Annotated in this window: 55 protein-coding genes and 1 pseudogene (1 of these 56 running past the window's edge); 26 read left to right on the top strand and 30 right to left on the bottom strand. The window is 70.6% G+C overall.

What is annotated here, in order from left to right:
- Nucleotides 1–906, top strand: partial view of a sensor histidine kinase gene (locus ACIP79_RS09255; protein WP_387185986.1) — the 3' portion only. The gene continues 561 nt to the left of window position 1, outside the view; the window shows 906 of its 1,467 coding nt (coding positions 562–1,467); its start codon lies off the left edge, out of view; its stop codon occupies nt 904–906.
- A 463-nt stretch (nt 907–1,369) separates the two neighbouring features.
- Here ACIP79_RS09255 and ACIP79_RS09250 read toward each other — a convergent pair whose 3' ends face one another.
- Nucleotides 1,370–1,627: a WhiB family transcriptional regulator gene (locus ACIP79_RS09250; RefSeq protein WP_006380970.1), complete on the bottom strand. Its 258-nt coding sequence runs from the start codon at nt 1,625–1,627 to the stop codon at nt 1,370–1,372.
- A gap of 318 nt (nt 1,628–1,945) precedes the next feature.
- Nucleotides 1,946–2,914: a diacylglycerol/lipid kinase family protein gene (locus ACIP79_RS09245; protein ID WP_383681772.1), complete on the bottom strand. Its 969-nt coding sequence runs from the start codon at nt 2,912–2,914 to the stop codon at nt 1,946–1,948.
- Nucleotides 2,915–3,120: 206 nt separating this feature from the next.
- Here ACIP79_RS09245 and ACIP79_RS09240 point away from each other — a divergent pair, with 206 nt between their 5' ends.
- Complete coding sequence (locus ACIP79_RS09240) at nt 3,121–3,567, top strand: hypothetical protein (protein WP_401221367.1); 447 nt, start codon at nt 3,121–3,123, stop codon at nt 3,565–3,567.
- A gap of 32 nt (nt 3,568–3,599) precedes the next feature.
- Here ACIP79_RS09240 and ACIP79_RS09235 read toward each other — a convergent pair whose 3' ends face one another.
- The 3 genes from ACIP79_RS09235 to ACIP79_RS09225 all read right to left on the bottom strand — a co-directional run bounded on the left by ACIP79_RS09235 (nt 3,600) and on the right by ACIP79_RS09225 (nt 5,745).
- Nucleotides 3,600–4,763: an RNA polymerase sigma factor SigF gene (locus ACIP79_RS09235; RefSeq protein ID WP_401221364.1), complete on the bottom strand. Its 1,164-nt coding sequence runs from the start codon at nt 4,761–4,763 to the stop codon at nt 3,600–3,602.
- Complete coding sequence (locus tag ACIP79_RS09230; RefSeq protein WP_266454474.1) at nt 4,760–5,173, bottom strand: anti-sigma regulatory factor; 414 nt, start codon at nt 5,171–5,173, stop codon at nt 4,760–4,762. Before ACIP79_RS09230 ends, ACIP79_RS09235 begins: the two co-directional genes overlap by 4 nt.
- 311 nt (nt 5,174–5,484) lie before the next feature.
- Complete coding sequence (locus tag ACIP79_RS09225) at nt 5,485–5,745, bottom strand: UBP-type zinc finger domain-containing protein (protein WP_401221361.1); 261 nt, start codon at nt 5,743–5,745, stop codon at nt 5,485–5,487.
- Nucleotides 5,746–5,806: 61 nt separating this feature from the next.
- On the opposite strand from ACIP79_RS09225, the gene ACIP79_RS09220 reads away from it, so the two are divergent.
- From ACIP79_RS09220 to ACIP79_RS09210, 3 genes and pseudogenes are all read left to right on the top strand, one after another.
- Entirely contained in the window at nt 5,807–7,402 is a 1,596-nt protein-coding gene (locus ACIP79_RS09220; protein ID WP_401221359.1) for a Na+/H+ antiporter, read from the top strand.
- A gap of 162 nt (nt 7,403–7,564) precedes the next feature.
- Nucleotides 7,565–7,753: pseudogene (locus ACIP79_RS09215) on the top strand (hypothetical protein); the annotation flags it as partial.
- Nucleotides 7,754–7,838: 85 nt separating this feature from the next.
- Nucleotides 7,839–8,675: a L,D-transpeptidase family protein gene (locus ACIP79_RS09210; RefSeq protein ID WP_401221357.1), complete on the top strand. Its 837-nt coding sequence runs from the start codon at nt 7,839–7,841 to the stop codon at nt 8,673–8,675.
- Here ACIP79_RS09210 and ACIP79_RS09205 read toward each other — a convergent pair.
- Both ACIP79_RS09205 and ACIP79_RS09200 read right to left on the bottom strand, forming a co-directional pair.
- Nucleotides 8,644–9,630, bottom strand: coding sequence for a 1-aminocyclopropane-1-carboxylate deaminase/D-cysteine desulfhydrase (locus tag ACIP79_RS09205; RefSeq protein WP_401222089.1), 987 nt, complete (start codon nt 9,628–9,630; stop codon nt 8,644–8,646). The genes ACIP79_RS09210 and ACIP79_RS09205 overlap by 32 nt on opposite strands.
- 151 nt (nt 9,631–9,781) lie before the next feature.
- Complete coding sequence (locus ACIP79_RS09200) at nt 9,782–10,018, bottom strand: hypothetical protein (RefSeq protein ID WP_383681784.1); 237 nt, start codon at nt 10,016–10,018, stop codon at nt 9,782–9,784.
- Between the two features lie 317 nt (nt 10,019–10,335).
- On the opposite strand from ACIP79_RS09200, the gene ACIP79_RS09195 reads away from it, so the two are divergent.
- Both ACIP79_RS09195 and ACIP79_RS09190 read left to right on the top strand, forming a co-directional pair.
- A complete protein-coding gene (locus ACIP79_RS09195) occupies nt 10,336–11,742 on the top strand; it encodes a family 2B encapsulin nanocompartment shell protein (protein ID WP_401221354.1) in 1,407 nt (468 codons plus the stop codon).
- Nucleotides 11,739–12,941, top strand: a complete 1,203-nt coding sequence (locus ACIP79_RS09190; RefSeq protein ID WP_401221351.1) for a family 2 encapsulin nanocompartment cargo protein polyprenyl transferase — start codon at nt 11,739–11,741, stop codon at nt 12,939–12,941. Before ACIP79_RS09195 ends, ACIP79_RS09190 begins: the two co-directional genes overlap by 4 nt.
- A 330-nt stretch (nt 12,942–13,271) precedes the next feature.
- Here the strand turns inward: ACIP79_RS09190 and ACIP79_RS09185 are convergent, their stop codons facing one another.
- Entirely contained in the window at nt 13,272–13,862 is a 591-nt protein-coding gene (locus tag ACIP79_RS09185) for a TetR/AcrR family transcriptional regulator (RefSeq protein WP_401221348.1), read from the bottom strand.
- Nucleotides 13,863–13,983: 121 nt separating this feature from the next.
- Here ACIP79_RS09185 and ACIP79_RS09180 point away from each other — a divergent pair, with 121 nt between their 5' ends.
- The 5 genes from ACIP79_RS09180 to ACIP79_RS09160 all read left to right on the top strand — a co-directional run bounded on the left by ACIP79_RS09180 (nt 13,984) and on the right by ACIP79_RS09160 (nt 16,937).
- Entirely contained in the window at nt 13,984–14,571 is a 588-nt protein-coding gene (locus ACIP79_RS09180) for a dihydrofolate reductase family protein (protein ID WP_401221345.1), read from the top strand.
- 26 nt (nt 14,572–14,597) lie between these two features.
- Nucleotides 14,598–14,801, top strand: coding sequence for a hypothetical protein (locus ACIP79_RS09175; RefSeq protein ID WP_387185865.1), 204 nt, complete (start codon nt 14,598–14,600; stop codon nt 14,799–14,801).
- A gap of 113 nt (nt 14,802–14,914) precedes the next feature.
- On the top strand, nt 14,915–15,328 hold the full coding sequence (locus ACIP79_RS09170; protein ID WP_383686293.1) for a YciI family protein: 414 nt from the start codon (nt 14,915–14,917) through the stop codon (nt 15,326–15,328).
- A 22-nt stretch (nt 15,329–15,350) separates the two neighbouring features.
- Nucleotides 15,351–16,583, top strand: coding sequence for an RNA polymerase sigma factor (locus ACIP79_RS09165; protein WP_401221341.1), 1,233 nt, complete (start codon nt 15,351–15,353; stop codon nt 16,581–16,583).
- Between the two features lie 9 nt (nt 16,584–16,592).
- Nucleotides 16,593–16,937, top strand: a complete 345-nt coding sequence (locus ACIP79_RS09160; protein WP_401221338.1) for a DUF952 domain-containing protein — start codon at nt 16,593–16,595, stop codon at nt 16,935–16,937.
- Here ACIP79_RS09160 and ACIP79_RS09155 read toward each other — a convergent pair.
- From ACIP79_RS09155 to sodN, 5 genes are all read right to left on the bottom strand, one after another.
- Complete coding sequence (locus tag ACIP79_RS09155) at nt 16,934–17,758, bottom strand: VOC family protein (RefSeq protein ID WP_401221335.1); 825 nt, start codon at nt 17,756–17,758, stop codon at nt 16,934–16,936. The two genes, ACIP79_RS09160 and ACIP79_RS09155, sit on opposite strands and share 4 nt — an antisense overlap.
- The gene (locus tag ACIP79_RS09150) at nt 17,755–18,594 is read right to left on the bottom strand and encodes a hypothetical protein (protein ID WP_401221332.1); all 840 of its coding nucleotides are present in this window, start codon (nt 18,592–18,594) and stop codon (nt 17,755–17,757) included. Before ACIP79_RS09150 ends, ACIP79_RS09155 begins: the two co-directional genes overlap by 4 nt.
- A gap of 71 nt (nt 18,595–18,665) precedes the next feature.
- Nucleotides 18,666–19,112, bottom strand: a complete 447-nt coding sequence (locus ACIP79_RS09145) for a VOC family protein (RefSeq protein WP_401221329.1) — start codon at nt 19,110–19,112, stop codon at nt 18,666–18,668.
- 9 nt (nt 19,113–19,121) lie between these two features.
- Complete coding sequence (locus ACIP79_RS09140) at nt 19,122–19,547, bottom strand: helix-turn-helix transcriptional regulator (RefSeq protein ID WP_383686279.1); 426 nt, start codon at nt 19,545–19,547, stop codon at nt 19,122–19,124.
- A 221-nt stretch (nt 19,548–19,768) separates the two neighbouring features.
- Nucleotides 19,769–20,164 (bottom strand): superoxide dismutase, Ni, encoded by a 396-nt coding sequence (sodN, locus tag ACIP79_RS09135; RefSeq protein ID WP_383686277.1) that lies wholly within the window; start codon nt 20,162–20,164, stop codon nt 19,769–19,771.
- A 145-nt stretch (nt 20,165–20,309) separates the two neighbouring features.
- Here sodN and sodX point away from each other — a divergent pair, with 145 nt between their 5' ends.
- Nucleotides 20,310–20,744 carry a nickel-type superoxide dismutase maturation protease gene (gene sodX, locus ACIP79_RS09130; protein WP_401221325.1) on the top strand — a complete coding sequence of 145 codons (435 nt, stop codon included), beginning with the start codon at nt 20,310–20,312 and terminating at the stop codon, nt 20,742–20,744.
- Here sodX and ACIP79_RS09125 read toward each other — a convergent pair.
- A complete protein-coding gene (locus ACIP79_RS09125) occupies nt 20,648–21,277 on the bottom strand; it encodes a CGNR zinc finger domain-containing protein (RefSeq protein WP_383686274.1) in 630 nt (209 codons plus the stop codon). The two genes, sodX and ACIP79_RS09125, sit on opposite strands and share 97 nt — an antisense overlap.
- Nucleotides 21,278–21,396: 119 nt before the next feature.
- On the opposite strand from ACIP79_RS09125, the gene ACIP79_RS09120 reads away from it, so the two are divergent.
- Nucleotides 21,397–22,155, top strand: coding sequence for a class I SAM-dependent methyltransferase (locus tag ACIP79_RS09120; protein ID WP_401221321.1), 759 nt, complete (start codon nt 21,397–21,399; stop codon nt 22,153–22,155).
- 176 nt (nt 22,156–22,331) lie between these two features.
- On the opposite strand, the gene ACIP79_RS09115 is transcribed toward ACIP79_RS09120, so the two are convergent.
- From ACIP79_RS09115 to ACIP79_RS09105, 3 genes are read right to left on the bottom strand one after another with little or no spacing between them, the layout of a single operon-like run.
- The gene (locus ACIP79_RS09115) at nt 22,332–23,093 is read right to left on the bottom strand and encodes an amino acid ABC transporter ATP-binding protein (RefSeq protein WP_401221318.1); all 762 of its coding nucleotides are present in this window, start codon (nt 23,091–23,093) and stop codon (nt 22,332–22,334) included.
- Nucleotides 23,090–24,055 (bottom strand): amino acid ABC transporter permease, encoded by a 966-nt coding sequence (locus ACIP79_RS09110; protein WP_383686268.1) that lies wholly within the window; start codon nt 24,053–24,055, stop codon nt 23,090–23,092. The genes ACIP79_RS09115 and ACIP79_RS09110 overlap by 4 nt, the downstream gene beginning before the upstream one ends.
- A 28-nt stretch (nt 24,056–24,083) precedes the next feature.
- The gene (locus ACIP79_RS09105) at nt 24,084–25,043 is read right to left on the bottom strand and encodes an ABC transporter substrate-binding protein (protein ID WP_401221315.1); all 960 of its coding nucleotides are present in this window, start codon (nt 25,041–25,043) and stop codon (nt 24,084–24,086) included.
- A 538-nt stretch (nt 25,044–25,581) separates the two neighbouring features.
- Here ACIP79_RS09105 and ACIP79_RS09100 point away from each other — a divergent pair.
- The 4 genes from ACIP79_RS09100 (at nt 25,582) to ACIP79_RS09085 (ending at nt 29,092) form a co-directional block, all read left to right on the top strand.
- A complete protein-coding gene (locus tag ACIP79_RS09100; protein WP_401221312.1) occupies nt 25,582–26,844 on the top strand; it encodes an NADP-dependent malic enzyme in 1,263 nt (420 codons plus the stop codon).
- 342 nt (nt 26,845–27,186) lie between these two features.
- The gene (locus ACIP79_RS09095; protein ID WP_383682836.1) at nt 27,187–28,152 is read left to right on the top strand and encodes a zinc-binding dehydrogenase; all 966 of its coding nucleotides are present in this window, start codon (nt 27,187–27,189) and stop codon (nt 28,150–28,152) included.
- A 170-nt stretch (nt 28,153–28,322) separates the two neighbouring features.
- The gene (locus ACIP79_RS09090) at nt 28,323–28,532 is read left to right on the top strand and encodes an HTH domain-containing protein (protein ID WP_266832452.1); all 210 of its coding nucleotides are present in this window, start codon (nt 28,323–28,325) and stop codon (nt 28,530–28,532) included.
- A complete protein-coding gene (locus tag ACIP79_RS09085) occupies nt 28,532–29,092 on the top strand; it encodes a Clp protease N-terminal domain-containing protein (protein ID WP_383682833.1) in 561 nt (186 codons plus the stop codon). Before ACIP79_RS09090 ends, ACIP79_RS09085 begins: the two co-directional genes overlap by 1 nt.
- 116 nt (nt 29,093–29,208) lie before the next feature.
- Here ACIP79_RS09085 and ACIP79_RS09080 read toward each other — a convergent pair whose 3' ends face one another.
- Both ACIP79_RS09080 and ACIP79_RS09075 read right to left on the bottom strand, forming a co-directional pair.
- Nucleotides 29,209–30,357 (bottom strand): helix-turn-helix transcriptional regulator, encoded by a 1,149-nt coding sequence (locus tag ACIP79_RS09080; protein WP_401221307.1) that lies wholly within the window; start codon nt 30,355–30,357, stop codon nt 29,209–29,211.
- Nucleotide 30,358: 1 nt separating this feature from the next.
- Entirely contained in the window at nt 30,359–31,435 is a 1,077-nt protein-coding gene (locus ACIP79_RS09075) for a DUF4097 family beta strand repeat-containing protein (RefSeq protein ID WP_401221304.1), read from the bottom strand.
- A gap of 157 nt (nt 31,436–31,592) precedes the next feature.
- Here ACIP79_RS09075 and ACIP79_RS09070 point away from each other — a divergent pair, with 157 nt between their 5' ends.
- Nucleotides 31,593–32,432, top strand: coding sequence for a hypothetical protein (locus ACIP79_RS09070; protein ID WP_401221301.1), 840 nt, complete (start codon nt 31,593–31,595; stop codon nt 32,430–32,432).
- Nucleotides 32,433–32,675: 243 nt separating this feature from the next.
- On the opposite strand, the gene ACIP79_RS09065 is transcribed toward ACIP79_RS09070, so the two are convergent.
- The 6 genes from ACIP79_RS09065 to ACIP79_RS09040 form a co-directional block, all read right to left on the bottom strand.
- Nucleotides 32,676–32,858: a DUF6104 family protein gene (locus ACIP79_RS09065; protein WP_005312030.1), complete on the bottom strand. Its 183-nt coding sequence runs from the start codon at nt 32,856–32,858 to the stop codon at nt 32,676–32,678.
- Nucleotides 32,859–33,062: 204 nt separating this feature from the next.
- The gene (locus tag ACIP79_RS09060) at nt 33,063–36,902 is read right to left on the bottom strand and encodes a multifunctional oxoglutarate decarboxylase/oxoglutarate dehydrogenase thiamine pyrophosphate-binding subunit/dihydrolipoyllysine-residue succinyltransferase subunit (RefSeq protein ID WP_401221296.1); all 3,840 of its coding nucleotides are present in this window, start codon (nt 36,900–36,902) and stop codon (nt 33,063–33,065) included.
- Nucleotides 36,903–37,194: 292 nt separating this feature from the next.
- Nucleotides 37,195–38,355, bottom strand: a complete 1,161-nt coding sequence (locus ACIP79_RS09055) for an ATP-binding protein (RefSeq protein ID WP_401221294.1) — start codon at nt 38,353–38,355, stop codon at nt 37,195–37,197.
- A 40-nt stretch (nt 38,356–38,395) separates the two neighbouring features.
- Nucleotides 38,396–39,133: a response regulator transcription factor gene (locus ACIP79_RS09050; protein WP_266454356.1), complete on the bottom strand. Its 738-nt coding sequence runs from the start codon at nt 39,131–39,133 to the stop codon at nt 38,396–38,398.
- A gap of 113 nt (nt 39,134–39,246) precedes the next feature.
- Nucleotides 39,247–39,966, bottom strand: coding sequence for a spermidine synthase (locus ACIP79_RS09045; RefSeq protein WP_401221291.1), 720 nt, complete (start codon nt 39,964–39,966; stop codon nt 39,247–39,249).
- A gap of 75 nt (nt 39,967–40,041) precedes the next feature.
- Nucleotides 40,042–40,692, bottom strand: a complete 651-nt coding sequence (locus tag ACIP79_RS09040) for a GNAT family N-acetyltransferase (protein WP_401221288.1) — start codon at nt 40,690–40,692, stop codon at nt 40,042–40,044.
- A 217-nt stretch (nt 40,693–40,909) separates the two neighbouring features.
- Here ACIP79_RS09040 and lon point away from each other — a divergent pair, with 217 nt between their 5' ends.
- Nucleotides 40,910–43,330, top strand: coding sequence for an endopeptidase La (lon, locus tag ACIP79_RS09035; RefSeq protein WP_401221285.1), 2,421 nt, complete (start codon nt 40,910–40,912; stop codon nt 43,328–43,330).
- 102 nt (nt 43,331–43,432) lie between these two features.
- Here the strand turns inward: lon and ACIP79_RS09030 are convergent, their stop codons facing one another.
- Entirely contained in the window at nt 43,433–44,269 is an 837-nt protein-coding gene (locus tag ACIP79_RS09030; protein ID WP_401221283.1) for a lysozyme, read from the bottom strand.
- A gap of 280 nt (nt 44,270–44,549) precedes the next feature.
- Here ACIP79_RS09030 and ACIP79_RS09025 point away from each other — a divergent pair, with 280 nt between their 5' ends.
- Nucleotides 44,550–45,041, top strand: coding sequence for a MarR family winged helix-turn-helix transcriptional regulator (locus ACIP79_RS09025; protein WP_401221280.1), 492 nt, complete (start codon nt 44,550–44,552; stop codon nt 45,039–45,041).
- A 69-nt stretch (nt 45,042–45,110) separates the two neighbouring features.
- Here ACIP79_RS09025 and ACIP79_RS09020 read toward each other — a convergent pair whose 3' ends face one another.
- On the bottom strand, nt 45,111–45,899 hold the full coding sequence (locus tag ACIP79_RS09020) for a hypothetical protein (protein ID WP_401221277.1): 789 nt from the start codon (nt 45,897–45,899) through the stop codon (nt 45,111–45,113).
- A 408-nt stretch (nt 45,900–46,307) separates the two neighbouring features.
- Here ACIP79_RS09020 and ACIP79_RS09015 point away from each other — a divergent pair, with 408 nt between their 5' ends.
- Genes ACIP79_RS09015 through ACIP79_RS08995 form a run of 5 tightly spaced genes read left to right on the top strand, consistent with a single transcriptional unit; the run spans nt 46,308 to nt 52,615 of the window.
- Nucleotides 46,308–49,712 (top strand): nitrate- and nitrite sensing domain-containing protein, encoded by a 3,405-nt coding sequence (locus ACIP79_RS09015; protein WP_401221274.1) that lies wholly within the window; start codon nt 46,308–46,310, stop codon nt 49,710–49,712.
- Nucleotides 49,709–50,254 carry a roadblock/LC7 domain-containing protein gene (locus ACIP79_RS09010; RefSeq protein ID WP_401221271.1) on the top strand — a complete coding sequence of 182 codons (546 nt, stop codon included), beginning with the start codon at nt 49,709–49,711 and terminating at the stop codon, nt 50,252–50,254. The genes ACIP79_RS09015 and ACIP79_RS09010 overlap by 4 nt, the downstream gene beginning before the upstream one ends.
- Nucleotides 50,251–50,658 carry a DUF742 domain-containing protein gene (locus ACIP79_RS09005; protein ID WP_383682803.1) on the top strand — a complete coding sequence of 136 codons (408 nt, stop codon included), beginning with the start codon at nt 50,251–50,253 and terminating at the stop codon, nt 50,656–50,658. Before ACIP79_RS09010 ends, ACIP79_RS09005 begins: the two co-directional genes overlap by 4 nt.
- Nucleotides 50,639–51,313: an ATP/GTP-binding protein gene (locus tag ACIP79_RS09000; protein ID WP_383682801.1), complete on the top strand. Its 675-nt coding sequence runs from the start codon at nt 50,639–50,641 to the stop codon at nt 51,311–51,313. The genes ACIP79_RS09005 and ACIP79_RS09000 overlap by 20 nt, the downstream gene beginning before the upstream one ends.
- Nucleotides 51,314–51,361: 48 nt before the next feature.
- The gene (locus ACIP79_RS08995; protein WP_401221266.1) at nt 51,362–52,615 is read left to right on the top strand and encodes a styrene monooxygenase/indole monooxygenase family protein; all 1,254 of its coding nucleotides are present in this window, start codon (nt 51,362–51,364) and stop codon (nt 52,613–52,615) included.
- Between the two features lie 42 nt (nt 52,616–52,657).
- Here the strand turns inward: ACIP79_RS08995 and ACIP79_RS08990 are convergent, their stop codons facing one another.
- The 3 genes from ACIP79_RS08990 to ACIP79_RS08980 all read right to left on the bottom strand — a co-directional run bounded on the left by ACIP79_RS08990 (nt 52,658) and on the right by ACIP79_RS08980 (nt 54,965).
- The gene (locus ACIP79_RS08990; RefSeq protein ID WP_401221263.1) at nt 52,658–53,806 is read right to left on the bottom strand and encodes an NlpC/P60 family protein; all 1,149 of its coding nucleotides are present in this window, start codon (nt 53,804–53,806) and stop codon (nt 52,658–52,660) included.
- Nucleotides 53,807–53,908: 102 nt separating this feature from the next.
- The gene (locus ACIP79_RS08985) at nt 53,909–54,214 is read right to left on the bottom strand and encodes a hypothetical protein (protein WP_401221260.1); all 306 of its coding nucleotides are present in this window, start codon (nt 54,212–54,214) and stop codon (nt 53,909–53,911) included.
- 25 nt (nt 54,215–54,239) lie between these two features.
- Nucleotides 54,240–54,965 carry a TetR/AcrR family transcriptional regulator gene (locus ACIP79_RS08980; RefSeq protein ID WP_401221257.1) on the bottom strand — a complete coding sequence of 242 codons (726 nt, stop codon included), beginning with the start codon at nt 54,963–54,965 and terminating at the stop codon, nt 54,240–54,242.
- Between the last annotated feature and the right edge of the window lie 438 nt (nt 54,966–55,403).

Genomic DNA, 55,403 nt, shown 5'->3' with positions numbered 1-55,403 from the left:
TCACCGAACGCGCTGTCGGCGTACCACCGCCTCGGCCTGGCCGCCGACCTGGTGGGGCACAACCTCGGCTCGACCACGGCCGAACTCGCGCCGTCCCGGGGGCCGGTGGACGAGGCGCTGTCCAAGGTCGCCAGCGGCTGGGCGCCCCGCGAGTTCGAGATCGAGAGCGGGGAGGGCGTGATCCAGCTGCGCGCGATTCCGCTGAAACCCAAGGGGACCCGGGTCGGTTCCCTGGTGCTGCTGCGTGACGTCACCGAACTGCGGCGCCGCGAGCGTGAGTTGATCACCAAGGACGCGACCATCCGGGAGATCCATCACCGGGTGAAGAACAACCTCCAGACGGTGGCGGCGCTGCTGCGGCTCCAGGCCAGGCGGATCGAGTCGGACCGGGGCCGGGAGGCTCTGGAGGAAGCCGTACGCCGGGTGGGATCGATCGCGATCGTGCACGAGACGCTCTCCCAGAACCTGGACGAGCGGGTGGAGTTCGACGAGATCGCCGACCGGGTGCTAGCCATGGTCGCCGAGATCTCGCCCGGCAAGGTCATCGGCCGACGCACCGGCCGCTTCGGGATTCTGGACGCCGAGGTCGCGACCCCGCTCTCCATGGTCCTCACCGAGATTCTGCAGAACGCCCTGGAGCACGGCTTCCGCGAAGGCGACCGTGGCACGGTCGAGGTCTCGGCGGTCCGCGGCGGCACGACCAAGGACGCCAGGCTCCTGGTCACCGTCCAGGACGACGGGGTCGGTCTCCCCGAGGGCTTCGACCCGCACCGCTCGGGAAACCTGGGCCTCCAGATCGTACGGACCCTCGTGGAGGGTGAGTTGGGCGGCACGTTCGACATGGTGGCGGCCCCGGAGCGCGGCACCCAGGTGATCCTGGACGTTCCGGTACGGGCACAGAAATAAGCGGAAGCGACGGCCGCACCGACGGAAAGCGGCCGCCGGCCGTCCCGGCATCAGCGCCCAGCCCGCCCCAGCCCGCCTCGCCCGACCCCACCCCGCCCTCCGTCGGCCGAACAACTCACCAATTCCTCCACGCAATCCACGCAGAAGCAAAGAGCGAAACGGCCGGAGCGACCCGAACGGCCGGAACGAGTCGACCGGCCGGCCGGAGCGAGCCCAACAGTCCGAGCGAGCCGAACGGTGGGCGCGACCCGAAGACCGAACGGCCGGCGCGCCCCGAACAGCCAGCACCAACACCAGCCCCACCCACCCATGACAGCGACCCCGGACCAACTGCTGGTCCGGGGCCACTGGTTACGCTCTACGCTGCTATGCGCATCGGGGGTACTGCGCGCTGCGGCTCGGGGGCGGGAGATGCGTACTCGCTGTACGCGCCGCCAAGCTCAGGCTCGTGAGGGGTGGAGCGTCAGGCGGTGGCCTGACGGGCTCGGTTGCGGGCGGCGCGGCGCTTCATCGCGCGACGCTCGTCCTCGCTGAGGCCACCCCAGACGCCGGAGTCCTGGCCGGACTCGAGCGCCCACTGCAGGCACTGCTCCATGACGGGGCAGCGGCGGCAGACGGCCTTGGCTTCCTCGATCTGCAGCAGCGCAGGACCGGTGTTGCCGATGGGGAAGAAGAGCTCGGGGTCTTCCTCGCGGCAAACGGCGTTGTGACGCCAGTCCATGGCTGCTACCTCTCCTTGGTATTACATGCACGTTGCTTGTGAATGTGAACGCTTTCACGAATCCCTCAACAAGTGAAGGGCCGACTGTCAGATGACCTGACGTGGTCCTGAGCTTTGAGGAGGGGTTCTGGCTCTTCGTGGGGCCGATGTTGCGGGCCGTCCCGAGCGCCACGTAGAGACTCGCAAACCTCAGCGGCGGATACAACCCCTTCTGGAAAGTTTTTTTTGATTCCTCGGTGTCGACTAGGTCACAGCCGTACTTCCATGGGGTGGACCCTGGTCTAAACGTTCGAGTGAAAGGACTTTGGGGTCTTCCACTCACACAATCACACGCAGTGCACGGCGAACGCCTGTGAACGTCACGCTCGTGCGCAGTCCGAGGTGGTCGCCGTCCATCTGGAGGGGGAGCGGAGCCTTCGAATGCAAGGTGAAGTCCGTCAGATCGTGCAGTGACACCGCGTGCTTGCCATGGGGGCCGCGCTCGGGGGACGAAGTGAGCAACTGGGTGGCATACCGGGCAATCGCGGGGGTCGACATGCGGCTGAGGCCGAGTACGTCGAGGCCGGTATCGAACGAGGCCTTAGGTGAGGCGTACACCGGACGATTGCCGAGAAACGTCCACGGGGAGGTGTTGCAGATTATGGAGAGGATCAGATCGGTGACCGGGTCCTGGCCGGGACGCTCCAGGGTGATCGTTCCGTGCCTGCGGTGAGGATCGTCCAGAAACTGCCGTAGTACTTGGCGCAAATACAAGGCGTGCGTGGAGCGCTTGCCGCGTTCACGCTGCTGTTCGACCCTGCCGATCACACCCGCGTCGAAGCCGAGGCCCGCGCAGAAGGTGAACCAGCGGGACGGCACCGACTCGTCCTCGGTGCCCGGGGTGCCGGCCGCGAGGCCGAGGCCGATGGTCCGCTCGCGCTCCTCGCGCAGCGCGTCCAGCAGGGCACCGGTGGCCTCCACCGCGTCGTTGGGCAGTCCCAGCGCGCGGGCGAAGACATTGGTGGAGCCGCCGGGGACGACCGCGAGACGGGGCAGCCTCGCCGGGTCGGGGCCGCGGTGCAGCAGGCCGTTCACCACTTCGTTGACCGTTCCGTCGCCGCCGAGGGCGACGACGAGATCTATGTCCTCACTGTCCGCGGCCTGCCTGCCGAGGTCTCTGGCGTGCCCGCGGTACTCGGTCGTGACCGCGTCCAGCTTCATCTCGCTCGCCAACGCGTGAATCAGGACATCGCGCGTGCGCGCACTTGTGGTGGTTGCCGCCGGATTGACCACGAGAAGTGCACGCATGCGATGCAGCGTACCTACTCGGTGGTACTCGGCCCAGGCCGAGTAGGGATCAAGTAAGAGTCCCGGCCGTGAGCCTGGCCACGTGGAGGGTCGAGAGCCCGGCCACGTGGAGAGAGGGGCCGTACGCGCCGGCGCGGTCCTGGCCACCACCTCGGCGGGGCCACCGGGGCCATCGGCCGGCCGGGACCGAACGCTACTCTTCAGAGGTGAGCCGTGAGCCGAATCCCAGCCCAGACGCCCCCGCCGCAGACCCCCGCCCCCGGCGGTTGACCGCCGCGGCGGCGCTGCTCGCGCTGGAGGGGCTAGCGCTGGCCGCGGGGGGTGTCTACGTGCTCGTACTGGGCCTCGCGGGCGACCCGGACGACCGGCAGCAGGCCGTCACCGGCGGTGTGACGCTGATCGTGCTCGCCCTGCTGCCGCTGCTGGCCGCGCGTGGCCTGCTGCTTCGCCGCGGCTGGAGCCGGGGCCCCGCGGTGGTCACCCAGATCATGGCGCTGCCCGTCGCCTACAACCTGCTCCAGGCCGACAGCCTGGCGATTCCCGGAGGCATCGTCCTCGCGGTCGTCGCGGTCACGGCCCTGGTGCTGCTGGTCAATCCGGCGACGACCCGGGCGCTGGGAATCCAAGGCCCGGGCGGCGTCCGGGAGAAGTAGCCGGCCCCGCAGGACCACCCCGGGGCGGGGTCCTACTCCTCGACGAGCAGCTTCTCGCGGAGCTGGGCCAGGGTGCGGGCCAGCAGCCGGGAGACGTGCATCTGGGAGATGCCGACTTCCTGGGCGATCTGCGACTGGGTCATGTTGCCGAAGAACCTCAGCAGCAGGATGCGCTTCTCGCGGGGCGGCAGGTCCTCCAGGAGCGGCTTGAGGGACTCGCGGTACTCGACGCCCTCCAGTGCCTCGTCCTCGGCGCCCAGGGTGTCCGCGACGGCCGGGGACTCGTCGTCGGTGTCGGGAACGTCCAGGGACAGCGTGGAGTACGCGTTGGCGGACTCCAGGCCCTCCAGGACCTCCTCCTCCGAGATGGCGAGCTTCTCGGCCAGCTCGTGCACCGTCGGGGACCGGCCGTGCTGCTGCGACAGCTCGGCCGTGGCCGTGGTGAGCGCGAGGCGCAGCTCCTGGAGGCGCCGCGGGACGCGCACCGCCCAGCCCTTGTCACGGAAGTGGCGCTTGATCTCACCGACCACCGTCGGCGTCGCGTACGTCGAGAACTCGACCCCGCGCTCCGGGTCGAAGCGGTCCACCGACTTGATCAGGCCGATGGTGGCGACCTGCGTGAGGTCGTCCAGCGGCTCGCCGCGGTTGCGGAAGCGGCGCGCGAGGTGCTCGACGAGCGGCAGGTGCATGCGGACCAGCTGGTTGCGCAGCTCCGCGTACTCGGCGCTGCCGTCCGCCAGTTTGCGCAGCTCGATGAACATCGCCCGCGCCCCGCTGCGGTCCTGGGGGTCGTGCCGGATGTGCTGGGCGCTCGGCCCGTGCTGCGCGCCCTGCACGCTCTCCGTCCCCGGTTTGTCGTCTCGCTCGTGCTCGCTCATAGTCCCGCCCGTCACCGTTCCCCGAGCTCTCGGCTCCGCTCGTGCGGGGGAGGCCCCGAGCAGTCCTTCTGTGGACGGGCCGGGCGTGGCATCCTCCGGATCCCGTCGCCCGTCGCCCCGGCCGGAGAGCTTCTCCCGTTCGTCCTCGTCGACCGGCGCGGTCTCCGTGAAGGCCGCGCCGTCCTCCGGGTGCGGCCGGGCCTGCTCGGGGATGCCGTCGACGCCGCCGGCCGTGCGCCGCGGCCCGCCCCCGAACCCGGCGGGAAGCTCCCGTGTGCCGCGCTCTTCGTCCCGCACCGGCCCGTCCCCGTTCCTCACGCCGGCCCGGGTCCCGCGCCGCGCTGTTTGTAGAGGCTGATCGTCACGGTCTTGTCCTCGGCGACGGTGGACTCGACCTTGCCCGCGAGAGCGGAGAGGACGGTCCAGGCGAACGTGTCCCGCGCGGGGGCGTGACCGTCCGTGGTCGGGGCGGAGACCGTGACCTCCAGTGAGTCGTCGATGAGCCGGAAGACACAGCTCAGCACCGAACCGGGGACGGCCTGCTGCAGCAGGATCGCGCAGGCCTCGTCCACCGCGATGCGCAGGTCCTCGATCTCGTCGAGGGTGAAGTCCAAACGGGCCGCGAGTCCGGCCGTGGCCGTACGCAGCACCGACAGGTAGGCGCCCGCGGCGGGCAGCCGGACTTCCACGAAGTCCTTGGTCGCGGGCTCGCCTGCGATCTGGGACACCCTCACCTCCATGGTGGTACAAGCTCTTCAAGGGGGCCGAGGGTCGCCCCCCGGGGTAACGCGCTAGGTGGTTCAGCGGTGACGCTACCGCGCTCCCAAGTTTCCTGTCCCGGGGACCCCGCCCCTTGCCGTCACTCATAGTAAGCATATGAGTACGGACAGTGGCTAGGGGTCTGCGGCCCCAAATAGGAAGAGAACGCGCCGGGTTGACGTACCCAGGCGTCAGACCGTCGAACCGTCCGGATCGCGGGTCACACGCGCACGTGATCCACGACCCCTGTCAGTATGCCGTCGAAGCGGCAGCCGACGGGTCATACGAGTACGTGGTCGACGAAGCACCAGCGCCAGCTCTCACCGGGCTCGAAGGTGCGCATGATCTCGTGCCCCGTGTCCTTGAAGTGCTCCGTCGCGTGCCGCAGCGGAGAGGAGTCACAACAGGCGAGATGCCCGCAGGTGAGACAGAGACGAAGCTGCACCGGGTGCGTACCGGCGGCCACGCACTCCACACAGGTCTCGCTCTGCGGCTCGGGCTCGGAGTGCGGCAGCGCGTCGGTGTGCGTGCACTGTTTCATGATTGCCAGGTTACGTCGGGTGTGCGGGAAGCCGCGCGAAAAAGAGGGCGGGCGCAAGACGATGCACATTTTGCCACTGCTGTTGCTGGTCGCGGGAAGTGCCGCGTGCGCGGCGGCGGCCCGCCGCACACCGGTGCCGGCGCCCCTGCTGCTCGTCACGGTCGGCCTGCTCGTCTCGTACGTCCCAGGGGTGCCGGAGTACGAACTCGACCCCGACGTCGTACTCCCGCTGCTGCTTCCCCCGTTGCTGTATACGGCGGCCACCGACAGCTCGTACCTCGATCTGCGGGCGCAACTGCGGCCCGTCGCGCTTTTGTCGGTCGGCTACGTCCTCTTCGCGACGCTGGTCGTCGGCTGGGCCGCCTATCTGCTCGTGCCGAGTCTGCCGCTGACGGCGGCGCTGGTCCTGGGGGCGGTGGTGGCGCCGCCGGACGCGGTCGCGGCCACCGCGGTGGCGCGCCGGGTGGGGCTGCCGTCACGGATCACCACGATCCTCCAGGGCGAGTCCCTGGTGAACGACGCGACCGCGATCACCGCCTACAAGGTGGCGCTCGCCGCGGCGGTCGGCGAGGGCGCGACCTGGGCGGGCGGCATCGGCGAGTTCCTGCTCGCGGCGGTCGGCGGCATCGCGGTCGGACTCCTCCTGATGATGCCGCTCCACTGGCTGCGCACCCACCTGAAGGAGGCCCTTCTCCAGAACACCCTCTCCCTGCTGATCCCCTTCGTCGCGTACGGGGTCGCCGAGCAGGTGCACGCCTCCGGGGTGCTCGCCGTGGTCGTCGTCGCCCTCTATCTCGGACACCGCTCCTGGGAGGTCGATTTCGCGACCAGGCTCCAGGAGGAGGCGGTGTGGAAGATGGTCGCCTTCGTCCTGGAGTCCGCCGTGTTCGCCCTGATCGGCCTGCAACTGCCGGTCGTCCTCAAGGGCCTTGGGGAGTACGAGGGGACCGACGCCGCCTGGTACGCGGTGGCCCTCTTCCTCGTGGTGGTCGTGACCCGGTTCGTGTGGGTGTATCCCGCGACCTTCCTGCCGCGCATTCTCTCGGCGCGGATCCGTGAACGGGAGGAGAACCCCACCTGGAAGGCGCCGTTCGCCATCGGCTGGGCCGGGATGAGAGGCGTGGTCTCGCTCGCCATCGCCTTCTCGATCCCGCTCACCATGCACGGCGGCGAACCGTTCCCCGACCGCAACCTCATCCTCTTCCTCACCTTCACCACGGTGATCGGGACCCTGGTCGTGCAGGGGCTGACCCTGCCGCCGCTGATCCGCCTCCTGAAACTGCCGGGGCGCGACACGCAGGCCGAGACTCTCGCCGAGGCCAACGCCCAGGCGCAGGCCTCCCGGTCCGCCGAGCAGCGCCTCGACGAGCTCCTCGCCGACGAGCGCAACGCGCTGCCCCCGCCACTCGCCGACCGGCTGCGCGCCGTCCTGGAACGCCGCCGCAACGCCGTCTGGGAACGGCTCGGCTCGGTGAACCCGGTGACCGGCGAGTCCGCCGACGACACCTACCGCAGGCTGTCCGGCGAGATGATCGGCGCCGAACGCGCGGTCTTCGTACGGCTGCGCGACCTCCGCTACATCGACGACGAGATGCTGCGGACGCTGCTGCGCAGGCTGGACCTGGAGGAGGCGGCGGCGTACCGGGAGACCACGTGAGGGTGGGCTCCGGGCGCCCCGCGCAAGGGTGCGGGGGTGTGGGTCCTCGAAGGTGATCGCGTTCACCGCCGTGGCCGAAACTGATCGCTTCACCGGCGCGTTCATCCCGGAGAGCGGGTCCACCGGCGGGGTGAGGATGCCGGTCTTCCTCACCGCCACGAGGGGTTCGCCGGTGAGTTCGACATCCCCGACGTCCCGCACGCCATGCGGCTGTCCACCTCGGGCACGTTCATCCGCGGCGACTACTGGCGTGCGGACCCGGTTTTCGGGCACTCGAACATCGGCCACAGCAGTGTGGGTCCCAACGACGTCCAGGGAGGCGGCGGCCTCGATGGCTGGAACGTGCCCTGGGCCCAGCGGAGGCGGGCTCCGAACCGGACTGCCCCGGCCCCCGGAGCTGACCGGCTCCCCCGATGTCCCCACCAGGCTGAGGATCATGACTTCACCAGTACGCCGCCCGTCCCGACGGCGGCTCCGCCGTGCCCCGTCCGGTGTCCGCCGGGCGGCCGTCTCCACCGCGTCGGCAGTGAAGGGGCTGAGGTCGCCGACCGCGGTCCTGGCCCTGGGCCTGTCCCTCACGGTCACCGGATGTACGGCGGCCGGGCCGCGGCACACCGCGGCCACCGGCCCCGGAACGGCACAGGCCGTCCCTGGCCGGACCTCCCCGAGCGGCGAGATGTCCGCCCTCGCCGAACTGCCGGATCTCGGCACCCGCACCCGGTCCGAGATCCCCGCGAACGCCCGCCAGGTCGTGCTGGTCACCGGCCGGGGCAGGGATTCGGCGGACTCCCGGTTGGTGCTGTACCGCCGTACTGGCGCGGGCTGGGAACCCGGGGAAACCTGGCCGGCGCACAACGCCCGCGAGGGGTGGACGGACGACCACCACGCCGGTGATCTCCGATCGCCCGTCGGCGTCTTCTCCCTCACCGACGCCGGCGGGCTGCTCGCCGATCCCGGCACCGCGCTGCCGTACGACCGGTCGGGTGGCTTCACCGTCGGCGGCACGGGCTTCGAGGGCGAAGCCCTCGCCGGCTCCTTCGACTACGTCATCGCCGTCAACTACAACCGCAGACCCGGGACCTCACCCCTCGACCGGACCCGCCCGCTAGGCGACGGCAAGGGCGGCGGTATATGGCTGCACGTCGACCACGGCGGCCCCACGCACGGCTGCGTGAGCCTGGCGGAGGAACAGATGAAAGAACTCCTGCGCACCCTCGACCCCGGCCGGCACCCGGTGATCGTCATGGGAGACGCGGCGTCCCTCGAACGCTGAGGGGGGTGCCGGGGCGCCCCGCAGGGAGGGACGGGAATGGTGCTCCCGTGATCACGGCCGCCACCGTCGTCCCGGGCGGAAACGCGCCCTCCTCGGCCAGGGCGAGGAGTCCGTACAGCGCCTTGGCGACATAGAGACGTTCGACCGGCAGACCGTGGCGCTGCTCGAAGTCCGCCGCGAACGCCTCCAGTTCGGGGGTGGTGCGTGCGTAGCCACCGAAGTGGAAACGCTCGTCGAGGGACCAGTCACCGCGGCGGGTGCCGAACGCCGCGATCTGGAGCCCCTGTATTTCGGCGGTCAGGAAGCCGCCCCTGAGGACGGGTATCCCCAGGGCGCGCTGGTCAGGGGCGAGCCCGGCGGCCAGGCCGGCGAGCGTGCCGCCGGTGCCGCAGGGCAGGGTGACGACGTCGGCGTGACCGCGCAGCTCCTCGCCGAGCGCCCGGCATCCGCGTACGGCAAGGGAGTTGCTGCCGCCCTCGGGCACGACGTACGCGTCCTCGGCGCCCAGCGCGCGCAGGATCCCGGCGAGTGTCTCCGGCTCGGACTTGCGCCGGTACGTCGATCTGTCGACGAAGTGCAGTCGCATGCCGTCGGCCGCGCACCTGGCGAGTGAGGGGTTGAGGGGCTGCCCGGACAGCTCCTCGCCCCGGACCACGCCGATGGTGGGCAGGCGGAGAAGCCGGCCCGCGGCGGCCGTGGCCCGCAGATGGTTGGAGTACGCCCCGCCGAACGTGACCACCGTGCGGCCCGCCGCCGCAGCCAGGTTCGGGGCCAGCTTGCGCCACTTGTTGCCGACCAGCTCCCGATGGATCAGGTCGTCCCGCTTGAGCAGCAGCCGGAGGCCACGGCGGTCCAGGCGCTCGTCCACGACGAGCCGCGCCGGTGACGGAAGCCGGGGGCGCAGGACGTCGAGGCCGAGGTCGGAGCCGGGGCCGGGCGCGGGCGCTTCGGATATGTGGGGGTCGGCGGGGATGTCCGGGCTGGTCACAGGGACATTGTCGGACACGTGTCCGGGACCGGCCTCCGGAGGGAGGGCCGGACGGGGCGGCCCGCTGACCGGAGGTGAAGCCCGGCCGCGGGCCGGGCGCGGGAAGGAGCGCCAGTGATCAGCTGCTGTGCAGGAAGCTGTCCCCGTGCGTCGCGATGTGGCTCTCCAGCGCCTGCAGGGCCTGCTGCGTCGCCTGCGGGGAGCCGGTGCCGCGCCGCTCCGCGAGATACGCGGCGCCCAGCTTCTTCAGCAGATCGCTGCCCGCGCGCTGCGCCTGCACGTCGTCGATCTTCTGCTTGCCCTGCGTGAGCCCGCGCTGCGCCTGCTCTTTGGCGCGGTCCAGAAAGCCTGCCATGACCGTCTCCCGTTCTCTTGTGTCGAAGTGTCGGCCGAGGTGCCGACCGAAGCGTCAGCCGAAGCATCAGCCAAGGCGTCGACCGAGTGTCGACCGAGGTGTCGACCGAATCCGTCGGTCATCGCGTCAAACGCTTGACCCGATCTTGAAGTTCCCCTCCGCGGCGACCGGTTCGCCGTTCGAAGAACCGGCGAAAAGCCGCACCGTGCCCAATCCGTCGGTGATCCATTCCCCCTCATTCGTGTAATAGCACTGACACGCTCCGTGATGGAAGGCTTGTGCTCGCAGATCAGCGCACGACTGGGAGGGCAATATTCATGTCGGTAGGCGAAGAGGTTCGCGCGAATCAGGGCAAGCCGCAGCAGAGTCTCGGCACATCCGCCGCGCGGAACCTGGCCACCACCACCAAGTCGGCACCCCAGATGCAGGAGATCAGCTCACGCTGGCTGCTGCGCATGCTTCCGTGGGTGAACGTGCAGGGTGGCACGTACCGCGTGAACCGGCGGCTCAGCTACTCGGTGGGCGACGGCCGCGTGACATTCGTGAAGACAGGTGACCGCGTCCAGGTCATCCCGGCGGAGCTCGGCGAGCTGCCCGTGCTTCGGTCGTACGAGGATCAGGAGGTGCTCGCAGAGCTCGCCTCCCGTTGCCAGCAGCGGGAGTTCGCACCGGGAGAACTGCTCGTCTCGTTCGGCAACCCGTCCGACGAGGTGTTCCTGCTCGCGCACGGCAAGGTGGAGAAGACCGGCACCGGCCCGTACGGGGACGACGCGGTCCTCGGCGTCCTCGCCGACGGCGCGTACTTCGGCGAGCAGGCACTCATCGACCCGGACGCCATCTGGGAGTACACGGCCCGCGCGGTCACCGCGTGCACCGTCCTCACCCTGCCCCGCAACGACCTCGAACAGGTCGCGGAGCGCTCCGAGACCCTGCGCGACCATCTTCAGGCCCTGCGCGCGATCCCGGAGCAGCGCGCCAACAAGTACGGAGAGAAGGAGATCGACCTCGCGGCCGGCCACACCGGGGAGCCGGACATCCCCGGCACCTTCGTGGACTACGAGAGCGCGCCGCGCGAGTACGAACTGAGCATCGCCCAGACCGTGCTGCGACTGCACTCTCGGGTGGCCGACCTCTACAACCAGCCGATGAACCAGACCGAGCAGCAACTGCGGCTCACCGTCGAGGCGTTGAAGGAGCGCCAGGAGGACGAGCTGATCAACAACCGCGAGTTCGGTCTGCTCAACAACTGCGAGTACGACCAGCGGTTGCAGCCGCACGACGGCGCGCCCAGCCCCGACGACCTCGACGAACTGCTCAGCCGCAGGCGGGGCACCAAGCTGCTCCTCGCGCACCCGCGGGCGATCTCCGCGATCGGCCGTGAGCTCAACAAGCGCGGCCTCGTCCCGGAGACCATCGAGATGGCAGGCAGCCGTATCCCGACCTGGCGCGGGGTGCCGATCTTCCCGTGCAACAAGATCCCGGTCAGCGACGCCCGTACGACCTCGATCATCGCCCTGCGTACGGGCGAGGCCGAGCAGGGTGTCATCGGGCTCCAGCAGGCCGGGATCCCGGACGAGATCGAGCCGAGCCTGTCGGTGCGCTTCATGGGCATCAACGAACAGGCGATCATCTCCTACCTGGTGACGGCGTACTACTCGGCCGCGGTGCTCGTGCCGGACGCCCTCGGCATCCTGGAGAACGTCGAGATCGGCCGCTGGCGGTGACCAACCCCAGGCCGGGCGTGGTGTCCCCGCCCGGCCGGACGGGGACACTCGGCAGACAGGCGTCGCCACCGGATCCGGCCGAGAGTCCCGACCGGCGCGGCCCCGCCGGGAGGCCCACGGACGAGCAGGTCCCGGCGGACACGCGGCGGGGGTCCCCCCGTTCGGGCGAGGCGGGGAGCGGGGGAGGGCAGGAGGCGGAGGGGATCCTGGAGAGGGCCCGTGCCTCCGTCGACCCCGAGCTGCGTGACGCCCTCGATTCGCTGCCCGGCTCGATACGCCGGGTCGCGCTCTACCACTTCGGCTGGGAGCACGCGGACGGCACACCTGCGGCCGGCAACGCGGGCAAGGCCATCCGGCCCGCACTCGTGCTCGCCGCGGTCCGGGCGCTCGGCGGAGATGAGGCGTCGGCCGTACGGGTGGCCGCCGCGGTGGAGCTGATCCACAACTTCACGCTGCTGCACGACGACGTGATGGACCGGGACGCCACCCGCAGGCACCGCCCCACCGCCTGGACCGTGTTCGGTGACGCCGACGCGATCCTCGCGGGGGACGCTCTGCAGGCGCTGGCTCAGCGGCTGCTCGCCGAGGACCCGCACCCGGCGTCCTCGGCCGCTGCCGCCCGGCTCGCGTCCTGTGTCGTCGAGCTGTGCGAGGGGCAGCACGCGGACAGCGCCATGGAGAAGCGCGGCCCGGCCGAGGTCACCCTCGACGAGTGCCTCGTGATGGCGGAGGCCAAGACGGGCGCGTTGCTCGGCTGTGCCTGTGCGCTGGGCGCGCTGTACGCGGGGGCGGGGGACGAGGACGTCGAGGCGCTGGACGCGTTCGGCCGTGCGGCCGGGCTCGCCTTCCAGCTGATCGACGACGTGATCGGGATCTGGGGGGATCCGAGCCGTACCGGCAAGGCCGCGGGGGCGGACCTCGTCGTCCGGAAGAAGTCGCTGCCCGTGGTGGCCGCGCTCGCCTCCGGCACCGCGGCGGCGGCCGAGCTGGCCGAGCTGTACGGAGCGCCTTATCGGGAAGGGGAGTTGGAGCGTACGGTGCTGGCGGTCGAGCGGGCGGGGGGCCGGGACTGGGCGCAGGCGCAGGCCGGCGACTGGATGGCACGGGCGATGCAGGAGCTGTCCCGGGCGGTGCCCGAGCCCGAGGCGGCGGGGGGTCTGCTCGCGCTGGCCGAGTTCGTGACGCGGCGCAGCAACTGACGGCGCCCGCGAGGTGGTTCGAGTCGCCTGTCACGCCGCGGGTCGAGTCATCGGTCACGCCGGTGGCTGGGTCATCGGTCGCGCCGGTGGCCGAGTCCCCGAAAACGCCGGTGGCCCCGGTTCCGTACGGCACCTGACATCCGTACGGTTCTGTTCCGGGCTCCGGTCGGTCCCGCACATCCCCACGGTGTGCGGGACCTGTTTTTTCGCCCCCTCCGCCCCTTCCCGTCCCGTCCCTGGGGGCTGCCGCCCCCAGACCCCCGCATCGCGCTGACGCGCTCGTCCTCAAACGCCGGACGGGCTGAAACGGACGGGCTGAAAAAAGGGATTTCAGCGCTCCGGCACGATCATCGTCACGATCCGCTCCACCAGGCCGTCCGGGACGGTGGTCTCCGGCAGGACGCCGTCCAGGACGGCCGGCAGCGTCAGGTGTTCCAGGAGGAGGCCGAGCATGGCGAGGTAGAGGACGGTGACGACGTCGTCACCGCCCGGGAGTCCGGCGTCGCGGTGGAACCCGATGGCTTCGTCCAGGTCGCCGCGTACCGACTTGGTGTACGACGTGCGCAGGGCGGGGCGGCGGGTGGCCTCCAGGCGCATCTCGAAGAGGGCGAGATAGCCCGTGCGGTCCCGGGTGGCGCGGGCCAGCAGGTCGCGCATGAACTCCAGGACGAGGGAGCGGTCCTTCGGGCCCTTCAGCAGTTCGGCGAGCACGGCAGGGTCGGGGGCCAGGCGCCGGTGGAGGTGGGCGTCGACCTGGTTCAGCAGGTCGTCGCGGTCGGTGAAGTAGTTCGAGGCGGTGCCCACCGGCACGCCGGCCCCGGCGTCCACCGCGCGGAACGTCAGACCGCGCGCCCCCTCGCGGGCCAGCACCTCGACAGCCGCGTCGACGAGAGCGGCCCTGCGCTCCGGGTTCCTTGCCATCGGTGCCACCTCCGGAAATCTGGGGCGCCGCTCGATCGTCCTCACCCCTTGCAACCACTACACTTGAAGTACTATAACTGAAGTGGTTCAGACGGAATGCCGCCCAGGGAAAGAGACCCGCTTGCGCAAGCTCACGTACTTCGTCGCCTGTTCGATCGACGGCTTCATCGGAGCCCCGGACGGCGACGCGCAGTTCTTCGTGCCCTTCGTCGACGAGGAGTTCTTCGAGGACTTCCTCAAGGTGGAGTATCCGGAGACCTTGCCGACCCACGGCCGCCGGCCGCTCGGCATCGACGGCCTCAGGAACCGCAGGTTCGACACGGTCGTCCAGGGCCGCGCCAGCTACGACCTGGCGCTGGAGGCCGGGGTGACCAGTCCCTACGCCCATCTGCGCGAGTACGTCGCCTCGCGCAGCCTCAAGCAGTCGCCTGATCCGCATGTCGAGATCATCGCCGACGACGTCGTCGGAAGGGTTCGCGAACTCAAGGCGGAGGAGGGGGAGTTCGGCATCTACCTGTGCGGCGGCTCGCAGCTCGCGGGGGCGCTGGTCGACGAGGTGGACGAGCTGGTGATCAAGACCTATCCGGTGGTGCTGGGCTCCGGCATGCCGATGTTCGGCTCCGGGTTCGAGGTGACCGAGTTCGCGCTCGGCGAGGTGCGGACGTTCCGGAACGGGGTGCTGGTGAGGACGTACGGCAGGAAGCGCTGAAGGCCCATCCGCAATACCCTGAAGGCATGGGCACCGATGAGTATGTCTGCTCCACTTGTGGGGAGCCGGTCGCCACGGTCGTGAAGAGGCACAAGACCATGGGCGCGTGGGTTCCCGCCTGGGTGGCCGGCCCCTGCCGGAACCCGCACTGCGAGACGTATGCCGAAGCAGCCGAGGAGGAGCCCCGGGCCGAGGTCCGGCCCGGGGCGCCCGTCACGAAGAAAACCTGACCGGGTCCGCGCGGCCGTGTAGAGAAACACGGGCCGGCTCCGACGTCTCCTGTGAGGGCCGCCCGAAAGGGAGGCCCGACCGAGGAAACCGGCCAAGCCGAAGGAGCGGACTCATGAAGTACCTGGTGATGGTGCTGGGAACACAGGCGGACTACGAGAGCATGCGGGGCAAGCCCTCCGCCGGGGCGCCGGTCTGGAGCGAGCAGGAACTCCAGGCCATGTACGCCCACATGAGCGCGATCAACGACGACCTCTCCGAGTCCGGCGAACTGGTCGACGCGAACGGACTGGCCGAACCCGCCCGGACCCGGTTCGTCTCGGCGGGCTCGGACGGCAAGCCCGTCATCACCGACGGGCCCTACGGCGAGACCAAGGAACTGCTCGCCGGCTACTGGGTCCTGGAGTGCGAGAGCCTGGACCGGGTCACGGAGATCGCCGCGCGCGTCGCCCAGTGCCCCGGCCCCGAGGGACTCACCGATTACCCGGTGGTCATCCGGCCCATCCTGGAAGGCGCCGGGGAGATCTGAGCCGACGCTCCGGAGACGACGCATGACTCCCGGGACCGGGATCGAGGACCTGCTGCGCAAGCACGCGCCGCAGGTCCTCGGCGCGCTCGTCCGCCGGTACGGGCATTTCGACGCCGCCGAGGACGCCGTACAGGAGGCGCTGCTCGCGGCGGCACGGCAGTGGCCCCGTGAGGGCGTGCCCGACAATCCTCGCGGCTGGCTGATCAGGGTCGCCGCGCGGCGGCTGACGGACGCGTTGCGCGGTGAGGAGTCGCGGCGGCTGCGGGAGGAGAGGGAGGCGGCGCTGACGCCTCGGGACGCCTTCGTGGCACCGCCGCCCGGTGCGGCCCGTGCGCCCAGCGAGGACGACACGCTCTCCCTGCTCTTCCTCTGCTGCCATCCGGAGCTGACCCCGTCCGGCCAGATCGCGCTCACCCTGCGGGCCGTCGGAGGACTGACGACGGCGGAGATCGCCCGCGCCTATCTCGTACCGGAGGCGACGATGGCGCAGCGGATCAGCCGGGCGAAGCAACGGGTGCGGGGGACGCGGTTCGGGCGCCCGGACAACTGGGAGGAACGCCTGCCCGCGGTGCTCCACACGCTGTACCTGATCTTCAACGAGGGGTACACGGCGACCTCCGGAGCGGCCCTCCAGCGGGCCGAACTCGCGGGCGAGGCAATCCGGTTGACCCGCACCATGCGTCAACTCCTCCCCAAGGAGGGCGAGGTGGCGGGGCTGCTGGCGCTGATGCTGCTGACCGACGCCCGGCGCGCCGCGCGCACCGGTCCGCACGGCGAACTGGTCCCGCTCGACGAGCAGGACCGCGGTCTGTGGGACAGGGCGGCGGTGCGGGAGGGCGTGGCGCTGGTGACCGAGGCGCTGTCGGTGTCGCGGGAGACGGCGGGCCCGTATCAACTGCGGGCGGCCATCGCCGCGGTCCACGACGAGGCGCCGTCGCCGGGCGCCACGGACTGGCGCGAGATCCTCGGCCTGTACGACGTCCTGGTCCACCGGGTTCCGGGTCCCGTGGAGCGTCTCAACCGGGTGGTCGCGGTGGCCATGGTGCACGGGCCGCGGGCGGGACTCGCCGAACTGGAGCCGCTGGAAGGGGAGTCGGCGCTCGGCCACCGGATCGACGCGGTCCGGGGCCATCTGCTGGAGCGCGCGGGTGACCCGGCGCGGGCCCGCGCCGCCTACGAGTCGGCCGCCGGGAAGACCCTCAGTCTCCCCGAACAGCGGTATCTCCAGGCGCGGGCCGCCCGGCTGAGGCCGTAGCGTACGGGTATGGCCGAACACATCCTGCACATCACCGAGCGCTCCCTGTGGGAGGCGGCACGCGCGTCCGGCGCCTACGAGATGTCCACGCGCGGCAAGAGCCTCCAGGAGGAGGGATTCATCCACTGCTCGCTGCGCCACCAACTCCCCACGGTGGCCGCCTTCCTGTACGGCTCCTACACCGGACCCGACGAACTGGTGGTCCTGGTGATCGACCCCGAACGGCTCGGCGCTCCCCTGCGGTACGAGGCCGTCACGGCCGGAGGCGAGGAGTTCCCGCACATCTACGGACCGGTTCCGCCGGAGGCCGTCGTGGACGTCGAGGTGTGGGAAACCGGCGGGGCGGCTCGCTAGTTCGACGGCGACGGGGCCGGCAGTCCGCCCGTCTCCGGGTCCCGCGGTGTGAGGCAGTACGTGCCGCCGGAGGGGTCCCGCATCACCGCCCAGCGGGCGCCGCGGCCCAGGAGCGTGGCGCCGAGGAGTTCGTGGCGGATGCGGATCGCGTCGATGTCGGAACAGGCGATGTCGATGTGGGCGGCAGTGGGGCGCGCGTTGCCGAGGCGTTGCAGGAGGATACGGACCGGGAGCGCGGCCGGCGGCCTGATCGCGTGGAACTCCGCGAGCGCGCCGGGCACCGACTCCCAGCCGGTCAGCGCGCTCCAGAAAGCGATCTCCGCCTCGTACACGGCGGGTGCCAGATCGATGCACACCTGGTCGAGACGGCTGGTGACACCGGACGGACCCTTGATCACCGGAGGCCGCTTCGACTCCCCGTGCCACGGCACCGCGCAGAACAACTGCCCGCCGGGAGAACGCAGTACGGCCCAGTCCCCGTGGTCCGCGACGGTGTCGGCACCCAGCCGCAACGCCGACCGCACCAGCGCCGGTACGTCCTCGACGACGAGGTCGAGATGCGCGCCCCCGGCGCCCGGCCCGGACCCGGCGACACCCTGCGCCTTCACGCACGCGTCGGCCGCTCCGTCGGGCAGCAGGGTCACGAACTCGCCCCGCTCGCCGCGCCGTTCGGACAGCTTGGTGCGGGTGACCGCGGTCCAGAACTCGCAGGCGGGTCCGAACTTCTTCAACGGCCGGTCGACAAAGGCGTAGGTCCACCGGATCGGCTGGGTCGGCTGGACCGGCTCGGTCGGCTGGGTCAGCCGGATCGGCTCCGTCATGATCTCTTGTCTCCGATCAGGCCGTGCAACGACGTTGTCACGCGCGCGACGAACGCGTCCCGCGCGGTGGGGGAGAGGACATCCAGGGACAGGTACGGGTTGAGATCCTCCAGCTCGACGAGGAGGAGCTCGCCGTCGGGTGCCCGGCAGGCGTCCACGCGCTGGATCCCGTACTCGATGTCGTTCCAGTCCACGAACCGCTGGGCGAACTCCCGGTCCTGTTCGGTCGGTTCGTAGGGTTCCAGGGCCCAGCGCTGGTCGGGGCGGGGCGCGTACAGGGCGTACTGGAGGGTGCGGTCGACGAAGTAGAAGGACACCTCGTAGGCGAAGTCGACGCGCGGCTGGACGAGGACGTCGCCGTACAGCGCCGGGTCGGCGAGCCGGTCGCGCGCCACGAACTCCAGGCCTATCGAGTCCGCTCCCCGCCTCGGCTTCACCACGTACGTGCCGACGTCCGGGAGCCGGCCGAGGTCCGCCGTGCGGTCGATGGTGGGGATCACCGGATATCCCGCCGCGGTGAGCTCCAGCAGATACCCCTTCCCCGCCATGTCGCCCTTTCCGGAGAGCTGGTTGTAGACCCGCACGCCGTCCGCGACCGCCCGCTCCCGGAACTCCTCGTACGGCGCCTGGTAGTTCAGGACCGGCCCGCTGTTGCGTACGACCACCGCGTCGAAGGCGTGCATCAGCGCGGCCGCGTCCAGCGGGTGGCAGACGGCGAGGTCGAACTCCGCGCGCAGCCGGGAGGTGAGGAGGATGTCCTCGTCGCAGTACCGGCGGCCCTTGGCCGGGTAGGCCAGGTCACTGACGTACAGGATGCTGGGGCGCGCGGACGGCATGGGGTCTCCCGGTGATGGTGATCAGCCGATGGTAGGCCCGCCCGCCCAGGACCGGGCCGTCCACGGTCCGCTCAGGCGACGGGAGGGCGTTCGTTGAAGCGCAGGAGATTGCCCGCCGGGTCGCGGAAGGCGCAGTCGCGCAGGCCGTAGGGCTGGTCCGTGGGCTCCTGGAGCACCTCGGCACCGGAGGCCTGGACACGGGCGAAGAGGGCGTCGCAGTCCGGCGTCGAGAAGATCACGCCGCGGAGCATGCCCTTGGCCAGGAGCTCGGCCATGGCCTGCTTGTCGGCGGGGGAGGCGTTCGGATCCGCCGCCGGGGGTTCCAGCACGATCTCCACGTCCGGCTGGAGCGGCGAGCCGACGGTCACCCAGCGCATTCCCTCGAAGCCGACGTCGTTGCGCACCTCCAGGCCGAGGACGTCGCGGTAGAACGCGAGCGCCTTGTCGTGGTCGTCCACGGAGATGAAGCACTGGGACAGTCTCACGTCGGCCACGGGGCCGTTCAGGGGTCCATTCATGGGGCCACGCTAGAGGCGAGTGCCCGGTTCCGCCTCCGGGTTGCGGTGACGGGCCGGGCGGGTGAGGCGCTGGGCCACGCAGGAGGGGATCGGCGCGCCGTGGTCGTGCGGCCGCGCGCGGTACGCGCTCGGGGTCTCGCCGGTCAACTCCGTGAAGCGCGAGCTGAAGGAACCGAGCGACGTGCACCCCACGGCGAAGCAGACCTCCGTGACCGACAGGTCGCCGCGGCGCAGCAGGGCCTTGGCACGCTCGATCCTGCGCGTCATGAGATAGGTGTACGGAGTCTCGCCGAAGGCGGCCCGGAAGCTGCGCTGGAAATGGCCGGGCGACATCAGCGCGGTGCGCGCGAGCTCCGCCACCTCCAGCGGCTGCGCGTACTCACGGTCCATCCGGTCGCGGGCCCGGCGCAGCCGGACCAGATCCTCCACGTTCACCTCATCAGGATGGCACGGGGCACCGACAGCGGGGTACGGGCGCGGTCCGCTTCCCGCGACGTACGGGCGCGGTCCGCCCTCCGCGACGCCCCTGGCCGCGATCCCGGCATCGGGACGCCGAAGGGGCCCGGCCGGTTCTCCGGCCGAGCCCCTTCCGTGCGCGGCAAGCGCGCCGACCCGCGAGGGTGCACCGCTCGCCGGTCATGCGAACTGACGTGGTGTCAGGCCTTCTTGGTCTCCCAGAAGATCTTGTCGATCTGGGCGATGTAGTCCAGCGCCTTCTGGCCCGTCGCCGGGTCGGCGGACGCCTTGGCGGCCGAGAGGGCCTTCAGGGTGTCGTTGACCAGCTGGTGCAGCTCCGGGTACTTCTCGAAGTGCGGGGGCTTGAAGTAGTCGCTCCAGAGCACCGAGACGTGGTGCTTGGCGAGCTCGGCGCGCTGCTCCTTGATGACAACGGCGCGCGTCTGGAACTGCGGGTCGTCGTTTCCGGCCATCTTTTCCTGGACGGCCTTCACCGACTCCGCCTCGATGCGGGCCTGGGCCGGGTCGTACACGCCGCAGGGCAGGTCGCAGTGCGCGCTGACCTTCACCTTGGGGGCAAACAGGCGGGAGAGCATTGAGCTGTCCTTCCTCGTGATCGTCTTCTCAGGTGGGACATTACTCCGTAGGAGACGGGTTTTCGCGAGTGCCCCCGTGGGCTTAGGACAAAAGTCCGGGGTGGGACTGGGACTCGTGGAGGATCGGACCGGGGAGGTGCCGGTGATGCCGGAGCTGTCGCAGGAGACCGAGCAGGGGAGGGCCGTCCTGCCCTTCGGGGCGGCGGAGGTGACGGGTCCGTCCATGGTGCCCACGCTGCGGCACGGGGATCGGCTCGTCGTGCAGTACGGGGCGCGGGTGCGGCCCGGTGACGTGGTCGTCCTGCGCCATCCGTTCCAGCAGGATCTGCTGGTCGTCAAGCGGATCGCGGAGCGGCGTGAGGGCGGCTGGTGGGTGCTCGGCGACAACGCGTACGCCGGCGGGGACAGCACCGACTACGGCACCGTGCCCGAGGACCTCGTCCTCGGGAAGGTGCGGTTCCGGTACCGGCCGCTGAGCAGGGATCAGCGGTCGCCGTTCGCGCTGGTGCGCTGGGCGCTGGGCGCGGCCAGGCCGGTACTGTCCGGCCGGTCCGCCTCCAGGCGCTTGCGGGCCCGGTAGGCGGCCACGTTGGCGCGGGTCGCGCAGCGGTCCGAGCAGTACCGCCGGGAGCGGTTGGTGGACGTGTCGAGGTAGGCGTTGCGGCAGGGCGCGGCCTCGCACAGGCCGAGGCGGTCGACACCGTGTTCCGTCAGGTGGAAGGCCAGGCCCATCGCCGCGATCGCCGCGTAACCCGCGGTCGCGTTCGAGGGGTGGTCCGCCAGGTGCATGTGCCACAGCGGGCGCCCGTTGTCGTCCCGGTAGTCGTGTCCGGAGATCTGCGGGCTGACCGGGAACTCCAGCAGAAGTGAGTTCAGCAGGTCCACGGCCAGGGTCTCGTTGCCGCCGTCGGCCGCCTCGAAGACCGCGCGGAGCCGGGCCCGTACGGAACGGAAGCGGGTGACGTCCGCGTCCGTGGCCCGGCGGGCGGCCGAGGAGTTCCCCCCGAAGAGGTCACGGACGGCGTCCACCGAGGTGAGCGAGTCCTTGCCCCGGACCGGCTCCTCGCTGTTGACGAGGCGTACCGCGTAATCCGAGTAATAGGCCAGTTCCACTTGTAGTCCTTACGGAGGCGCTCTATCGTCGGGGAAGCGGGGGAAGTAACGGATGCCTGCGCTTCAAGGGTATTACGGGCTGTGCCGGGAGCACGCGGCTAAGCGAAGAAGGGGCTTTCATGACCACCACCACCGGAACCGACTGGGGCGCCTGGCAGGAGAGCTGGGACCGTCAGCAGGAGTGGTACATGCCGGACCGCGAGGAGCGCTTCCGGGTGATGCTCGACATGGTGGAGGCCCTCGTCGGGCCCGAGCCGCGCGTCCTGGACCTCGCCTGCGGCACGGGAACCATCACGGCCCGCCTGCTGGACCGCTTCCCGGGGGCCACCAGCACCGGCGTCGACCTCGACCCCGCGCTGCTCGCCATCGCCGAGGGCACCTTCGCGGGCGACGACCGGGTCACCTTCGTGACGGCCGACCTCAAGGACCCGCGGTGGCCCGCCCGGCTGCCGTACGACTCGTACGACGCGGTCCTGACCGCCACGGCCCTGCACTGGCTGCACAGTGAACCCCTCACGGTTCTCTACGGCCGGATCGCGGAACTCGTCCGCGACGGCGGTGTGTTCATGAACGCCGACCACATGATCGACGAGTCGACGCCCCGGATCAACGCGGCGGAGCGCGCTCAGCGGCACACCCGGATGGACCGGGCGAAGGCGGACGGCGTGCTCGACTGGGCCGAATGGTGGCAGCTCGCCGCCCAGGACCCGGTGCTCGCCGCGCCGACCGCACGCCGGTTCGAGATCTACGGCGAGCACGCGGACGGCGACACCCCCTCGCCCGACTGGCACGCCCGCACACTCCGCGAGCAGGGCTTCGCGGAGGCCAGGCCCGTCTGGCGCTCGCCCTCCGACGCGCTGGTACTCGCGGTGAAGTAGACCCAGCGGCGCGCTCGGGGACAGCGGAAGGGGCTGCCGCTCGGGGGGCGGCGGAAGGAGCGGTCGCTCGGGGGCAGTGGGAGGAGCGGTTGCTCGGGGCAGCGAAGGGGCGGTCGCTCGGGGACGGCGAAGGGGCGGTACGGAGTCTCCCGTACCGCCCCTTCCGCTCCGTACCGTCAGAGCACCTTCGACAGGAACGACTGCGTCCGCTCGTGCTGCGGATTCGTCAGTACGTCGCGGGGGTTGCCCGCCTCGACCACCACGCCGCCGTCCATGAAGACCAGCGAGTCGCCCACCTCGCGGGCGAAGCCCATCTCGTGGGTGACGACGATCATCGTCATGCCGGACTCGGCGAGGTCGCGCATGACGTCCAGGACGTCACCGACCAGCTCCGGGTCGAGCGCCGAGGTCGGCTCGTCGAAGAGCATCAGCTTCGGGTCCATCGCCAGCGCGCGGGCGATCGCCACGCGCTGCTGCTGGCCGCCGGAGAGCTGCGAGGGGTAGGTCTTCGCCTTGTCGGCCAGGCCCACCCTCTCCAGGAGCTGGCCCGCGCGCTCCCGCGCCTGGGACCTGCTGACGCCCTTGACCTGGACCGGCGCCTCCATGACGTTCTCCAGCGCCGTCATGTGCGGGAACAGGTTGAAGCGCTGGAACACCATGCCGATGTCCCGCCGCTTCAGCGCGACCTCGCTGTCCTTGAGCTCGTACAGCTTGTCGCCCTTCTGGCGGTAGCCGACCAGCTCACCGTCGACGTACAGACGCCCGGCGTTGATCTTCTCGAGGTGGTTGATACACCTGAGGAAGGTCGACTTGCCGGAGCCGGACGGGCCGATGAGGCAGAACACCTCGCCGGTGTTCACCTGGAGGTCGATGCCCTTGAGAACCTCGACGGGACCGAAGGACTTGTGGACGCCCTCGGACTTCACCATGGCGGTCACTTCGCGCCCCTCTCACTGCCCAGCGAAAGCATGCTCGCCTTGATCTTCTGCCAGGGAGTGGCGGGGAGGCTACGGCTGGAACCGCGCGCGTAGTACCGCTCCAGGTAGTACTGGAAGACGCTGAACACGCTGGTCATGACCAGGTACCAGATCGAGGCGACGAAGAGCATCTCCATCACCGCGTACGACGTGGAGCCGATCGCCGAGGTCGAACGCAGCAGCTCGTTGTACGTGACCGCGTACACCAGCGACGAGGTCTTGAGCATGTTGATGAACTCGTTGCCGGTCGGCGGCACGATGACACGCATCGCCTGCGGGATCACGATCCGGCGCAGGGTCTTCGTGTGGCTCATGCCCAGCGCGTGCGAGGCCTCGGTCTGGCCCTCGTCGACGGCCAGCAGGCCGGCGCGGCAGATCTCGGCCATGTACGCGGCCTCGTTCAGGCCGAGCCCCAGCAGGGCGCACATGAACGGGGTCATGACGTCCGTCATCTCGTCCTTGTAGATCGGACCGAGGTTGAGGACGGGGAAGATCAGCGCCAGGTTGAACCAGAGGAGCAGCTGGACGTAGACCGGGGTGCCGCGGAAGAACCAGATGTAGAGCCAGGCGACGGTACTGGTCACCGGGTTCTTCGAGAGCCGCATCACGGCGAGCACGATGCCGAGCACCACGCCCAGGATCATGGCGAGCACGCTGATCAGCAGCGTGCGGCCGGCTCCCTGGACGACGCTCGACACGAAGAGCTGGTCGCCGACCGTGGACCACTGGATGTCGCCCTGCGAGAACGCGTAGACGATCGCCGCGAGGAGCGCGACGACGATGACGCCGCTGACCCAGCGGCCGTAGTGCCGGACGGGGATCGCCTTGATGGCCTCCGGGCCGCCCGGGGGCACCGGGGGCGCGGAGACCGGGTCCCCCGGCGGCGGGGTGTCCGAAGGAGACTTGTCGAACTTGTCAGTCACGTGACTGCCCTTCAGTGGTGCGCACGGCTCACTTGCCGCCGTTGATCACGGACTTGTCGATCGCGCCCGACTCCGCGCCCCACTTCTCCAGCACCTTCTGGTACGAACCGTCCGCGATGATCGCGTCGACGGCTTCCTTCAGCACATCGCGGAGCTCGGTGTTCTTCTTGCTCAGCACGATGCCGAACGGTCCGGCGTCGTACTGCTCGCCGACGACCTCGAACGCGTTGCCGCCGTCGGCCTTGCGCGACAGGTCCAGGGCCACCGGGTAGTCGTTGATACCGGCCACCGCGCCGCCGGACTTCACACGGGTCTGCGCCTCGGTGTCGTTCTCGAAGGACTCGATCTTGACGGCCTTCTCACCGCCGTCGGTGCACTTCTTCGACTGGTCCTTGAGGGCTTCCTCGTACGTGGTGCCACGCTGCACCGCGGCCGTCTTCCCGCACAGGTCCTCGATGCCGTTGACGCCCTCGGGGTTGCCCTTCTTGACGTAGATGGCCGTGCCCGCGACGAAGTAGTCGACGAAGTCGACGCCCTCACCGAGCTTCTTGCCGTCGTCGTCCAGGCCCTCCTGGCGCTGCTTGTTGTCCGTGATGGACGACATCGCGATGTCGTAGCGGCCCGAGTTCACCGCGGTGATCAGGCCGTCGAAGGAGCCCGAGGTGAACTTGAACTCGACACCGAGCTGCTTGCCGAGCGCCGCGGCGATGTCCGGGTCGACACCGACGATCTTGCCGCCCTCCACCGACTCCATGGGGGCGTACTCGGCGTTCGTGCCGACCTTGATCACGCCGGCGTCCTGGATCGCCTTCGGCAGCTTGGAGAAGAGGGGAGCGCTGTTGGACGGCTCCGAGGAGCTGTCGCCCTCGTCGCTCTTGGTCTGGTCGCCGCAGCCGGCGAGCAGCAGGGCCCCCGCGACCGCGATCGCACCGACCGCGGCTGTCCGGGAGCGCTTGGCGGCAGTACGACGGATAAAGCTTGCGGTCATGTTGGGTCCTCCGGCGGAAGAGAGAGGTGCCGATGGGTCGACGAGAACACACACCTTCGGGTGTCGCGACCTTGTGTGATTACGGCATCTTGCCATTCGGACCTCGTCATTCAGGCGGCCAGCTATGTCAAAATCGGATAACGGGTGACCCCCGAACCGCCGCAGGCCGGTACATCGAGGCCGGACCTTATACGGGAACCGGTGCTTCCGGCCGGAAGATCTTCGGCGCATCTCAGGATGCGAACGCCCTTTACTCCGCACATGCGGTGTCATGCGGGCATGTCACGGACTTGTCCACATATTCGGCTATGAGTCATGTCACCGACGTGTTGCCTTCGCCCTATGGACTCGCGGACGGCCCGGTCCGTCGGGTAGGAAGGTTCTTTACACCCCTCATCCGGGGCTCAGGGCGCGTGTGCGGCGCGCCCGTCGCGTATCGCCCGTACGCAACCACGGCGGCTGGGCCTGCGCGGTGCCCGCCCACCCCTCAATCAGGAGTGGTCACCCTCAGACATTAAGACTTAAGGGGTAAAACAAAGTGGCAGCGGAGATTGTCAATCCTCGCACCGCGAGCAGTGGTGACAGCAGCGGCGGTGACAGCGGCACCGAGGGCAGTACGGGTCAGGAGCGCGCGGGCGAGCCCCTCGATTCCTTCGACCCCGCGTTCGCGCTGCACCGCGGCGGCAAGATGGCCGTGCAGGCCACCGTGCCCATCCGCGACAAGGACGACCTTTCCCTCGCGTACACGCCCGGCGTCGCCAAGGTGTGCAGCGCGATCGCCGAGCAGCCGGAACTGGTCCACGACTACACGTGGAAGTCGTCGGTGGTCGCCGTCGTGACGGACGGTACGGCGGTTCTGGGACTCGGGGACATCGGTCCCGAGGCCTCCCTTCCGGTGATGGAGGGGAAGGCGATCCTCTTCAAGCAGTTCGGCGGGGTCGACGCCGTGCCGATCGCGCTCGCCTGCACCGGCGTCGACGAGATCGTCGAGACGGTGGTCCGGCTGGCGCCCTCCTTCGGGGGAGTGAACCTGGAGGACATCTCCGCGCCCCGCTGCTTCGAGATCGAGCGCAGGCTCCAGGAGCGGCTGGACATCCCGGTCTTCCACGACGACCAGCACGGCACCGCCGTCGTGACCCTGGCGGCCCTGCGCAACGCCGCGAAGCTCACCGGGCGTGAGCTGGGTGACCTGCGCGCGGTGATCTCCGGCGCGGGTGCGGCCGGTGTCGCCATCGCCAAGTTCCTGCTCAAGGCCGGTCTCGGGGATGTCGCCGTCACCGACCGCAAGGGTGTCGTCTCCAGGGACCGCGACGACCTGACGGACGTCAAGCGCGAACTGGCCTCGATCACCAACAAGGCGGGCATCTCCGGTTCGCTGGAGTCCGCCCTGTCCGGCGCCGACGTCTTCATCGGTGTCTCCGGCGGTACGGTGCCGGAGCCGGCGGTGGCTTCCATGGCCGAGGGCGCGTTCGTGTTCGCCATGGCCAACCCGAACCCCGAGGTGCATCCGGACATCGCCCACAAGTACGCGGCCGTCGTCGCGACCGGGCGGTCGGACTTCCCGAACCAGATCAACAACGTGCTGGCGTTTCCCGGGATCTTCGCCGGGGCGCTTCAGGTGCGGGCCTCGCGGATCACCGAGGGGATGAAGATCGCTGCGGCGGACGCGTTGGCGGCGGTGGTCGGGGACGATCTCGCCGCGGACTATGTGATTCCCTCGCCGTTCGACGAGCGGGTGGCTCCCGCGGTTACTGCCGCGGTGGCCGCGGCCGCTCGGGCGGAGGGTGTGGCTCGGCGCTGACGCGTTGACAGGGCCCCGCCGGGATCTCCTGGTGGGGCCTTTTTCGCCCCCTCCGCCCCTTCCCGTCCCGTTCCTGGGGGCTGCGCCCCCAGACCCCCCTGTCGCGCTTCGCGCTCGTCCTCAAACGCCGGACGGGCTGGAAGTCTCTAGCGCCGCCCGGGGTAAAAGTTTCAGCCCCTCCGGCGTTTGAGGAGCGGGGGTTCGGGGGCGGAGCCCCCGAGTACGGGACGGGTAGGGGCGGAGGGGGCGAAAACCCTGTGACCTGAGCCTCGGACATCGCGGGACGCGTGTCACAGAGGGGACTGGTTCCGTCCGGCGGGGGCGGAGCCTATCGTCGGGGCCATGTTCGCTGCCTACGCCGCCCGAATCGACCGCGACCAGCCGCTCAGCGCCCTGGAGCTGGGCGAGCGCCCGGCCCCGGGGAAGAGCCCCGGCTGGACGACCGTGAACGTACGGGCCGCCTCCCTCAACCACCACGACCTGTGGTCCCTGCGCGGAGTCGGCCTGCCCGAGGACAAGCTGCCGATGATCCTCGGATGTGACGCCGCCGGGATCGACGAGGACGGCAACGAGGTCGTACTCCACTCCGTCATCGGCCAGACGGGCCACGGCGTCGGCCCCAAGGAACCCCGCTCCATCCTCACGGAGCGCTACCAGGGCACCTTCGCGGAACAGGTCACCGTCCCCACGTGGAACGTGCTCCCGAAACCCCGCGAACTGTCGTTCGCCGAGGCCGCCTGCCTGCCCACCGCCTGGCTCACGGCCTACCGCATGCTCTTCACGAACGCCGGAGTACGCCCCGGCGACTCCGTCCTCGTCCAGGGCGCCGGCGGCGGCGTGGCGACGGCCGCGATCGTGCTGGGGAAGGCCGCCGGTCTGCGGGTCTTCGCCACCAGCCGCGACGAGGCCAAGCGGAAGCGGGCCGTCGAACTGGGGGCGGTGGAGGCGCTCGAATCCGGGGCGCGGCTGCCGCAGCGGGTCGACGCCGTCATCGAGACGGTGGGCGCCGCCACCTGGTCGCACTCGGTCAAGTCACTCCGCCCCGGGGGCACCCTGGTCATCTCGGGCGCCACCAGCGGAGACCGGCCCTCGCACGCCGAACTCACCCGGATCTTCTTCCTCGAACTGAAGGTCGTCGGCTCGACCATGGGCACCAAGGACGAACTGGAGGACCTGCTCTCCTTCTGCGCGACCACCGGTGTACGACCCGTCATCGACGAGGTGTTCCCGCTCGACCGGGCCCGCGAGGGCTTCGAACGGCTGGAGTCCGGCGATCAGTTCGGGAAGATCGTCCTCACGGTGGGCTGACTGCTTGGAATGACTACTTGGGCTGACGACTTGGAGTGATGACTGCCGGCGGTTATCGGCGAACGGCGCGGATGGCGCGGATGGCGGGCTCGGCTTCTTCGAGCCCGCCATCCGCCGTCCACCTGTCAACTGTGGTTGACGAGTGCTGAGTGTCAATGTAGGTTGACATCATGACCGAAGCAACCGATCTTGCCGAGCGCGCGGGTGATCGCGATCCGCGCATCGGGCTGCGGGCGGTCTCCGCGCTGCGGAGGCTGCTGGAGCAGTTGGAAGCGGTACAGGTGCGCAGTGCGCGCAATCAGGGCTGGTCCTGGCAGGAGATCGCCGCGGAACTCGGAGTGACCAGGCAGGCCGTGCACAAGAAGTACGGGAGGCAGTGATGTTCGAGCGGTTCACGAAGGACGCGCGGGCCGTCGTCGAGGGTGCGGTCGAGCACTGTGCACGCGCGGGGGAGGGGCGGGTCGAGGAAGCGCACATGCTGCTCGCCCTCCTCGACCGGGAGGGCAGCCGTGGTTCGTTCGCCCTGGCCTCGCTCGGGCTGACCGGACGGCGTGACTCGGTCGTACGGCAACTCGCCGAGGCGCGGCGGCGAGGCGGGCTCTCCCGCGCGGACGCCGACGCCCTTTCCGGGCTCGGCATCGACCTCTCGGAGATCGTTTCCCGGATCGAGGAGGCCCACGGTGTCGGAGCGCTGGAGTCGGGGCGGCGGCCCGGCCGACGGTCGCGGCGCCCCGGCTTCGCTCCGGGGTCCAAGGACGTGCTGACCCAGTCCCTGCGGATCGCTCTCGCTCACCAGGACCGGCACATCGGGGACGAGCACCTGCTGATGGCGCTCACCTCCCGGCCCGGCGTCCCCGCCGAGGTGCTGGCCGACCACGGGGTGACGTACGCGGGGGTCGCCCGGGTGTTGTACGGGGGTGGGGAGGCCAAGGCGGGGTGAGGCCAAGGCTGGGTGAGGCCGGGATGAGGGGCGGGGGCTTTCGGCTTCCGCCCCTGATGACTGAGGCCAGCCCGCCCGCCTCTCAAGGACCGGCTCAGCGGCTGTCCAGGCCGGGGCTAGGAGCTCTCGGCTCTGCGCAGGGTCGACCCGATGTGTGCCGCCGCCCTCGACAAGTGGTCGCGGGTCAGGCGTAGTTGGTCCTCCGTCACCCCGTGGTCGCGGGCCGCGTCGCGGATGTCGTCGCGGAAACGGTCCAGGAGGCGGTCGAGGTCGCGGGCAGGGTTGCCGGTGGAGTCCTCGTGGGCCCAGGAGGGTTCGTAGCCGGCGGGGAAGTCGTCCGGGGTGTCGGTGTACTCCGGCCCCCTCGGCTCCTTGGCTGCGTTCGCCTTGGTCTGCTTCGTCTCCTTCGCCGGGTCGGCTGCCGGGTCGGTCCGGCCGAAGCCGAAGTCCTTTCCGAAATCCTTCCCGAAGTCCTTGCTCAGGTCCTTGCCGAAGTTCTTTCCGAACTCGCCGAACTCCTTGGCCAGTTCGGTCAGGCCCTCGCGGACGCCCGTCGGCCAGTCGCCCCGAGCGAAGTGGTCCTGGACCTGGTCCTGGACATGCCTTGCCATACGCTGCATCTCCTCCTGGGCCTGGGCGCGGGCCCGCTCCTGAGCCTCCTTGGCCTGACGGCGGGCGCGCTGAGCCTCGTCGCGGGCGCGGCGGCTCTCGTCCTTCGCGCGGCGTGCCTGCTCCTTCCACTCCTGCTTGACGCGCCGCATCTCCTCCTTCGCGACCCGCCACGACTCCTTGTCGCGGAAGTCCCCGAAGTCCCCGGACTCGCCCTGTGCGGTCTCGTGCTCCCCGCCCGCACCCGCGCCGCCACCGGTGCCGCCGCGCTGAGCCTCCGTGGCCGCCGCCCGCATCTCGCGTCGCAGGTCACCCGCGGCGCCCCGGACGTCGGCGCGGATCTCGGCCGCGAGCTCGGCCACCGAGTTGCGGATCTCCAGCTCCAGATCGGCCAGCTCACCGCTGCGGTCGGCCAGCTCGGCACGGCCCGCGTCCGTGATCGCGTACACCTTGCGACCGCCCTCGGTCGTGTGCGTGACCAGCCCCTCGGTCTCCAGCTTCGCCAGCCGGGGATAGACGGTGCCCGCCGAAGGGGCGTACAGGCCCTGGAAGCGCTCCTCCAGGAGCCGGATCACCTCGTACCCGTGGCGCGGCGCCTCGTCCAGCAGCTTCAGGAGGTAGAGGCGAAGGCGGCCATGGGCGAAGACGGGGGGCATCTCAGAGCACCTTCTTGTCGGTGGGGGCGTCGGACGCGGTGTCGGAGGGAGTGCCGGGCGGGGTCGCAGAGGGTGCGTCGGTGGGAGCGCCAGTCGCGGTATCGGAGTGTGCGTCGGACGGAGTTACGGGCGGGGTCTCGGTGGGTGCGTCCGCGGGGGTGTCGCGCGGAGTGGCCGGGGCGGGGCTCGTAGGTGCGGCGGGGGGCGCGTCGTGCGGGTCCTCGGGGGGCTCGGGGGTCGCGTCTCGCGGGGCCTCCCGCGGTTCGTCCTCCGTCGGTGGCCTGCGCAGCAGGGCGATGGAGCCGGAGACGGTCACCGCCTTCAGCTTGCCGTTGCCCGCGCCCAGTCGGCCGGTGATCTTCTTGGCGCCCCACTGTCCGCCGACCCGGAGGTCCTCGAAGGCGCTGGAGACACTGCCGCTCGCGGTGTTCGCCTCCACGACCGCGTCCGCCGGCTGGGGGAGCCTGATGGCGATCTCGCCCGAGACGTTCGACAACTGGACGTCCGTCGGAGAGCCCGTGGCGTCCAGGTCCACGATCATCGAGCCGCTCACCGACTCGGCCCGCACGGAGGAGCCGGAACCCTCGACGACCGTCAGGTCACCGGAGACGGAGTGGAAGCGGAGGTCGCCGGTGACGGCCTGGGCCTCCAGGTTCCCCGACACCGTGTCCACGCGGACCGGACCCGACACGCGCACCAGGGTCGTGTCGCCCGTGACGCCCTTCACCGCGACCCGGCCGTCCATGCCGGACACCACGGCGGCGGCGCCGACCACGCCCACTTCGACCTGGGTGCCCACCGGGACGGCCAGCGAGACCACCGCGTGGCGGCGCCAGCCCTTGCGGTCGAGCCACTTGAGGAAGCCCTTCCACGGAAGGTCCTCGTACGCCACCGTGAGCGTGCCGTCCTCCTGGGTCACCTGGAGCGGCGGGCCGTCCAGCTCGGAGACTTCCAGTCGGGCGGAACCCTCGTCGGTACCCACGACGTTCACTGTTCCGTTGACCACGCGCACACGCAGCGCGGTCACGGGGGCGTCGAAGACGAGCTTGCCGGGCTCTGCGACGGACCACTCGGACATGGTGCGACCTCCTCGACGGGATCGGGACGGGACGCGCCATATCGCGTCTTCCACGTAACACGATATATCGCGGATACGGAAAGTCAAGACACTCTTTCGACGGCTCCTGTGCGGGCAAAAGGGGCAAGTCTCCCGGAACTGGGCCTAACGTATGACCATGTCCACGACGCCCGGTGAGCCCTCCGGCCGAACCCCCGGCACCGCCGCCGGCGCCCTTCTCCTCTGCCGGGCGCGGCCCGAGTCCGTCGGATCAGCCGCGCATCTGCTGCGTGAGCGGATGCTGCTCACCTCGGCCGGTGCCGAGTGGAGTGTGCTGGTTCCCGAGGGCAGGCCCTGGCTGGACGAGGCCGAACCCGTCGACCGGGTGCTCACCGGCTGGGCCACCGCTCTCGCCGTCGGCGCCCCCTGGCCCGTACTCGCCCTCTGGTGGGACGGCGACCACAGCGGCTGCACGCTCGCCTCGGGTTTCCGCCGTACCGTCGGCTACGAGTGGCTGGCGAACGGCACCCCGGTCGGCGAGGACGAGGCGATGCGCACCTTCGCCGCCCGCCTCGGTCTCGACCCCGTGCTCGACATGCAGTCCCTGGAGCAGCTGACCGAGCCGGACGCCACCGCGGACGCCCGTACCCGCATGCTCGGGCTGCTCGCCGTCCTCACGCGCGCGGGGGTGGCACTTCCGCCCGGGATCGTCCCCGGGGAGCCGGTCGGAAAGCTACGGGAAGCAGCCCGGGTTCAGCCCGGTGCCGAGCAGATCGAGTGGCCCGGGTGGCGTGCCGCCGTCGGCGCGGAGCTCGACGTCGTGGAGGGCGGCAGCCTGGGGCCCTGGCTGCGGGGCCCGAAGGCCCGTGCCCTGGCCGTGGCCCAGTTGGCCGCCGGCCTCCCGCTCGCCGTCTGGGGTGCGCGGCGCGGCAGCGGCGGCTGGACCGCGACGGGGGCCCTGCTGGTGATCCACGGCGCCCTCGGGCTGGCGTACGACCGCCTCCGGACCGTCGACTGACCCGCCCGGAACCGTCCCCCGAAGGACAACCGTCCCCCGAAGGGCCGCCGTCCCCGGACGGGCTACCGAGCCCCGCCGGGCCACCAACCCTCGCCGGGCTACCGACCCCCGCCGGGCATCCGACCCCCGCCGGGCATCCGACCCCCGCCGGGCATCCGAGCCCCGCCGGGCATCCGAGCCCCGCCGGGCATCCGAGCCCCGCCGGGCCACCGCCCCCCCCGCCGGACAACCACCCCCCGCCCCCTACTCCTCGTCGTCCTCGTCATCCAGTCGCGCCAGCCACGTCGCCAACCGCTCCACCGGCACCTCGAAGTCCGGGTTGAGATCGACAAACGTGCGCAGTTGCTCGGCGAGCCACTCGAAGGTGACTTCTTCCTCGCCGCGCCGCTTCTCCAGTTCCTCGATGCCGCGGTCCGTGAAGTACAACTCATGCTCCTGATGCGAACGGGACGAGCCCGGGACAAGCCCGGGGCAGGCCCGGGGATCTACCCCTTCAGGGTAGGCCGTGGTCCCGGCAGTACCGAGGCCTGTACGGCGAACGCCGGAGGCCCGGCTCCCTCGGAAGGGAACCGGGCCTCCGTCGTCGTACGAGCCGGGTCGGGACCCCTGTCGGATCCCCGGCTCCGAGACCTACGCCTCGAACACCTCGCGAACGAGCTGCTCCTGCTCGGCCTGGTGCCGCTTCGCGGAGCCGACCGCGGGGGACGAGCCGGCCGGGCGCGAGATGCGCCGGAGCCGCTCGCCGTGCGGGATGTCGGCGCCGACCGCGAGGTCGAGGTGGTCGATCAGGTTGAGGGCGATGAAGGGCCACGCGCCCTGGTTCGCCGGCTCCTCCTGGGCCCACAGGTACTTCTCGGCGTTCGGGTACTTGGCGATCTCCGCCTGGAGCTCGGCACCCGGGAGGGGGTACAGGCGCTCGATGCGGATGATGGCCGTGTCCGTGCTGCCGCGCTTCTTACGCTCGGCCTCAAGGTCGTAGTAGAGCTTGCCGGCGCAGAAGACGACCTTGCGGACGGCCGCGGCGTCGACGGTCTCGTCGCCGATGACGGGGCGGAAGCCGCCCGTCGTGAACTCCTCCGCGCTCGACGCGGCGGCCTTGAGGCGCAGCATCGACTTCGGGGTGAAGACCACCAGCGGCTTGTGGTGCGGGTTGTGCACCTGCCACCGCAGGAGGTGGAAGTAGTTCGACGGGAGCGTCGGCTGCGCGACCGTCATGTTGTTCTGCGCGCACAGCTGGAGGAAGCGCTCGATGCGGGCCGAGGAGTGGTCCGGGCCCTGGCCCTCGTAGCCGTGCGGCAGGAGCAGGGTGACGCCGGACGTCTGGCCCCACTTCTGCTCGGCCGCCGAGATGTACTCGTCGACGACGGTCTGCGCGCCGTTGACGAAGTCGCCGAACTGCGCCTCCCACATCACCAGCGACTCGGGACGGGCCAGCGAGTAGCCGTACTCGAAGCCCATGACCGCGTACTCGGAGAGCAGCGAGTCGTAGACGTTGTAGCGGGCCTGCTCGTCCGAGAGGTACTGGAGCGGGGTGAAGTCCTCACCCGTGCGGCGGTCGATCAGCACCGCGTGGCGCTGGCCGAACGTGCCGCGGCGGGAGTCCTGGCCCGACAGACGGACCGGGGTGCCCTCCAGCAGCAGCGAGCCGATGGCGAGGGTCTCGCCCATGCCCCAGTCGATCGTGTCGTCCTCGATCATCGCCGCCCTGCGCTGCAACTGCGGGAGCAGCCGCGGGTGCACGGTGACGTGGTCGGGGATGTTGACCTGGGACTCGGCGATGCGCTTCACGACCTCCTGGGAGATCGCGGTCGCCACGGCCACCGGGAACTCGGCCTGCACCTCGGGGACATGGGCCTCGGGCGCCTGCGAGATGGCCTCGCGGACCTCGGTGAAGACCTTCTCCAGCTGGCCCTGGAAGTCCTGGAGCGCCTGCTCCGCCTCTTCGAGGGTGATGTCGCCGCGACCGATCAGGGACTCGGTGTAGAGCTTGCGCACCGAGCGCTTCTTGTCGATCAGGTCGTACATCAGCGGCTGCGTGAACGCCGGGTTGTCGGACTCGTTGTGGCCCCGACGGCGGTAGCAGATCAGGTCGATGACGACGTCCTTGTTGAACGCCTGGCGGAACTCGAAGGCGAGGCGCGCGACGCGGACGACGGCCTCGGGGTCGTCGCCGTTCACGTGGAAGATCGGCGCCTCGATCATGCGGGCCACGTCGGTGGCGTACATCGACGAACGCGACGACTCCGGGGCGGCGGTGAAGCCGACCTGGTTGTTGATGACGATGTGGACCGTGCCGCCCGTGCGGTAGCCGCGCAGCTGCGACATGTTGAGCGTCTCGGCGACCACACCCTGGCCCGCGAAGGCCGCGTCACCGTGCAGGGCGACGGGCAGGACCGTGAAGTCCGTGCCGCCCTTGTTGATGATGTCCTGCTTGGCGCGGGCGATGCCCTCGATGATCGGGTCGACCGTCTCCAGGTGGGACGGGTTCGCCGCGAGCGAGACCTTGATCTGCTCGCCGTCCAGGCCGGTGAAGGTGCCGTTGGCGCCCAGGTGGTACTTGACGTCGCCGGAGCCGTGCATCGACTTCGGGTCGAGGTTGCCCTCGAACTCGCGGAAGATCTGGGCGTACGACTTGCCGACGATGTTGGCCAGGACGTTCAGCCGGCCGCGGTGGGCCATGCCGATGACGACCTCGTCGAGGCGCGACTCGGCGGCCGAGTCGATGACCGCGTCGAGCAGCGGGATGACCGACTCGCCGCCCTCCAGGGAGAAGCGCTTCTGGCCGACGTACTTCGTCTGCAGGAAGGTCTCGAAGGCCTCCGCCGCGTTCAGCCGGCGCAGGATCCGCAGCTGCTCCTCGCGCTCCGGCTTGGAGTGCGAGCGCTCGATGCGGTCCTGGATCCACTTGCGCTGCTTGGGGTCCTGGATGTGCATGAACTCGACGCCGGTGGTGCGGCAGTACGAGTCGCGCAGCACGCCGAGGATGTCGCGCAGCTTCATCAGGGACTTGCCCGCGAAACCGCCGACCGCGAACTCGCGCTCCAGGTCCCACAGGGTGAGGCCGTGCTCGGTGATGTCCAGGTCGGGGTGCTTGCGCTGGCGGTACTCCAGCGGGTCGGTGTCGGCCATGACGTGGCCGCGGACCCGGTAGGAGTGGATCAGCTCGAAGACCCGGGCGGCCTTGGTGACGTCGTCGTCGTGGCTGGCGTCGATGTCCTTGAGCCAGCGGACCGGCTCGTAGGGGATGCGCAGGGCCTCGAAGACCTCGTCGAAGAAGCCGTTCTCGCCGAGGAGGAGGTTGGCGACGATCCGCAGGAACTCGCCGGAGGCGGCACCCTGGATGACCCGGTGGTCGTAGGTCGACGTGAGCGTCATGACCTTCGAGATGCCGAGCTTGTTCAGGGTGTCCTGGGAGGTGCCCTGGAACTCCGCCGGGTAGTCCATCGAGCCGACGCCCATGATGACCGACTGTCCGGGCATCAGGCGCGGCACGGAGTGGACGGTGCCGAGGCCGCCGGGGTTGGTCAGCGAGACCGTGACACCGGTGAAGTCGTCCATCGTCAGCTTGCCGTCACGGGCGCGGCGGACGATGTCCTCGTAGGCCTGCCAGAACTCGAAGAAGTTCAGCGTCTCGGCCTTCTTGATGCCCGCGACGACCAGCTGGCGGTCGCCGTTGGGCTTCACCAGGTCGATGGCGAGGCCGAAGTTGACGTGCTCCGGCTTGACCAGGGTCGGCTTGCCGTCCTTCTCCGTGAAGGAGTAGTTCATGGACGGCATGGCCTTGATGGCCTGCACCATCGCGTAGCCGATGAGGTGGGTGAAGGAGATCTTCCCGCCCCGGGCGCGCTTCAGGTGGTTGTTGATGACGATGCGGTTGTCGAAGAGCAGCTTCACCGGGACGGCGCGCACGGACGTGGCCGTGGGCACCTCGACCGAGGCGTTCATGTTCTTCGCGACCGCGGCGGCGGGGCCGCGCAGCGTCACGTACTCGGGTCCTGCCGGGGCCTCGGTGGCGGGCTCGGCCTTCGCGGCGGCCGGCTTGGCGGCGGCCGGAGCGGCCTTCGCCGGAGCCGGGGACGCAGCCGGGGCCGCGGCCGCGGCGGGCTTGGCCGGAGCGGCGGCGGCGGGCTGAGCGGGCGCGGGCGCCGGGGCGGGCGTCGGCGCGGCCTGCGCCGGCGGAGCCGTCCGGACGGGCGCGGCAGGCGCCGCGGGAGCGGTCGGAGCTGCTGGGGTGGTCGCTGCGGCCCCCGCGGCCGCAGTGCCCGACGGAGGCGAGGCGACGGCGGCGCCCGGCTTGTAGTCGGCGAAGAAGTCCCACCAGGCTCGGTCTACCGAATTCGGGTCCTGGAGGTACTGCTGATAGATCTCGTCGACGAGCCACTCATTGGGACCGAACGCGGCAGCGGGGTTCTTCCCCGTTGCTTGGTCTTCGGTCGAGATGCTCGAGTTACTGGGGGACTGTGGCGACACGGCGGCAACCGCCCTCTTCCGCTTCACAAGGTGATGGACAGCGGGAATCAAGGCTACGCCCCCGTGGCCGGGAAGGTCAGGCCGGGCCCGTGCATCGTCGTGTAAGTCACACCGGAAAGCGTGTTTCGGGGGTGGATATGGCGGGAAACAAGCGTGGTTCCGCTTCGGAAAGGGCACGTCGGCGTCGGTAGATCGCAGGTCGCGGCACGAATCACGCGGCCCTTTGCCTGATCACACGTGTCCGTCGGTGACGGACGCCGGTGGATCTTGTGGCTCCGGTTCGAACTTTACGTCAACTTGGCAGAGAAGGAAGCCCCGGAAGGCTGACCTGGATCCGGCAGCCCCGCTCGGATTCGGCCACCCTGATGCGGCCGCCGTGCAGATCGACCGCCCACCGTGCGATGGCCAGGCCGAGGCCCGTACCGCCGTCGCTGCCGGGACCGTGCGGCGAGGGGACCCCGCCGCGGTTGAACCGCTCGAAGACGCGGTGCCACTCCGACTTCGGAATGCCGGGGCCCTCGTCCAGGATCTCCAGGGCGAGGGACTCGGGGAGGTCGCCCCGTCTGGCCTTGACGGTGACGCGGCCGTGCGGGGGGCTGTGCTTGACCGCGTTGTCGATGAGGTTGGCGACGACCTGGTGGATCCGCTCCGGGTCCGCGTGCGCGGTCAGCTCGGGCGGTGACACGTCGAGGTGCAGATGGACGTCCGTGCGGGTGTGGCTCCCGGAGCCCGACGCGATGCCCGCGCGCGCGGAGGCGACCATGTTGGCCTCCTTCAGGACGCCCGACAGGTACGGCCACACCTCGAAGCGGCGCCGGCGCAGCGGTACGACGCCGTTGTCCAGCCGGGACAGGTCCAGCAGCGTCTCCACCAGTCGCCCCAGGCGCTCCGTCTGCTTGAGCGCGGTCCGCATGGTCTCGGGATCGGCGGCGGAGACACCGTCCACGACGTTCTCCAGGACGGCGCGCAGCCCTGCGATGGGGGTGCGCAGCTCGTGGGAGACGTTCGCCACGAGCTCCTTGCGCTGCCGGTCCTGGGCCTCCAGCTCGTCGGCCATGAGGTTGATCGTCTGGGCCAGGTCGCCCAGCTCGTCACGGCGGTCGTCGCGCACCCGGCGGGTGTAGTCGCCGTGCGAGATGGACCGGGCGACCGCGTTCATCTCGTCCAGCGGTGCGGTGAGCGAGTGCGCCACGAACTGCGTTATCAGCAGGGTGGCGATCATCGAGAAGACCGTGATGAAACGCAGCTCGGTCTGGGTGCGCGCCGCGATGATCGAGAGACCGGTGGTGATGAAGACCGAGACGACGACCAGGGTGCCGAGCTTGGTCTTGATGGAGAAGGGCCGTACGCCGCTCCAGGGACTCTCGTCCCCGGACCGCCCGAGTCCGGAGTCCGCCCGGCGGCGCTCCCCGAACCCGGGTCTCGCGCTCTTGCGTTCCCCGAACCCGCTCATCACATCAGCCCCCTCGACAAGGTCCCGGCAGAGGCCCGGCTCAGGGAGTCGGGGTCTCCAGGGCGTAGCCCACGCCGTGCACCGTACGGATCCGCTCGGCGCCGATCTTCCGGCGCAGCGCCTTGATGTGGCTGTCGACGGTCCGTGTGCCGGAAGCGTCCGCCCAGTCCCACACCTCGGCGAGCAACTGCTCACGCGAGAGTACGGCCCGCGGTGTGTTCGCGAGGCATACGAGGAGGTCGAACTCGGTGGGCGTGAGGTGCACGTCCTCCGAGCGCACCCGTACCCGGCGCTGCGCGTGGTCGATCTCCAGCTCGCCGAGCCGGAGGATCCCGCTGCGCGGCGTCGAGGCGGCCACCACGGCGCGCTCCACCCGGCGCAGCAGGACGTGCACGCGGGCGGCCAGCTCACGCATGGAGAACGGTTTCGTCATGTAGTCGTCGGCGCCGACGCCAAGACCGACCAGCATGTCGGTCTCGTCGTCGCGCGCTGTGAGCATCAGCACCGGCACCGGGCGCTGGGCCTGCACGCGGCGGCAGACCTCAAGCCCGTCGAAGCCGGGCAGCATGATGTCGAGGATCAGCAGATCGGGCTGCCAGGCCTCGGCGGTGTCGACGGCGGCCGGGCCGTCGCCCGCGGTTTGCACCAGGAATCCCTCGGCGCGCAGACGTGCCGCGATGGCGTCGACGATCGTCGGGTCGTCCTCGACGACGAGAACCCGTCGTTGAGCGCCGGGCGTCGCCGCCGCGCCGTTCTGGGAGGTGTGTGTCTGCTCCATCGCCCGCCCCTGAGGTGTGCTTTCCGGAATCCGTGGGGTGATCCCATGACTGCGCTTGACGCTTGAATGATCTGCGTCAGGGAAGCAGAGTACGGGCAGTAACCACGCCTCGGCTATCCAGGTCTTACCGCGAGATGGACGACGTCGGGAACGCCCCGGGCAACGGGGATCTCTTCGGTACGCACCCCCGTGAACCCGGCATTCCGTAGGGTTCCTTCAAATTCCGGAGAGGGCTGGGCGGACCACACCGCGAGTACCCCGCCGGGCCTCAACGCCCGTGCGCAGCTTGCCAGTCCGGGCTTCGAGTAGAGGCTTTCGTTGCCCTCGGTGACCGTCCAGCCGGGCCCGTTGTCGATGTCCAGGCACAGGGCGTCGTATGTGTCGCAGATCTCATTGACGTGGGCGAGCAGATCCGCTTCGACGATGTGCGTACGCGGGTCGGTGCGGGCCCGGTCGGAGAGGGCGGACAGCGGCCCGTCGAGGTGCCAGTCGATGACCGCCGGCTCGCGTTCCACGACGGTGATGCGCCCCCAGCGCGGGTCCGAGGCCGCGTGCGCGAGTGAGAATCCGACGCCGAGACCACCGATCAGCACACTCGGCTCCGGCCGCCCGTCCAGCGCGTCACGGGCGGCGTCCACGAGCAGCCGCTCCGAACGCCCGTCGGAGGTGTCCATCAAGAAGCACCCGTTGGCGATGATCTGCAGCAGCACGCCATGCCGCCGCAACACGACCTCGCCGTACGGGCCCTCGCGACGGTCGATCACCGCGGGGGCGTCGTACGAGGTGGCAGGAGTGTCGTACGAGGAGGCGGGGGTGCCGTACGAGGTGGCCATCGGCCCATCTTGGCAGCCGGGCGGCGCCGGGTGGCGGAATTCCCGGACGTCCGGCGCCCTCGCCGTGGCTGGAGTTCACCGGCCTCCGGTGAACTTCGCGCTGGTCAGCGGTGCCTCCACGCGCCACCCGAGGGCCTCGTACAGCGCCCTTCCGTCCGGCGTTCCGGCGAGTACGCCGGTCGTGGCGCCCTGCGCGGCAGCCGTGTGCGTCAGGGTGCGCACGACCAGGCGTCCGAGCCCTCTCCTGCGGTGTTCCGGCGCGGTCTCGATCCGGTCGATCACCGCCGTCCTGCCGGTGACCGCGATCTGGCCACGTGCGGCGCAGGAGCCGTCAGGTGCGGCGAGCAGCAGGTGGGTGACGGCGCCGTGCGACCAGGTGCGCTGGCGGTAGCCGCTGGGCGGGGCGGTTTCCGTGGAGGTGCCGGTGAGCGGGACGGACATCAGGCAGCCGGGCTCGGGGTCGATCCACCAGCCCGCGCCGAGCCAGGGGCCGACGACCGAGGGCTCGGCGAACACTTTGAGCCAGACTCCGGCCCCGGTCACCCCGTCGGCGACCTTCCGGACCACCGACTCCTCGACCGCCCCGTTGGCCGCCCCGAGAACGTGCCGCGACACATGCTCGCGCTGCCCGACGTCGATGGAACAGCCCCACGGCTCGAACACCGGCGGAGCCGCCCCACGCGAGAGCACCCAGCCGTCCACCCAGGCCCGTACGGTCTCGTCCACCAGCGCTCCTTGTAATGGTCTCCAGTTACTTCTGATGCTTACCCTAGCTGGGAGTGGTGGGCGTCGGGGGTCGGAGCCCCGCCGTGACGGAACCCCGTCCCGCCCGTTCCACCTGCACGAACGCCCCGATCGCTGACAGCGAACACCGCCGGGGAACACTCAAGCGCTCACAAGCATTGAGTCTGCATAGCTCAACTTGCTTGTCGAGAGGAAGATCATGGCTGCCGATTCCACCCCTACTCCGCTCAACCTGCCTGTGCTGCCGCTCGACGACGAGGTCGTGCTGCCGGGCATGGTGGTTCCGCTCGATCTGAACGACACCGATGTGCGCGCCGCGGTGGAGGCCGCCCAGGCCGCCGCCCGTACGACCCCGGGGAAGCCGCAGGTGCTGCTGGTGCCGCGGGTGGACGGGACGTACGCGGGCACGGGTGTGCTCGGCACGGTCGAGCAGGTCGGCCGCCTCGCCGACGGTGACCCCGGCGCGCTGATCCGTGGCCGTGGACGCGTGAAGATCGGCGCCGGGACCACGGGTCCGGGAGCCGCTCTCTGGGTCGAGGGCACCCACGTGGACGAGAACGTGCCCGACCCGCTGCCCGGCCACGTCACCGAACTCGTCAAGGAGTACAAGGCGCTGGCCACCAGCTGGCTGCGCAAGCGCGGCGCCTGGCAGGTCGTGGACCGCGTCACCGCGATCGACGACGTGTCCGCCCTCGCCGACAACTCCGGATACTCACCCTTCCTCTCCACCGAGCAGAAGGTGGAGCTGCTGGAGACGGCCGACCCCGTCGCCCGTCTGAAGCTGGCCACCGAACAGCTCCGTGAGCACCTCGCCGAGCAGGACGTCGCCGAGTCCATCGCCAAGGACGTACAGGAAGGCGTCGACAAGCAGCAGCGCGAGTTCCTGCTGCGCCGCCAGCTCGACGCCGTGCGCAAGGAGCTCCGTGACCTGAACGGAGAGGGCGGGGAGGACGAGAGCGACGACTACCGCTCCCGCGTGGAGGCCGCCGATCTTCCCGAGAACGTCCGCGAGGCCGCCCTCAAGGAGGTCGAGAAGCTGGAGCGCGCGAGCGACCAGTCGCCCGAGGGCTCGTGGATCCGCACCTGGCTCGACACCGTCCTCGAACTGCCCTGGAACGAGCGCACCGAGGACGCGTACGACATCCAGGGCGCCAAGACCGTCCTGGACGCCGAGCACGCGGGCCTCGACGACGTGAAGGAGCGGATCACCGAGTACCTCGCGGTGCGCAAGCGGCGTTCCGAGCGCGGGCTCGGCGTGGTCGGCGGGCGTCGCGGCGGTGCCGTGCTCGCGCTTGTCGGTCCTCCCGGCGTCGGCAAGACCTCGCTCGGTGAGTCCGTCGCGCACGCCATGGGCCGCAAGTTCGTCCGCGTCGCCCTGGGCGGCGTACGCGACGAGGCCGAGATCCGCGGACACCGGCGTACTTACGTCGGCGCGCTGCCCGGCCGGATCGTGCGCGCCATCAAGGAGGCCGGGTCGATGAACCCGGTCGTGCTCCTGGACGAGATCGACAAGGTCGGCTCCGACTACCGCGGCGACCCCGCCGCAGCCCTCCTGGAGGTGCTCGACCCCGCCCAGAACCACACCTTCCGCGACCACTATCTGGAGGTCGAACTCGACCTCAGCGACGTCGTCTTCCTGGCGACCGCCAACGTCCTGGAAGCCATCCCGGAGGCCCTGCTCGACCGTATGGAGCTGGTCCGCCTCGACGGCTACACCGAGGACGAGAAGGTCGTCATCGCACGGGACCACCTGCTGCCGCGCCAGCTGGAGCGGGCCGGTCTCGAGAAGGACGAGGTCACCCTCGACGAGAGCGCGCTGCGCAGGCTCGCGGGGGAGTACACCCGGGAGGCGGGCGTACGGAACCTGGAGCGCGGCATCGCGCGGCTGCTCCGCAAGGTCGCCGCTCAGCACGAACTCGGCGAGCGCAAGCTGCCGTTCACGGTGACCGAGGACGACCTGCGCGGGCTCATCGGCCGGCCGCACCACGTGCCCGAGTCCGCCCAGGACCCGGCGGAGCGCCGCACCGCGGTGCCCGGTGTCGCCACCGGTCTCGCCGTCACGGGAGCGGGCGGAGACGTCCTCTTCGTGGAGGCGTCGCTCGCCGACCCCGAGACGGGCGCCGCCGGTCTGACCCTCACCGGTCAGCTCGGTGACGTGATGAAGGAGTCGGCGCAGATCGCGCTGAGCTTCCTGCGGTCGCACGGAGCGGAGCTGGAACTGCCGGTCGGCGACCTCAAGGACCGGGGCGTGCACATCCACTTCCCGGCGGGTGCCGTCCCCAAGGACGGTCCGAGTGCGGGCGTCACCATGACGACCGCTCTCGCCTCGCTGCTCAGCGGCCGGCTGGTCCGCACCGACGTGGCGATGACCGGTGAGGTCTCGCTCACCGGCCGGGTGCTGCCCATCGGCGGCGTCAAGCAGAAGCTGCTCGCCGCGCACCGGGCCGGGGTCACGACGGTGATCATCCCGAAGCGCAACGAGGCCGACCTGGACGACGTCCCGGCCGAGGTCCTGGACAAGCTCGACGTCCACGCGGTGACGGATGTCCGTCAGGTGCTGGAGCTGGCGCTCGCGCCGGCGACGAACGGCGCCACCGCGGAGGTTCCGGTGGCGGCGTGACGGACGCCACCGGTTGAGGAAGGCCCGGACCCCGCGAGGGATCCGGGCCTTCCCATGTCTACCGGTGCTGTGGGTCGCGGGGGCACCGTTCGTCGCCGGCCGTCAGCCGTTGGCCAGTGCCACGACACGGTCCAGGGCGCCGTTGAACTTGTCGTGGTCGCCCACCGTCGGGCCGGACGACGTGTACTGCCACATCGTGTGGAAACCCCAGCCCGCCGGCAGCGTGCCCACGGTGGTGGCGTAGCGGGCGATCCACAGCGGGCTGGCGGAGGCGAAGCCGGCGTAGTTGCCGGTGCACTCCGTCCACCAGCTCGTCGCCGTGTAGATCACGGCGTCCCGCCCGGTGCGCGCCCTGTACTGGGTGAGGAAGCTGCTGATCCAACTGATCATGGCGCTCTGCGTCTTGCCGTAGCAGGAGGCGCCGTACGGGTTCCACTCGATGTCGAGCACACCGGGCAGCGTCCTGCCGTCCCTGGACCAGCCGCCGCCGTTGTCGACGAAGTAGTTGGCCTGTGCGGCACCGGTCGTGGTGTCGGGGGTCGCGAAGTGGTAGGCGCCGCGGATCATGCCGACGTTGTACGAGCCGTTGTACTGCTGGGCGAAGTAGGGGTTCGTGTAGTACGTCCCTTCCGTCGCCTTGGCGTACGCCCATTTGACCCCGCTGCCCCACAGGGTCGACCAGCCGACGTTGCCCTGGTGGCTGCTGACGTCCACGCCTTCGGTCTGGGTGGCGTCACCGGTGGCGGGGGTGCCGCCCCGGCCGTCGTGGGCGACGACGCCCATGCCCAGGTGGGCGGAGCCGCGGGCGGGGATGTCGGCGGCGGGGGCCGGCAGGGTGAGAAGGAGGGAGAAGGCGGCGAGCAGGATCCCGAGGGCGGAGAGACGCTTCGGGAGGTTCGGGCCTGGGGTGGTGCCGGATCTGTGTCCGTGCGCGGGCATGTCGTGCCTCCGAGGAGATCGGTGGTGCACGGTGGTGCTCGGTGGGGGGAACGCGGGCGGCACAGTCCACCTCTGAGAGGGCGGGTCCTCGTCGACTCGCCGGTGGCGTGGCCATGCCACTGATGTGCCTGGCACCGAAGCTACGCACGCGGAAGACGGCGTGGGAAGAGGGGCCGGACGCTGCCGTTGGTCTACGCCTGAGAAATACTGGCGGAGCTGCGGCGATGGCGATTTTTGGCAGTAACTTTCAGGATCCGGAAACCGAGGCAGGGGTGCTGACGTGCACGAGAACGGAAACGGCGACGGACATCGCGCCGAACCCACAGCGTCCCGAAGTGGTGTGGACCAGGAATTCCCGGCGCTGGAACGCGAGTTGACCGTGTTCCTGCGGCGCGCCCGAGCTTCCTCCGGTGAGATGGCCCGCGAGGTCCATCCCGACCTGGAGTCGTCCGCGTACGGGCTCCTCGTCCGCCTGGAGGAGTGCGGCCGCCAGCGTGCCACGGAGCTGGCCGCCTACATCGGCATCGGCAAGGCCACCATGTCCCGGCAGCTCCGCGCCCTGGAGGACCTCGGCCTCGTCGCCCGCGAACCCGACCCCGCCGACGGCCGGGCCTGGCTCGTCCACCTCACTGAGGTCGGCCGCTCCCGCTTCAGCACGGTCCGCGAGGCACGGCGGGCCCGGTACGTGCGACAGCTCAAGGGCTGGGACCCACGCGAGGTCGCGGAACTGGCCCGGCTGCTGCACCAGCTGAACACGGGCCTGGAGAAGTAGGACAAGTAGCGGGACGGGGCCCGGCAAGCGATCAGTCGGGCGGCGCCCCTCCGGTGGCGTGGTCGTGGCTCACCACTCCACGAACACCGCCGTCGCGTCGTCGTGGGTCTTGCTGCGCCCCAGCCGCACCCGCTGCTCCGCGTCCGCCGTCTCCAGCGCCCGTACGCGGTCCACCACGGCCTGGGCCCCTTCCTTCCGTACGAGGGCGAACAGGTCCGCCCAGTCGCCCTCCCCGAACGTCTCCACCCACCGGGTGGCGCCGTCCGTCAGGGCGGCCAGCGCGCGGACGGCGGACCGGGGCGCCGAGCCCGTCACCGCGCGCGTCGCCACCCAGGGATCCGCGGCGGCGGTGAAGAAGCCGCCCTCCTTGTTGCGCAGGGTCGCGTCGGTGCGGGCGGCCGAGGTGAGGGTCGCGAGGGGGACGCGGGAGAGCCGGTCGTCGAGGAGCGGCAGGACCGAGCCGTCGGGGGACTCCAGCAGCAGCGCGGAATCCGACAGGACCAGGTACTCGACCTCGGTGGCGGACCAGCGTACGAGGACGACGGTTGCCTGCGGAGTACGTGGGTGAGAAAGGTCACAGGTTCCCGCGTGGGCCCCGGCCGTACGCGAAATCGCGCGGGCGAGGATCTCCGGCAGCGTCAGATCCCGGCGGGTAAGGGACAGTTCGGTCAGTGCTCCGCCGAGATGGGCGGAGAACCATGAGACGGAGTGCACGCAGCCGTCACCGCCCGCGGGCGGTGTCACACCGTCGAGTAAGACCAGCGCGCCCCCCTGTCCTGAGGCGGGAAGTCCGACCGATGCGAAGTCCTCATTGGGGTGGGCCGGGTCGCCGGGCTCCGAGACGAGTTCAGTGCGCATAAAGCCAGTCTGCACGAGCCCTTCACAAGGCCCACAAGAGGCTTCCATCGGTCGCCGAACGGGTGCGGACCAGCAGCTCAGACGCCGGTTTTGGGTTGGAATGATCGACTCCGGCGAAGCGTGGCGGCGAATACTGCCAAAGCCCGTCGCTCACGTCCAACCGGCCCGCCGCGCAGGCCCGTCGCACGCGCCGGAGGAACTTGCCCGCCAACTCCCGTCCGATGTTCACTCCTTCGGGTGGCGGGCCGGATGATGCGGGACCACTGTCCACCGGCACTGGGAGGGTCGGGAGCCGGTGGGGTGTCCGCTGCCTGAGTGGAAGTCGAAGGCTTCGGGAAGGGCGTACGCCCCAGTTGACCTACCGTCACCCGGGCCCATGGATAACACGAGTCAGGAATGCGAGCACCGGTGCAGAAGACGCGGCCGAGGCGCACAGGCAAGCAGACGTCCTCCACGGAGGGCGCCGGTGGCGCCGCCGCCGACTCGGCGGGGAGGGGCAGGACAGCCCATGTGCGCAACCGGCTGATCGTCGCCGTGGCGGTCGTCGCGGCCGCCATCGCCGGTGCCGGGGCACCCACCATCCTGACCGCCTCGGGTCAGTTGAACGACTCCCAGAACCTGGTGACGCTCGCGCAGCGCACCCAGCAGGCGCTGACCCTCGCGCACTCGCTGGCCGACGAGCGCGACGAGGTCACCTCGTACATCGCCGCCGGCCGGCCGAAGGACAAGGCGCCCTCGGAGCAGCGCGGGGCCCGGGTCGACCGGCAGGTCGAGGAGTTGCGCGCGGACGAGGACGCGCCCGCGTCCCTCCTCACCGACCTCGACGCCATCGCCTCGCTGCGCAGGGCGGCGCTCACCGGCGCGAGCACCGCGCTGGAGGCGCACCAGTCGTACTCCGGCGCCATCACCGAACTGCACGCCCTCGCCGAGGACCTGGCCGAGCTGATGCCGCCCCGCGCGGGCTCCGGCGCGCACTCCCTCGCCGAGCTGGACTCCGCCGTACAGCAGTCCGCCGCCGCCCGTGGACTGCTCCTCGCGGCCCTCAGCGTCCCGCGCAGCACCCAGACCACCACCGACCCGTACACGGGCCTCACGACCACCACCAGCGTCTCCTCGGACGCCGACAGCAGGCAGCGTGACGCGCTCAGCGCCGCCGCCCAGCAGGCCCGCGTGCGCTCGGACGCGGCCCTCGCCGGGTTCCGCGAGAACGCGCCCAAGGCCGACAAGACCTCCTACGACTCCACGGTCACCGGGCCCGACGTCACCAACGCCGACAAGTATCTCTCGGGGCTCACCGACCAGCCGACGATCTCCGGCGCCGAACTGGACACCAGCCCCAAGAAGCTGGACACGGCGCTGTCCGCCCGCGTCGAGCTGATGCGCGGCGCCGAAGCGTCCCTCAACAGCCGCCGCATCAAGGACCTCGAAGCAATGCGGGACGACGACGTCACCGCGCTGGAGATCCGGATCGCGGTGATCGGCACCCTGCTGCTCGTCGCCGTCGGCGTCTCGATGGGCATGGCCCGCAGCCTGACCCGTCCGCTGGCCGTCCTGCGGCTCGGCTCGGCCCGCCTCGCCGCCGAACCGGGGACGCAGGAGCCGGTCAAGTTCACCGGCCGCAACGACGAGTTCGCCCAGGTCGTCCGCTCCGTCAACGCCCTGCACGCGCACGCCGCCGCGGTCCTTGAGCGCACCGCCACCCTCGAAGGCGACCGCAAGCACCTCATCGGCCAGCGCCAGCTGATGGCCGACGAACGCGACAAGCTCCGCACCGAACTCGCGGCGGCGGCAACCCACTTGGAGCAGGTGCGCGGCAGCATCCACGGCACCTTCGTGAACCTGGCGCTGCGCACCCTGGGCCTGGTCGAGCGCCAACTCGGCGTCATCGAGGGCCTGGAGGAGCGCGAGCAGGACCCCGACCGGCTCGCCACGCTCTTCAAGCTCGACCACTTCGCGACGGTCATGCGGCGCCACAGCGAGAACCTGCTCGTCCTCGCGGGCGCCGAGCACGGCCAGCAGCACGCGGGTCCCGTCCCGCTCGTCGACGTCGTACGCGCCGCCGTCAGCGAGATCGAGCGCTACGAGCGGGTCCGCATCGCCACGCTGCCGCCGCACGCGCACCTCGCCGGGTTCGCCGCGGACGACATCTCGCACCTCGTGGCCGAACTCCTGGAGAACGCCGCGTCGTTCTCGCCGCCCGACATGGCCGTCGAGGTCTCCGGCTGGCTCCTGGAGAACGGCGAGGTGATGCTCTCCGTGCAGGACGAGGGCATCGGCATGACCGCCGAGCGCATGACCCAGCTCAACTCCCGCCTCGCGGAGTTCGACCCCGAGGACGCCTACGACCAGGAAAGCGGAGAGGGCCTCGGCCTCGGCCTGTACGTGGTGGCCCGGCTCGCCCACCGGCACGGCGTGCGGGTGCGGCTGCGCGAGCAGAAGCAGGGCGGCACCGCGGTCGTCGCCGTCCTGCCCAAGGCGCTGCTGGCCGCCGCCCCCTCCACGGCGGCCCCCTCCGCCGCGCCGGTCACCGGCGGCGCCCCGTCCGTCACCCTGCCCGGCGCGGACGCCGAGGCCAACTCCAACGTCATCTACGGCCGTTCGGCGCTCACGGCGCCAACGCCTGCCGCCGCCGAGGACCCGCTGACCGCGGCACCCGACGAGGACCCCCTCATCGCGGCGGCGGAGCGGACGGCACGGGAGGCCGGGGAGCCCGAGCCGGTCACCGAGCCGCTGTTCGGCCAGCCGGTCGCCGAGCCGACGTCCGGGCAGCCGGTCGCCGAGTCGACGTCCGGGCAGTCCGTGGACGGGCCGAGTCCCGGGCCGACGGCCGAACCGAGGCCCGAGCCGACCTTCCAGCGGAAGCCCGAGCCGACGCACGAGCAGTCCGTGGACGGGCCGACGCCCGAGCAGTCCGTGGACGGGCCGAGGTCCGGGCAGCCCGTGGACGGGCCGACGGCCGAATCGAGGTCTGAGCCGACCTTCGAGCGGAAGCCCGAGCCGACGCACGAGCAGTCCGTGGACGGGCCGAGGTCCGGACAGTACGTGGACGGGCCGACGGCCGAATCGACGTCTGAGCCGACCTTCGACCGAAGGCCCGAGCCGACCTTCGAGCGCAAGCCCGAGCCGACGCCCGAGGCCACGCCCGAGACCACGATGGAGCTCCTGGCTCCGGTACCCGAACCCGAGGAAGAGCCGTGGACGGGTCGGCCCACCGGCACGGACGCGACGGCACCGGCGCCCCAGGCGCCGACGCCCTCCTCGGCACCGTCCGAGGCGCCGACGCCTTCTGTGCCCTCCGCCACCTGGACGGCGCCCTCCGCCCCCTGGACGTCCGGCCCCGCCTCCGAGACGGCGAGTGCCTTCGGATCCGGACCGCTCACCGGCCCGGAAAACGCCGAGGCCGCCGAGATCGCCGGGGTCGCCGAGGACCCGGAGACCGCCCCGCACCACCAGCCCATCCCCAACTTCCCCACCCAGGCGTCGCACGCCGCCGACCCCTACGCCATCGGCCCCGACAGCCACGAGCGGGTCGCGGACGCGGACGAGCGGGTCACCGACAAGGGCCTGCCCAAGCGGACGCCGAAGATCTCCGCGCCGGTGGCGACCCCACGGCCACGCGCGGGCGGTGTGGACGCCGACGCCCTGCGCCGCAGGCTCGGCGGCTTCCACCGGGGAGCGCAGGAGGGCCGCCGGGAGGTGGAGGCGGAGATCGCCGACCAGACCGCGGAGCTCAACACGCCCGCGCATGCCGCGCCACCGCACGCACAGGACGTAGAACCATCGGGGGGCACAGTCGAGGAGGCAAGCAGTTGACCGCGCCCAGTACCTTCGGCCTGAGCAGTGAAGCCCGTAACCTGCACTGGCTGCTGACGAACCTCGTCGAGGAGGTGCCCGGCCTGCTCTCGGTCGCGGTCGTCTCCTCCGACGGACTGCTGCTGCTCTCCTCCGACCCCGGGAGGAACGCGGCGGCCCGGGAGGCGAGGGAAGGGCGTCCCAGCGGCCCCAAGGGATCCGCCGCCGACCTGGCCACCATCGTCTCCGGCATCGGCAGCCTCACCATCGGCGCCGCCAAGCTGATGGACGGCGGCGCCGTGAAGCAGACGATGGTCGCGATGGACGAGGGCAGTCTCTTCGTCATGTCGATCAGCGACGGCTCGCTGCTGGGTGTGCACGGCTCCCCGGACTGCGACATGAGCGTGGTGGCGTACCACATGGCGCTCTTCGTGGGCCGTGCCGGACACGTGCTGACCCCCGAACTCCGCATCGAACTCCGCAAGTCCATCGAGACCGAGGACGGTCCCGATGACATGACAGGGACCGCGAGCGCGAACAAGCCGACGGGGAGCGCCCGATGAGCAGTAGCAGCACACCGAGACTCCCCGTCCGCGGCGGCGATCGCAAGCCCGCCCGCGTACGCCCCTACTCGCTCACCGGCGGCCGTACCCGCTTCGGGCACGTCCTGCTCGTGGAGACGTTCGTCGCGGCGCTCGAAGCACCGGAGGAACGGCGGGAGTTGACCAACGGCTCGCTGGAGACCCGGGTCATGCCCGAGATGCGGGCGATCGTCGAACTCTGCCGCCGGATGCGGACGGTGGCGGAGGTCGCCGCCCTTCTCAGGATGCCGCTCGGCGTGGTCCGGGTGCTCCTGAGCGACCTGGCGGACCAGGGAAAGATCCGTGTGTACGGAACCGGTCACGGCCCCGGACAGCCTGACCGCGCTCTGCTGGAAAGGGTGCTGAGTGGACTCCGTCGTCTCTGAGGGCGCGCCAAGAACCGCCTTCCCCAACGCAGTTGCCGCTCCTGAGCCGGTATCGCCGCGCCCCGACGCCGACGAGAACCTCCAGGCCTGGCAGACCGACCGCACCCGTGCCCCGATCGCGACGAAGATCGTGGTGGCGGGCGGCTTCGGCGTGGGCAAGACCACGCTCGTGACCGCGGTCTCCGAGATCACGCCCCTCCAGACGGAGGCGCTGATGACCCAGGCCAGCGAGGAGACCGACGACCTCAGCGCGACGCCCGAGAAACTGACCACGACCGTGGCCATGGACTTCGGCCGCATCACGCTCGACGACGACCTGGTCCTCTACCTCTTCGGCACACCGGGCCAGCAGCGGTTCTGGTTCATGTGGGACGACCTGGTGCGCGGGGCGATCGGCGCGGTCGTCCTCGCCGACACCCGCCGCCTCAAGGACTGCTTCCCGGCGCTCGACTACTTCGAAAGCTGCGGACTGCCGTACGTCGTCGCGGTGAACCACTTCGACGGCAGCGAGCGCTTCGAGCCCGACGACGTACGCGAGGCCCTCACGGTGCCGCCGCACATACCTGTCATGATCATGGATGCGCGCCGCCGGATCTCGGTCGTGGAGACCCTGCTGGCCCTGGTCGGCCACGCGCTCGCAGTCAGCCCCGAATAGGGAACGGCCCCGAACAGGGACGCCCACGTACGTAGGAGACACCCCCGCATGCGGAAGATACTCGTCGTCGGAGCCGGCCAGTCCGGACTCCAGCTCGCCCTCGGCCTCCAGTCGCAGGGGTACGAGGTCACCCTGATGTCGAACCGGACGGCGGACGAGATCCGCTCCGGCCGTGTCATGTCGACTCAGTGCATGTTCGACACGGCACTCCAGCACGAGCGCGATCTCCAGCTGAACTTCTGGGAGTCCCAGGCCCCGAAGATCGAGGGCCTCGGCGTGTCGGTCGCCGCCCCCGGCTCCTTCGACCCGGGCCCCTCGCAGCGCGCGATCGACTGGGTCGGCAAGCTCGACGGGTACGCGCAGTCGGTGGACCAGCGGGTGAAGATGGCCGGCTGGATGGAGACGTTCGCCCAGCGCGGCGGCCAGCTCGTCATCCACGGCGCCGCGGTCTCCGACCTCGACTACTTCGCCCGTACGTACGACCTGGTGCTGGTGTCCGCGGGCAAGGGCGAGCTGGTGTCCATGTTCGGCCGGGACGCCTCGCGTTCGCCGTACTCCGAGCCGCAGCGCGCGCTCGCGGTGGCGTACGTGCACGGGCTGGGCCCGCGCCCGGAGCACCCGGACTACGACGCGGTCCGCTGCAACCTGGTCCCCGGTGTCGGCGAGCTCTTCATCATGCCGACCTTCACCACCTCGGGCCGCGCCGACATTCTCTTCTGGGAGGGCATACCCGGCGGCCCGCTGGACGTCTTCCAGGGCGTGAAGGACCCGGCCGAACACCTCTCCCTGACGCTGGAACTCATGGAGCGGTTCACGCCGTGGGAGTACGCCAGGGCCACCAAGGTCGAACTGACCGACGCGCAGGGCACGTTGTCCGGCCGCTACGCCCCCACCGTCCGCAACCCCGTCGGCCGGCTGCCCGGTGGCGGACTGGTCCTCGGCGTCGCCGACGTGGTCGTGGCGAACGACCCGATCACCGGCCAGGGCTCCAACTCCGCCTCCAAGTGCGCCGCCGCGTACCTCGCCTCGATCGTCGAGCACGGGGAGAAGGAGTTCGACGAGACCTGGATGCGGGCGACGTTCGACCGCTACTGGGACACGGCCCAGCACGTGACGAAGTGGACGAACGCCATGCTGGGCGTCCCGCCGGAGCACGTCCTGAACCTCATCGGCGCCGCCGGCCAACTCCCCCCGGTCGCCGACCGGTTCGCCAACGGCTTCAACGACCCGGCGGACTTCGAGAACTTCTTCTTCGAGCCCGAGAAGACCGAGGCGTACCTGGCCTCGGTGATCGCCGGCTGACCGGTCGCCCCCGGCGCGGGTGGCCCACAAACCCCCCGCGCCCTAACGGGCCCCGTTGTAGCCGGTGTCCGCCCCCTTCAGCGACCCCTTCGGGAGCTTCGGCGGCGTGTACTGCTTCTTCGGCAGCGGCTTGCCCCGGGGATCGGGGCGCACCGCTCCCAGCACGGGATTGGCGGCGATGGGCGAGACCTTGATCTTCGTCCCCGGCCGGGGAGCCTGTACGACCATGCCGTCACCCACGTAGAGGGCGACGTGGGTGGCCTCGGGGAAGTAGATCACCAGATCGCCCGGCCGCAACTTGCTCAGGGGGATGCGGTGCAGCTGGGCCCACTGCTCCTGACTGGTGCGGGGGATGGGCCGCCCGGCGTGCTGCCAGGCCTGTGAGGTGAGCCCCGAGCAGTCGTAGGACTTCGGCCCCTCCGCTCCCCACTTGTACGGCTTCCCGATCTGCTCGACGGCGTAGCGCAGCGCGTCCTCGCCCGCCCGGGAGGGCCGCCGGGCGGTACTGCTGAGTGCCCCGGAGGCCATGAACCGCTTCTGCGCCGCCGCCTCGCCCGACTTCTCGAACTCGGCCAGCTCGGCGAGCTGCCCCACGGTCAGCGAGGCGAGCAGCTCCTCGACCTTGTCCAGCCGCCCGCTCACCTCGTCACGGGCCGTCTTCTGCCGCCCGGCGAGGGTGAGTTGCCCGTCCAGCGCCTTCCGTGCCGCGCGGGTCAGCCCGTCGATCCGCTTCTCGTTCACCACCACCCGCTCGACGGTCTCGGCCCGGTCCAGGGAGAGCTGCCTGAGCACATGCCCCTGGTCGAGCGCGTGCTGCGGATCGCGGGCCAGGAGCAGCCGTACGTACGAGGAGATCTCGGTCCTGCCCTGGTACTGCTGCCGGGCGAGCCGGCCGGCGGCGCCACGGCTGTCGTGCAGCGTCAGCCGGGCCTTCGCGAGGTCCCTGTCGAGCCGGACGACCTCGGCCCGCTGCCTGCGCAGTTTCTCCTCGGTCCCGTTGTACGTCTCTGTGGCCCGCTCGGCGTCCCGGTAAAGCCGCTGAAGGTCCGTCAGCAGCTCGGCGACGGACCGCGAACCGGTCTCGGGTGGCTCGGGGGCGGCCGAGGAGTCCGGAGAGAGCCCCAGCAGCGCCCCCATGGTCACCGACGCCACGACCGCGGTAGAACCCAACCGCGCAAACCTTCCTGACACGCCATCACCTCCGTTGCGGGGGTGGTCCGTCCACCTCTCACCGGCAGGATCGGGCGGATGCCTCCGGAGCGCGCGCCGGGTGGTCGGATCGGCCGAAGAAGGTCACTCGTCGGCGTTGGCGCCCGGCGTGGCGTCGGGTTCGCGGGCGGATTTCGACCATGGCCACTTGAGCCCGCGCCCGGGGGCTCCCTCGGGGTCGTACTCGTAGCGCCATCCCTGGTGCAGCCCGAGCCGCTTGCTCTGCCCCGCCTGGACCCGCCGGTAGACGAGCACGGTGGGCGGTCCGCCGTCCGGGTCCGGCACCGGAACGCGGTAGACCTTGGGGGGATGCCCGGTGGCTCCGAGCAGTACGGGCAGTACCCGCCCGTCCAGCGGACCGCCGACAAAGGGAGTGTCTTCGCTCTTCACCGCACCAGTGTCACAAAGACCACCGTCAGAGCAGGTGCGCGGCGTCACCGATCACCGGGAGCACCCGCCGTACCAGCGATCCGACGAGGCCGTCCCGCGACTCCGCGCCCAGCGCGGCCCGCACCACACCGGCGGCCTGCGGATCCCGTCCCGCCGTGGCCATGAGCGCCACCACGAACTGCTCGACGAGCCAGTCCCGCAACTCGTCCAGCGGCGGTTCCTTCCCCTCGTCGAGCCAGATGAGGGAGGCGGCCTCCACGGCCGTGATCCACATCCGCACGGTCATCCGCAGCTTCGGCCCCGGGTCCCGCACGGCCAGATGATCGAGGATGTGCAGTGCGGCGGCCCGCCGTACCCCGTCCACGATGGCCGTGGTCCGGGAGGTCTCCACGACACTCCCGCCGTGCAGCAACGCGCTGAACCCGGCGTCGTGCTGGTCCACGAACGCGAGGTACCGGTCGAGGGCCCGGGACAGCCGCTGCGTCAGCGGCCCCTCGGGAGGCTCCGCGAAGCACTGCTCCAGCTCCTCGGCCGCCGACCGCAACGCGGCTTCGTACAACTGCTGCTTCCCGCCCGGGAAATACCGGTACACCAGTGGCCGCGACACCCCCGCCGCCTCCGCCACATCATCGAGCGACACCTCCTCGGGCGCCCGCTGGGCGAAGAGCGACAAGGCCGCCTCAAGCAACTGACTACGCCGCTCCTCGACACTGAGCCGACGGTAAGCAGGTGTGGGAGCCGCAGAGGTCATGCCGGGCAGCGTAACCGCCCCACCCCCGAACGCCCCCCAGCCGCCCACCACCCCCCCCGCACCCCGACGAAACCCGCCGCCCACCCGCCACCCCGCCCCCACGGGCCGCAGCCGTAACGCAGCGGCAGCCGCGGCCGTAACACAGCGACAGCGACAGCGGCAGCGGCAATCGCAACGCAGCGGCAGCCGTAATCGCGCCGCAAGCCATAGTCGCGCCGTAAGCCGTAATCGCGCCGCAAGCCATAGTCGCGCCGTAAGCCGAAATCGCATCGCCAGCCGGAATCGCAGCGGCAGCCGCCGTACTACGGAAGGGGCCGTGTCGGTACATCAAATGCCCGCATCCGGACGGATCCCCAACACCGCCCACCCTCCAGCCCACAGCAGATCCGTCCGGATGCGGGCGGATGTACCGGCGCGGCCCCGGGGGGGGGGGGGCGC

This window comes from Streptomyces sp. NPDC088747 (assembly GCF_044751025.1).
Lineage (GTDB): Bacteria > Actinomycetota > Actinomycetes > Streptomycetales > Streptomycetaceae > Streptomyces.
The sequence above is the reverse complement of the archived record's forward strand: the minus strand, read 5'-3'. Positions and strand labels throughout refer to the sequence as shown.

Excerpts from the sequence above, each read along its gene's own strand:
- ACIP79_RS09195 (WP_401221354.1), top strand. The coding sequence starts at position 10,336 with ATGTCGGTAGGCGAAGAGGTTCGCGCGAATCAGGGCAAGCCGCAGCAG.
- ACIP79_RS09095 (WP_383682836.1), top strand. The coding sequence starts at position 27,187 with ATGTTCGCTGCCTACGCCGCCCGAATCGACCGCGACCAGCCGCTCAGC.
- ACIP79_RS09045 (WP_401221291.1), bottom strand. The coding sequence starts at position 39,966 with ATGGCCACCTCGTACGGCACCCCCGCCTCCTCGTACGACACTCCTGCC.
- ACIP79_RS09080 (WP_401221307.1), bottom strand. The coding sequence starts at position 30,357 with ATGCCCCCCGTCTTCGCCCATGGCCGCCTTCGCCTCTACCTCCTGAAG.
- ACIP79_RS09245 (WP_383681772.1), bottom strand. The coding sequence starts at position 2,914 with ATGCGTGCACTTCTCGTGGTCAATCCGGCGGCAACCACCACAAGTGCG.
- ACIP79_RS09175 (WP_387185865.1), top strand. The coding sequence starts at position 14,598 with ATGGGCACCGATGAGTATGTCTGCTCCACTTGTGGGGAGCCGGTCGCC.
- ACIP79_RS09170 (WP_383686293.1), top strand. The coding sequence starts at position 14,915 with ATGAAGTACCTGGTGATGGTGCTGGGAACACAGGCGGACTACGAGAGC.
- ACIP79_RS09030 (WP_401221283.1), bottom strand. The coding sequence starts at position 44,269 with ATGCCCGCGCACGGACACAGATCCGGCACCACCCCAGGCCCGAACCTC.
- ACIP79_RS09075 (WP_401221304.1), bottom strand. The coding sequence starts at position 31,435 with ATGTCCGAGTGGTCCGTCGCAGAGCCCGGCAAGCTCGTCTTCGACGCC.
- ACIP79_RS09085 (WP_383682833.1), top strand. The coding sequence starts at position 28,532 with ATGTTCGAGCGGTTCACGAAGGACGCGCGGGCCGTCGTCGAGGGTGCG.
- ACIP79_RS09020 (WP_401221277.1), bottom strand. The coding sequence starts at position 45,899 with ATGCGCACTGAACTCGTCTCGGAGCCCGGCGACCCGGCCCACCCCAAT.
- ACIP79_RS09185 (WP_401221348.1), bottom strand. The coding sequence starts at position 13,862 with ATGGCAAGGAACCCGGAGCGCAGGGCCGCTCTCGTCGACGCGGCTGTC.
- ACIP79_RS09165 (WP_401221341.1), top strand. The coding sequence starts at position 15,351 with ATGACTCCCGGGACCGGGATCGAGGACCTGCTGCGCAAGCACGCGCCG.
- ACIP79_RS09160 (WP_401221338.1), top strand. The coding sequence starts at position 16,593 with ATGGCCGAACACATCCTGCACATCACCGAGCGCTCCCTGTGGGAGGCG.
- ACIP79_RS09105 (WP_401221315.1), bottom strand. The coding sequence starts at position 25,043 with ATGACCGCAAGCTTTATCCGTCGTACTGCCGCCAAGCGCTCCCGGACA.
- sodX (WP_401221325.1), top strand. The coding sequence starts at position 20,310 with ATGCCGGAGCTGTCGCAGGAGACCGAGCAGGGGAGGGCCGTCCTGCCC.
- ACIP79_RS09055 (WP_401221294.1), bottom strand. The coding sequence starts at position 38,355 with ATGAGCGGGTTCGGGGAACGCAAGAGCGCGAGACCCGGGTTCGGGGAG.
- ACIP79_RS09220 (WP_401221359.1), top strand. The coding sequence starts at position 5,807 with ATGCACATTTTGCCACTGCTGTTGCTGGTCGCGGGAAGTGCCGCGTGC.
- ACIP79_RS09120 (WP_401221321.1), top strand. The coding sequence starts at position 21,397 with ATGACCACCACCACCGGAACCGACTGGGGCGCCTGGCAGGAGAGCTGG.
- ACIP79_RS09070 (WP_401221301.1), top strand. The coding sequence starts at position 31,593 with ATGTCCACGACGCCCGGTGAGCCCTCCGGCCGAACCCCCGGCACCGCC.
- ACIP79_RS09005 (WP_383682803.1), top strand. The coding sequence starts at position 50,251 with ATGAGCAGTAGCAGCACACCGAGACTCCCCGTCCGCGGCGGCGATCGC.
- ACIP79_RS09250 (WP_006380970.1), bottom strand. The coding sequence starts at position 1,627 with ATGGACTGGCGTCACAACGCCGTTTGCCGCGAGGAAGACCCCGAGCTC.
- ACIP79_RS08980 (WP_401221257.1), bottom strand. The coding sequence starts at position 54,965 with ATGACCTCTGCGGCTCCCACACCTGCTTACCGTCGGCTCAGTGTCGAG.
- ACIP79_RS09050 (WP_266454356.1), bottom strand. The coding sequence starts at position 39,133 with ATGGAGCAGACACACACCTCCCAGAACGGCGCGGCGGCGACGCCCGGC.
- ACIP79_RS09090 (WP_266832452.1), top strand. The coding sequence starts at position 28,323 with ATGACCGAAGCAACCGATCTTGCCGAGCGCGCGGGTGATCGCGATCCG.
- ACIP79_RS09155 (WP_401221335.1), bottom strand. The coding sequence starts at position 17,758 with ATGACGGAGCCGATCCGGCTGACCCAGCCGACCGAGCCGGTCCAGCCG.
- sodN (WP_383686277.1), bottom strand. The coding sequence starts at position 20,164 with ATGCTCTCCCGCCTGTTTGCCCCCAAGGTGAAGGTCAGCGCGCACTGC.
- ACIP79_RS09210 (WP_401221357.1), top strand. The coding sequence starts at position 7,839 with ATGACTTCACCAGTACGCCGCCCGTCCCGACGGCGGCTCCGCCGTGCC.
- ACIP79_RS09225 (WP_401221361.1), bottom strand. The coding sequence starts at position 5,745 with ATGAAACAGTGCACGCACACCGACGCGCTGCCGCACTCCGAGCCCGAG.
- ACIP79_RS09200 (WP_383681784.1), bottom strand. The coding sequence starts at position 10,018 with ATGGCAGGCTTTCTGGACCGCGCCAAAGAGCAGGCGCAGCGCGGGCTC.
- ACIP79_RS08995 (WP_401221266.1), top strand. The coding sequence starts at position 51,362 with ATGCGGAAGATACTCGTCGTCGGAGCCGGCCAGTCCGGACTCCAGCTC.
- ACIP79_RS09145 (WP_401221329.1), bottom strand. The coding sequence starts at position 19,112 with ATGAATGGACCCCTGAACGGCCCCGTGGCCGACGTGAGACTGTCCCAG.
- lon (WP_401221285.1), top strand. The coding sequence starts at position 40,910 with ATGGCTGCCGATTCCACCCCTACTCCGCTCAACCTGCCTGTGCTGCCG.
- ACIP79_RS09150 (WP_401221332.1), bottom strand. The coding sequence starts at position 18,594 with ATGCCGTCCGCGCGCCCCAGCATCCTGTACGTCAGTGACCTGGCCTAC.